Source organism: Flavobacterium sp. LS1P28 (assembly GCF_003970335.1).
In the GTDB taxonomy this organism is placed as follows: Bacteria; Bacteroidota; Bacteroidia; order Flavobacteriales; family Flavobacteriaceae; genus Flavobacterium.
Genome location: NZ_RYDI01000007.1, coordinates 1 through 57671, shown reverse-complemented (window position 1 = coordinate 57671; position 57671 = coordinate 1). Strand labels below are relative to the sequence as shown.

Genomic DNA, 57671 nt, shown 5'->3' with positions numbered 1-57671 from the left:
CTGTTCCCCGCCGGAAAGCTCGTTGGGTTTGTGATTCATTCTATGGGAAAGACCAAGATAAGTCAGTAGTTTTTTAGCTTCAATTTCCGTTTCAACTTTGGGCTTATTAGCAATGAAAGCAGGTATGCACACATTTTCTAATGCGCTAAATTCTGGTAACAATTGGTGAAATTGGAATATAAAACCTAAATTTAAGTTTCTGAATTTGGATAAGTTTTTGTCATTCATCGTCAGAATGTCCTCATTGTTGATGCGTAATTCAATTCCGTTTTCAAGGCTTGGCTTGTCTAAAGTACCAAGGATTTGTAAAAGTGTTGTTTTTCCGGCTCCTGAAGCACCAACGATAGAGACAATCTCTCCTTTTTGAATATGTAAATCAACTCCTTTCAACACATGGAGTTGATCGTAATATTTATGTAAATTTTTGGCTTGTATCATTATAATCTATTTTTACAAAGAAACAAAGATTTTCATGATTATGAATTGGAACACCGTTTATTTTCCTTTGACAAACTATAAACTTTAGTTAAGAGTGGATATTCACAACGATTTAATGAATAAATTTGATCTTAAATCATAGGTTATGAATAAAATAATTGGGATTTTTTTAGCACTATTGCCTTTTTCATTTTGTGCAAAAGAAAAAAATAGTACTTTGCCTAAAAGTATAGAAACAAAAAATATGGAAATACAAAACAAAATGGAAGTGGCAACCTTTGCGGGAGGTTGTTTCTGGTGTACCGAAGCAGTTTTTTTACAACTAGACGGCGTGAGCAAGGTAGTTTCAGGATATATAGGCGGAAACACAGTAAATCCTACATATCAGCAAATAGGTACTGGTGACACTGGTCATGCCGAAGCGATTGAAATTACGTTTGATCCTAATAAAATAAGTTTTGGAGAGCTATTGGAAATATTCTTTGCCACACATGATCCTACAACCTTGAACCGTCAGGGGAATGATATTGGGACGCAATACCGAAGTGAAATTTTTTACCACAATCCTTTCCAGAAACAGTTATCCGAGGATTATATGGCTTTGATGACTACGGAAAACACATTTGGAAAACCAATTGTTACTAAAATTTCATCAGCAACGAAGTTTTATGTAGCGGAGGATTACCATCAAAACTACTACAATCAGAACAAAACACAAGGATATTGCAGTTATGTGATCACACCCAAAATTGATAAATTAAAAAAAATATATCAGGATAAACTCAAAAAATAATTGGCACTAGATTTGTACGCATTCCAAAATAAAATCAAAATTCTATGACAGAACAGGTGTCCGTTAGCGCAGAAAGCAGTAAGACCAGAAATCTCTTTTTAGGAATTCTGTTTGATGCCATCGGTATGCTTTCGTTCGTTGTTCCTTTTATAGGGGAGTTTTCAGATGTAATTTGGGCTCCTCTAGCCGGTTTTTTGATGACATGGATGTATAAAGGAACAATTGGACGGGTAGGAGGAGTGATTACTTTTCTGGAAGAAATTTTACCGTTTTCGGATTTTATTCCCACCTTTACCTTAACTTGGATTTACAAGTATGTAATTAAAAACAAAAACGCCTCGTAATTCGAGGCGTTTTTAGTTATTTCTTAAAAATAAATTCTAATCCCATGCGTTTAAGCATTTTTTTTTCGAAAGTCCAAAAGAATTTGAACTGTCCGAACAAAAAGCCTATTAACACTAATAATACTTGATAGATAGGGAAAATTAGAACTAACCGAACAGGAGTAAACCAATGCCCTAATTCTTCGGAAGTAATTCCCAGCCAAAAACAAAAAGGTTGGGACAACCATGCCGATGCGGATCCGGTTATTGCAAAAACAATAAATATAAGGGTAAGTTGGAAATTAGTTTCAATCCCCCAACGCTGTTTCAGTTTGTTCATTTTTATTTATAATCAATACAAAGATAGTGACATTATCTGATGGGGACAAAACCAAAGAATTTTTGTTTATGCGTGTTTTGAAAATAAATCATATAATTGTAGATCAAATAATTTACTTCATACCCGTAATCAATGTTAAGGTCATAATTGATTGTCAATTCATACAAATTGGGATCATAGCGTTGCGGTTGCAACACCCGACTGTTCCATTCCATCACATAAAGTTGGTTTTTGCTTTCCAAAAAAGGTTGGGAATGATAATTTCTTGGAAAAGCCCTTGAGTTAAGCCAAAGGCTAAAACCAGGATCAATAATTATCACCTCGTATTCCAGTTCCTCATTTGCAATACGAACTGTGTCGCCTTGAGCGGCAACAGATTTCTCGGTACTTGGAAATGCAGTTTTAGAAGATGTGCATCCCAAAATCACACAAAAAATGACGATAATGATGCAGTAACTTTTTTTCATGATAAAAAATTGAATTATAAAGTTACGAAAAACAAATCATTGATTGGTAGGATTTTAAACAAAAAAAGAGGCTGTTTGTATCAAACAGCCTCTCATTAAATATTTAATTTGAAAATACTAACCTAATATGCTAATAATTTGGGAAGCTAATTCAGTCCCAATTCTATCTTGTGCTTCTCCTGTTGCCGCTCCAATATGTGGAGTCAACGAGATTTTATGATGCATCAAAATAGCCATTTCAGGAGTTGGTTCATTTTCAAAAACGTCTAATCCTGCAAATAATACTTTTCCGCTGTCTAATGCTTTTACTAATGCAACTTCGTCAATAACACCGCCACGGGCACAGTTTACAATTCCTACACCCTCTTTCATAATAGCAAGTGCTGCCTCTCCAATGATGTAACCATCTTGGGCAGGAACGTGTAACGTAATGAAATCAGCTTCTTTGAATAAAGATTCTAATGATTGAGAAACGATTGTGGTCGTGATAGCTTGTCCGTCAAAAAATTCGACTTTAACATCTACTTGCGGGATAAAACTATCGGCAGCAATCACTTTCATTCCTAGTCCTAACGCCATTTTAGCGGTAGCCTGACCAATACGGCCAATTCCAACAATTCCCAGTGTTTTTCCTCTTAGTTCAATTCCGTTCGCATAAGCTTTCTTCAAACCATCAAAGTTGGTATCTCCTTCAAGCGGCATATTTCTGTTCGAATCATGCAAGAAGCGAACGCCGGAAAATAAATGTGCAAAAACCAATTCAGCCACTGATTCTGAGGATGAAGCTGGAGTATTAATCACGTGAATTCCTTTGCTTTTAGCATAATCCACATCAATATTATCCATACCTACACCACCACGACCTATGATTTTCAGCCCTGGGCAAGCGTCAATGATATCTTTCCGAACTTTAGTTGCACTTCGTACCAAGACCACACTTACATTATTTTCGTTTACAAAATTAGCCACTTGTTCCTGTGCTACTTTTGTTGTTATTACTTCAAATCCACCTTTTTCTAAAGCTAGAATTCCACTTTTAGAAATTCCGTCATTGGCTAATACTTTCATTTGTATTTTATATTTAAAGATTGAAAAATTTAAAGATTCAATCTATGTTGTTTAATGTGTGATTGATTAAAAATTGATTTTTCAAATCTTTAAATCATTCAATATTTTAATTTTTAAATTCCTTTTTCCAAAGCCTGCATTACATCCACTAATACTTGAACACTTTCTAACGGGAGTGCATTGTACATAGAAGCTCTGTAACCACCTACTGAACGGTGTCCGGGCAAACCTGAAATTCCCGCTGCTTTCCACATTGCATCAAATGTGGCAGCATGTGCTTCATCATTTAATAAGAAAGTAGCATTCATGTTCGAACGATCTTCAACAGCTGCAGCGCCTTTGAATAATGGGTTTCTGTCAATTTCTCCGTAAATCAACGCTGCTTTAGCATTGTTTATTTTTTCAATAGCGGCAATACCACCAAGATTTTTCAACCATTGTAAGGTCAACAAGGAAGCATAAACCGGAAAAACAGGGGGTGTATTGTACATACTTTCTGCTTTGATATGTTTAGTGTAATCCAACATGCTTGGGATTATTCTACCACTTTTACTCAAGATTTCTTCTTTTACAACAATCAGGGTAGTTCCTGCTGGTCCCATATTTTTTTGGGCTCCGGCATAAATCAAATCAAATTTAGAAAAGTCTAATTGTCGTGAAAATATATCAGAGCTCATGTCACATACAATTGGCATGTCCAATGCCGGGAATTCCTTCATTTGTGTACCAAAAATAGTGTTGTTACTCGTGCAGTGAAAATAATCAGCATCTGCTGGTACTGCGTATCCTTTTGGAATATGATTGTAATTTTCGTCTTTTGAGGAAGCAACAACTACTGTGTCACCAAAAAGCTTAGCTTCTTTTATAGCACCAGCTGCCCAGGTTCCGGAATCAAGATACGCCGCTTTTCCGCCCTCTTTCATCAAGTTATAGGGAGCCATAATAAATTCTAGACTCGCTCCGCCTGCCAGAAATAAGGCGCTGTAGCCTTTGCCTTCAAGTCCTAAAAGTTCAATAACCAGTGTTCTCGCTTCGTCCATAACGGCAACAAAATCCTTGCTTCTGTGTGATATTTCTAAAAGGGATAATCCGGAATCATTAAAATTTAAAATAGCTTGTGCTGATTTTTCAAAAACTTCTTGCGGTAAAATACAAGGTCCTGCGCTGTAGTTGTGTTTTTTCATGGTGTAGTTTATGTCCAAAAAATTAAAGTGCAAATTTCGACAATAGGAGTTTAAAAAACGTTAATTAATTCGGAATAATTGTACTTTTTTCAGCTATATTGTTAACAAAAACGAAATAGTATCGGTATTATCTGCATAATTCCATAATTGGGGATTTTGAGTTTGTCCAAAAGCCACATTGTCATCAATCGTTCTATCCGCTACAACACATTGTATTTGCTCACTTTCTAATTTTAATTTTGTTTTTAATTCATTAATGTCGTCATAAAACTCATAAAAGACACTTGAAATTGGCGAGGCATGACTTTGATCTTCTTTTAAAGTCAGAAATCCATTGTCCAGTAATTTGAAATTACTCATCAGAAAAACCGCCTTATTGTAATCGTAATTGTTAGCATATTTTTCGTAATGAATGACGTCTTGGTACACAAATATGGCTTCAAAAAATGGGACAAACGAATATTCTTTTGGTACAAAAAGTTTAGAAACATTGCGGCAACCCAATCCGAAATAGCGAAAAATATCTTCGCCTAAAGCAGTAAGTTGTTCTTGGGTTTCATTTCCGGTTAAAACCGCTACTGAATTTCTGCTTTTTCTAATAATAGACGGTTTGTCTTTAAAATAATATTCAAAATAACGGGCTGTGTTGTTGCTTCCTGTGGCAATAACGGCATCAAAATTCTCTAATTTTCCATCTACAAAGGTAATATTCTTAGCTAATCCTGGTTGTACTGCAATGATGTATTTAGCTAAAAAAGGTAATAAATGCTGGTCATTTGACGATGTTTTAACCAACACATTATTTCCTGTAATTAGAACCGATAGAAAATCGTGAAAACCCACCAACGGAATATTTCCGGCAAGAATTAAGGCGATGTTTTTAGATTCTTGTATTGGAATAGTATAACTGGAAAGCCATTGGTTTAAGTTCTTTTCTGTCAGAGCTTCTGCCCAAGAATGTATCGAGAAATAGACGTTTTCTGGGGTGTACCAGCCATTATGCGATTGCGATAATTGTATCAAGTCAACAAAAGCATCAAAAAACGCTTCGTTGTGCAAAACAGTCGGATTTTTTAACGTGTTGTTTTCGGAAAACTGACTTAAAAATTTCCCTAATTCAACAAAAACACTTTTTTTTGTTTCTAATGTCATAATGTTTGCTTATGAATAGTTTTGATTGTAATTTTGCACAAAAATAAGCATAATTATGTCGAAAGTCAAAAGTCCTAATGTCAAAAGAACATTTGATATTTTACCTTCGATATTTTGACTTTAAAACAATAAAAAGATGGCAATTATTATAACAGACGAATGTATCAATTGTGGTGCTTGTGAGCCCGAGTGTCCAAATACCGCAATATATGAAGGAGCAGACGATTGGAGATACAAAGACGGAACAAAACTGAAAGGGAAAGTGATTTTGCCTGATGGGTCCGAAGTAGATTCCGATGAAGCTCAAACTCCAATTTCTGACGAAGTGTATTATATTGTACCCGGAAAATGTACGGAGTGTAAAGGATTTCACGATGAGCCACAATGTGCGGCCGTATGCCCGGTAGATTGCTGTATTCCGGATGACAATCATGTAGAAAGCGAAGAGACTTTACTGAACAGACAAGCGTTTTTACACAACGAATAGCAAATAATTTTGTATTGATATAAATCCTGAGTCTGATGCTCGGGATTTTTTTTTCTATTTTTTTCGTGCAACAATAACATACGTATCGTAAGCGTAGGTTTTTCTATCGATGGTTTGAATGATTTCAAAGTCGTTTAAATATAAAAATAGTTGTATTTCGTTTAAGGTAAAAACACGAACGGTAGAAAAATCATCGGCAATTATTTCTTTTTTATCATTTTTCATGGTGTAATAAAGTGCTGTCCAATCCAGCATGAAATTTTCTAAGGCAGTTGTTCTCCACTTGCTGTTGCGATAGTAGTCTATTCCTTGGTAGGTAGCTTCGTGAAGTGTTACAGGATTTTCTTTAATAAAAGGGATAAATCTATTAGCATCTATAAAGTCAAAAATGAGAATTCCCTCTTTACTCAGGTTTTTATAAATAGAACAGAACGTATTATTTAGATCTTGATTTGTTATCAAATAACTGGTAGAGCGTCCCGTAATTAATATGGAATCAACAGGTTTTTGTAGTTTAAAATCCCTCATGTCTCCCAGAATAAAAATCCCATTTTCATTTCTTTTTTTGGCAATTGCAATCATACTTTGGCTGTAATCCAAACCAATATAATCGATGTAATTTTGTAAAAACCGTTTGGCTAGATTGCCTGTTCCACTGCCAATTTCCAAAACTGTTTTGCACTCGTGTTCCTTAATTAAATTGGTATAGAATTGATATTCTGCATCATAATCAATAAAGGTTTGGTACATGGCGTCAAAAATTGAGGCCATTTTTCCATCATAAAGATTTGCCATGATAAGGTGTTTTAAAGACTAAATTTAGGGAGAATAAATGATATAAAAAAAGGGTTGTCTCAAATTAAAAATAAACCAGTCACTATTGTTTGTATTTCGAATTGGGAAAACCTATGATTTCCAAAGATCTATTTCACTCTCAAGGAGGTGAGTTTGATAAAAAGTAAAAAGCAGAGATGGAATAGGAATTTCTTTCTCCCGGAATAACTTCTTGTTTTTCGGATTTGGTTGTGCTTTGAGGATAATTTGATGTATACTCACTTCAATTACTTCGTCAAATAGATGGCCTAGCGGCACTAAGTCTTGTCTTGAAGAAGGCTAAAGCTTTATTTGCTTTTGATGAAAGGCTTTAAAAACAGGTTTTTGAAATTACATAGTATGGATTAAAAACCAGAAAATCGTAAAAATAGAATGCTTATTCTGTTAATTTGAATATATAAATAGGCTGTCCTTTTGAGATAGCCTATTTATATTGATCCAAAAAAGGAATTAGTTATACTTTTCCTAAGGTGTATAATTGTTCCATTGTAGGAGTCAAACTTCCGCCTGCGGGTTCTAATGTAATTCCAAAGGCTTCCGCTTCATTAGCATTATTTACTGCAAATAATTTTTGTTCATTTACATCAAAATCTTCTAATAATCCAATGCTGGTAGGAGTCAGCGGACTTAATTTTAACGCCCAAACCTGATATACCATTCCTTCTGGCGGTTCTGGCAAGCCTGCAGCATCAATATAAACCACTTTGGTGTCTTGATTCCAGTATACTTTTGCAAAGGATTCCGGAGCTACAGTTTGCCCTCCAAGAGCTACGACTGTATTTTTAGTATCCCTTACAACGGCTAAACTCGTTTCAATTGTTGTATTTTTTAATTTTAAGACATTAAATTCTTTTTCTAATTTAGCTTTCTCAATTGCTGTAGTAGCAACTTGTGTATTGGTCTGATCCAGTTGATTGTATTGGTACCCAATACCAACTAATAATAGTATAGCTGCAGCCCAACCAATGTACTGAGCTCTATTGTTAGTAGGTTGTAATGGTATGACTTGAGCATGTTTAAGTTCTAGCTTTTCTTTTATTTTTTCGAAATTAGCCACAGAATGAAAGGGTGAAAAGCTGGATGATATAGCAATAATCGCTTTCTCAATAGCAATAATTTCTGCATTTATTTCCGGACTGTTTTTCGCCATAGTGGTAACTTCTTCGTTTTCGGGTTCACTCAGTAAACCGTAAACGTAAAGCTCCAGAATTCCTGATTCAATATATTCTTTTGTTTCCATTATACTTTCAAATAATTTCGTAGGTCATTAATACAATTTCTATTTTGTGTTTTTACAGTTCCTAAAGGTATTGCCAACTCATCCGAAGCTTCCTGCTGGGTGTAACCTTTAAAAAAAAGTAAATCTATTATTTGAATACATTTTGGTTTCAGTCTTTTTACAAATTCCTGCAACCCTATTGTATCCACTTTGTCAGACAGTTTGTTGCTGTCTTCAAAATGATTTACGAAATTATCTGAAGAAAGGTTTTTTTGACTGTTATTAAAATTTTTAGAACGTAATTTATCAATAGAGGTATTTCTGGCAATATTTAGAATCCATGTGTAGAACCGACCTTTACTTTCGTGATAGGAATCAATGTTTTTCCAGATTTTGACAAATACATCCTGAAGTACATCTTCAGCTTCTTCTCTGTTTTTTACGAGAACATTGATCACGGAAAATAAGCTTTTCGAATACATATCATATAGATGTGTAAATGCCCTTTCATCTTTCTTGTAAATTAAGACTAACAATTCTTCTTGGCTCATACTATTTTTTATTTATCTCTTACAAATTTATACAATCTTACTTTACAATTGACCTTTTTTATGATTAGTAATACCAAAAAAAATAATTTTTAAAATAATTGAATTTTATTTAAGTATTTAAAATATTGATTGTAAGTAACTTAAATAAAAGTCTATTTTTTTTTAGGGTTAAAAAAAACCAAATCAAGTACAATCCCGTAAATGCTTGTATAACCTTTTAAATTTATAATAAAATGAAAAAATCAAAAATGATTTTAGGTCTTTCGCTAGTGGCGGTTTCAGGCTTAATTTTAGTAGCTGCGGATCACATTGATGCTCCTGCTACAGCATCGGGTGGTGCAAATGATATTACTGACGTGTACGCTTTTCAAGGGCAAGACACTAATAATTTAGTTTTTGCTGTAAATACACAAGGCTTGTTAAGTCCAAATGCAACTGGTGCTGCAAAATTCGATGAAAACACAATGATCGAAATTAATATTGACAACAATGGTGACAATGTTGAGGATTTAGTGATCCAAGCTATCAAAAGAGATGACAAGATGTATTTCTTTGGTCCGGTAGCTCCAGGTACTCCAGGAACTTCAAGCACGATTAAAACGGCTGCTGCCTCAGGAAGTGTTACCATATCTTCTTATGGAGCTGCTGCATTAACGGCAGAGAATAATGGAATGAAATTTTTTGCAGGACCAAGAGACGATCCCTTCTTTTTTGACTTAGGTCAATTTAAAGCTATTCTTGCTGGTACAGCAACTGGATTCAAGAATCCTGGAACAGATACTTTTGCAGGGACTAATGTGCTTTCAGTAGTTGTAGAAGTTCCTAAAGCAATGCTAGGTACTTCAGGAACAGTAAATGTTTGGGCAGAAACCAAGAAAAAACAATAACTATTTTAATTTTAAAGTATGAAATCGGAATCTACGATTTTTAAAATAACTAAATACAAACGTCATGAGTAAAACAAATAAATTCAAAATTATAACAATCGCATTAATAACTGCAGTTGTTTCAGTAAATTGTGATAATAATGATTCAGATTCTGTTTCTGAACCAAGTATTAATTTCACAGGTACTTTTGTACAGCAAGATCAAATGGCTAGACCGGCAATAAACACTGTATTTATTGCTTCAGGATCTCCTAAAGATGAATTTAACGGTACCATTCCTTCAGCAATGGGTGCTAAATATCAATCTGTTTTTCAATCTAGATTAATGGCCTTGAATCCAGGGTATACTACTAATGCATTAGGACAAACGGCTGCTCAGTTTACCGGTCTTTTAGCTACGGATGTATTAGGAGTTTCTAAAACAGCAAAAACAACTTTCTTTGATGGGACTAATATTTTGACAGGAAGAGCTTTGGCTGATGATGTAATCGATGTGGAATTATTATTGGTTTTTGGTGGATCAGCGGGTACTTCAAATCCAGGGCTTACTAAAGATAATGTGAATTCAAATGATAAAACATTTAGCACAACTTTCCCTTACCTAGCTTCTGCTTGGTAGTATTTTCTTAAAAAAACAGAGCGCTTTATTTAATAATCTTCGCTCTGTTTTTTTATTTTTAAAACAAACAAACAAACAAACAAACAAACAAACAAACAAACAAACAAACAAAATAATTAGAGTATGAAAACTTTAAAAATAATTCCATTTTTGGTTTTCACAATCCTATTAATATTCGGTTGCGAGACTAAATCAGAACAAATTACAAATGCAGATGATTACACGAAATATCTGGGTTTAAAAGATAATAAATCAGTGACTTTTGCTCAGAATGAAATTGATTTTTGGCAAAAAAAATTCGATGCAGCACCCAATCAAATTAGTTATTTAAGTCAGATAGCGGCTAATTACAGTACCCTTTTTGAATATACAGGCGATATTAAAAACCTATATAAAACGGAAGAATTATTAATACAATCGAACGAAGCCTACGATTATTCCAGAGTGTCAACGGTTCGATCTTTAGCAAGAAATTATATCTCTCAGCATCGTTTTAAAGAAGCATTGGTATTAGCTAATAAAGCATTAGCAATAGGTGAAGGAAAAAAAGAAACTCAAAAATTACTTTTCGACGTTCAAATGGAACTTGGGAATTATCCGGAAGCAGTCAAAAATTTGAATGCGATTAGGGATATGAATAGTTTTGATTATTTGATTCGCTTGGCAAAATGGAACGATCACAAAGGCGATCTTGAAACAGCTATTACTTTTATGGAAAAAGCCAGAGATATTGCTGAAAAAGAAGATAATAAAGTGCTTAAAATTTGGTCCTATTCGAACTTAGGTGATTTTTATGGTCACGCTGGCAGAATTCAGGATTCGTATGACAGTTTCTTAAAAACAGTAGCACTAGATCCTAATTATTCCTATGCTCTAAAAGGAATTGCCTGGATTGTTTTTTCGAAAGAAAGAAATACTGAAGAGGCGAATCGAATTATTGATGCTATTGCCACCACACACAACACCCCAGATTTTTATTTATTAAAATCTCAAATTGCTCAATTTGAAGGAAATAAAAGTGAAGAAATAAAAAATAGAAACGCTTATTTTTCGATGATGGAGAAAAATAATTATGGTGCGATGTACAACAAATACAATGCTTTGATTTATGCTGAGGACAAAAATACGGCGCAAAAAGCAATAGAAATTGCTAAGATTGAAGTAGCACACAGGCCCACTGCTGATTCCTATGATTTATTGGCCTGGGCGTACTTAAATGTAGGCGATAATAAAAAGGCTTTAGAAATTGCTCAGCTTCATGTAGCGGGGAAATCCTTTGAGCCAAAGATTCAATACCATTTAGCGATGATTTATAAATCGAATAATTTACCACTCAAAACCAAACCTATCAAGGACGAATTACTGTCTAGTTTGTATGAATTGGGGCCTAACTTTGAGAAAAAGGTAAACCAATTATAATTCATTATGAAAAATATTGTTTTAGTATTGATTTCCCTTTTTGGGCTGTCCTCTTACGCCCAAATCCAAAAAGGGAAAATTTTGGATCGTGATGGAAATCCAATTGAAAATGCCTATTTAGTTAATACAAATTCTGAGAGTCATGCCCACACCAATGAATTTGGATTGTTTAGTTTGGATAAAACGATTTTGGGAGATGTAATCAAAATAACTGCTTTAGGGTATAAAAAAACAAATTTCATCCTGAATTTTTCCGAGGAGGTAATTGTGATGGAAGATGATATTTTTAGATTGAATGAAATTGTTATCCAACCAAAACTTTCGGCGATGAATGTCATTTCAAAAATAGATTTAGAAACCACTCCTGTAAATTCGTCGCAGGAAATTCTTCGAAAAGTTCCGGGATTATTTATCGGACAACATGCCGGTGGGGGAAAAGCAGAGCAAATATTTTTAAGAGGTTTTGATATTGATCACGGCACAGATATTGCCATTTCAGTAGACGGAATGCCGGTAAATATGGTGTCTCACGCTCACGGTCAAGGCTATGCTGATTTGCATTTTGTAATTCCGGAAACAGTAGAAAAAATAGATTTTGGAAAAGGAACGTATTATGCCAACAAAGGGGATTTTGCTACGGCGGGATACGTTGCTTTCCAAACTAAAGACAAAATCGAAAAAAGCAGTATTGGTATCGAAGTCGGACAATTCAATACCCTAAGAACAGTTGGGCTTTTTAACCTTTTAGGGAATCAAAAAACACAAAGTGCTTATATTGCCACAGAGTATATCCTGACAGACGGTCCGTTTGAATCTCCCCAAAATTTTAACCGAATCAATATATTAGGTAAATATTCGGCTATTTTGAAAGATAACAGCAAGTTTTCAATCTTGGCTTCTCGCTTTTCCAGCAAATGGGATGCTTCAGGCCAAATTCCGCAACGGCTGATTGATGATGGAACGATTTCAAGATTTGGCTCTGTTGACGATACTGAAGGTGGAAATACATCCCGAACGAACTTCAATGCCAGTTTGAGTAAACCTATTGATGAAAATACATTTCTGAAAGCAAATGCTTTTTATTCAAAATATGATTTTGAATTGTATTCTAACTTTACTTTTTTCCTAAATGACCCCATCAATGGGGACCAGATTAAACAGAAGGAAAACAGGGATATTTATGGAATGAATGCTGAGTTGAACAAGAAAACGAAATGGAATGATACCGATGTTTTGTTCCAATTTGGAGCTGGTTTCCGTACGGATGCCACAACTGATACGGAACTTTCGCATACGTTGAATAGAAGAACCGTTCTTGAAAATATACAATTAGGAGATATTGATGAGTCTAATTTGTTTACGTATTTGAACTCTGAGTTTACTTTTGGAAAACTGATAATTAATCCGGCCATTCGATTGGATTATTTCAAATTCAATTATCAGGATAAATTGATGGAAAATTATAAAACAGCATCCGAATCGAAAGTAAAGTTTTCTCCAAAACTGAATTTTATTTATTCACAAAATAACAATTTGCAGTTTTTTATAAAATCAGGGATGGGTTTCCATTCGAATGATGCCCGTGTGGTGGTTCAAAACAATGGGAAACAAATACTACCAACTGCAATAGGAACGGATATAGGGACCATTTTTAAACCATTTCCAAAATTGATTGTCAATGCCGCTTTATGGCATTTGTACTTAGAACAAGAATTTGTTTATGTGGGAGATGCTGGAATTGTTGAACCAAGCGGACAATCAAGACGCATGGGTGCTGAACTAGGATTGCGGTATCAATTGAACGATTGGTTGTATTTTGATGCGGATGCTAATTATACTTATGCCAGAAGTATTGATGAGCCCAAAGGGCAGGATTACATTCCGTTAGCACCGGATTTTACCACAACTGGCGGATTAAGTTTCCAAAAAGTGAATGGTTTTTCGGGAGGAATTCGGTATCGGTATCTAAAAAATCGCCCGGCAAATGAAGATAATTCGATTGTTGCCAAAGGCTATTTTATATCCGATTTGAATGTTAACTATCAATATAAGAATATGAATTTTGGAATTTCAGTAGAAAATATTTTTGATACTGAATGGAACGAAACCCAGTTTGCCACTGAATCCAGATTACAAAATGAACCACAAAGTGTCGAAGAAATTCATTTAACTCCAGGAACGCCTCTCTTCATGAAAGGAAAAATAACGTATACTTTTTAAATACCACAGTAAGATTTGTTGTTTATTTGTTTGGGAGTCTAGCATTTTCATGATGTTAGGCTCCTTATTTTTTTAACTGTTGTTTAACAAAAAATTACTTTGACAAAACAAATATTTATCTAATTTTATAAAAAATTTCAATTATGAAAAATAGTGTATTTATAGCTACTTGCGCTTTACTGTTATTTAGTTGCCAAAATCAGGCACAACCTAAAAAATCTGAAATAAATATGAACACAGCTCCAATTGCAAAAGAAACCATTTATCAGTTTAAAGTAGAAGATTTATCAGGAAACAGTTTTGATTTTGCTTCTTTGAAAGGAAAAAAAATCATGATTGTGAATACGGCTTCAAAATGTGGACTGACACCTCAATACAAAGATCTTGAAGCTACATATAAAGAATACAAAGACAAAGGATTAGTGATTGTGGGTTTTCCTGCTAATAATTTTGCGTCACAAGAGCCAGGAACCAATGATGAAATTGCTACTTTTTGTCAAATGAATTACGGTGTTACGTTTCCTATGATGGACAAAGTTTCTGTAAAAGGAGAGGATATGGCTGCTATTTATCAGTTTTTGACTCAAAAATCTAAAAACGGATTACAAGATTCCACTGTAGAATGGAATTTTCAAAAATACCTAATCAATGAAAAAGGTGAATTAGAAAAAGTGATCGCTCCACGAACATTAGTAACGGATCCGGAAGTATTGAATTGGATTAAAGCATAATTTTATGTAACTAATTTGCTAATTATTATGTAAATAATCAAAAGAGATTTTCAGTCAAATGAAAATCTCTTTTTTTTGCTGTTTATAGTATTAATGTAGCTTCGATTAAATTTAACTATCAAGAAATTAAGTTACATTAAGAATCAGAGCTTAGTTTTTCTTAATTTCTTAATCGTTTATTTTTTTCCTTAGAATTTTTCATTTTTGAAAATTTCGGCTACAGCTGCTTCGTAATTCCGAATACTCTGTGCTTTTTTTATTTTCTTTAAAACTTTGTGCGGATTTGAAAACGTAGCTGAAAAGTATTCCCATAAATGGTACATTTTTAGTAAAATATGGGTTGATCGAGAAAGGGATTCGCTATAAATAGCATACAAAGTATCGTGAAACGCACTGAATAATTCCATTTTGTTTGCAGGATATTCTGAAGTATTGTTTTTTATCATACTTGGTAAAAAAGGATCTGATATTAATCCTCGGCCAATCATCCAATGGTCAATGGTTGGGAAGCGTTGCTGCATTTCATGAAATTTAGCCACGGAGGTTATGTCGCCATTGTAATATAATTTATGCTTGGTGTTGTCAACACAATGCTGGAATGCATCTAGATTTACGCCACCTTTGTACAATTGCTTGCCAATACGCGCATGAATCGCTATGTTCTTGATTGGATAGGTATCTAAAATAGGTAAAACATCCAGTATTTCTTCACTGTTTTCATACCCCAAACGCATTTTCATAGAGACAATAATATCCGATTCAGTATGCGCTCTGTGAAGGATAGTATTTATTTTATCGGGATTGCTGATCAAGCCGGAACCCATACCAGACTTAGTAACCATAGGATACGGGCAACCTAAATTCCAGTTTAATTCTTTATATCCCAATTCTTGAACGTACTTGGCCACAAATAAAAATTCATCGGCATCGTTTGTTATCACTTGCGGAATAACTTCTAAATCAAGATTATTTTCAGGAAGCAGGTCTCGTTCATACGAAGGTTTTATTACCATCTTTCCGTGCAATCGAATATAAGGCGAGTAAAATGTATCAATTCCTCCAAAAAGTTTGTTTTGGGCATTTCTAAAACGAAAGTCGGTAAATCCCTGTAAAGGTGAGGAGAGTAAGGTGTAGTCCATGAAATTTTTAGTTGTGCAAATATACTATAAAGTGGCAAGTCTTAAAGTTATAAATTTTTTAAAGCCTAACATGTTTAATAAATAAACTATTATATGCTGGTACAAATTCAATTATTCTAAAATCAATTGCATAAAAACGGAACTCAACCAACGATCAAATTTATAGCCGGATTCTTTAATAACGCCAACGGTTTCAAACCCATATTTTTTATGAAAAGCGATACTGCCTTTATTTTCGGAGTCAATAACGCCAATCATTGTATGGTATTTTTGTTTTTTTGCCAATTGAATTAGTTCAGCCAGTAATAATTTCCCAACGCCTTTTCCTAAAAACTCCTCCGCAACATAAACAGAATGTTCTACCGTAAAACGATATCCTATTTTATGACGAAAAGTTCCGTAAGTAGCGTACCCAATTGTTCCATTTTCAGTTTCAGCAACAATAACAGGTAAGTCATTAGTTATTTTGTCTTCAAACCACAATTTATGGGTTTCAAAATCACGGGGCTCATAATCATAAATCGAAGTACTGTGCAGTATTTGGTGATTGATGATCTCCAATATTGTATCTAAATCGGTAAAAACTGCCGGTCTTATTTTGATTTCCATAAAGAATATATTTTGCTTCAAATTTAAGAAAACTATTTAAGATTAGAGAAAAACCTTCACATCTTTGTATCTTTGTTTTTTTCAAACTAAAACAATGATTTACCCTAAAATACCTTTGGCACAAAGCATTATTGAAATCTGTTTGGCCAAAGGAATTACTACCATAATTATTTCTCCAGGTTCTCGTAATGCCCCGCTCACAATTGGTTTTGTAAACAATCCCGCTTTTCAATGTTACAGCATTGCTGACGAGCGTTCGGCTGCTTTTTTTGCATTGGGAATAGCACAACAAACCAAGCAACCAGCGGCTTTAGTGTGCACTTCTGGGTCGGCTTTATTGAATTATTATCCGGCTTTTGCGGAAGCATTTTACAGCCAGATTCCTATGATTGTGATTTCGGCAGACAGGCCCCAAAGCAAGATTGATATTGGTGACGGCCAAACGATTCGGCAAGAAAATGTATTCGAAAACCATTCGCTTTACAATGCTAATTTACTTGAGAATGTTTCGGTGGCAAATGATTTAAAAATCAATGCGGCGATCAATGCGGCCATCACTCAAAAAGGCCCCGTTCACATCAATGCGCCTTTTGAAGAACCATTGTATGAAACCGTTTCGGAACTTTCAATCGAAGTGAATAGTATCGCTTCCGCAAAAGTGACTCAGACGATTTCCATAGAAGACGTTTCGGAATTTGCAACAATTTGGAACAATTCCACTAAAAAAATGATTTTGGTTGGTGTGAATGCCCCAAATGCTATCAACCAAAAAATAATTGAGGCCTTCGCCAAAGACGTGTCGATAGTCGTGCTGACTGAAACAACTTCTAACGTGCATCACGATACTTTCATCAATACTATAGACACAATAATTACGCCTTTTACGAATGCCGATTTTGAAAATTTTCGTCCGGAAATTTTAGTCACTTTTGGAGGAATGGTCGTTTCAAAACGAATCAAGGCTTTTTTAAGAAAACACAAACCAAAACACCATTGGCATATTGATTCTTTAAGAGCTTACGACACGTTTGGCGCTTTGACCAAACATTTTGAAGCAGACCCAAATGTTTTTTTTGATACTTTCTTGCCACTTACAAAAGCAACAGAAAGTAATTATTTTCAGCAATTAGACGCGGTTAAAGTACTGCGAAAGCTAAAAAGTGATATTTATTTAAACAAAATTCCTTTTTCAGATTTTAAAGTTTTCGAAAAAGTGATGCAGTGTTTACCAACGAACAGTCAATTGCAAATCAGTAATAGTTCAGCAATTCGGTATGCGCAATTAGTAGCTGTTGATCCTTCAATTGAAGTATATTGCAATCGCGGTACCAGCGGAATCGATGGTAGTACTTCTACGGCTATTGGTGCGGCTGTTGCCAATGAAAAACAAACGGTTTTTATAACAGGTGATATAGGTTTTTTGTACGACAGCAATGCATTATGGAACAATTACATTCCAAAAAATTTCAAGATTATATTGATTAATAACGGTGGAGGAGGAATATTTAGGATTTTACCCGGACACAAAGAAACACCGGTTTTTAATACCTTCTTTGAAACTTCACATTGTTTAACTGCGGAACATTTGGCTAAAATGTATGGTTTTGAATACTGTATTGCCAGTGATGAGGCGAGTTTAGCAATAAGTTTGACTGCTTTGTATGCTCAAAATGAAAAACCAAGTATTTTGGAAATTTTCACACCAACCTTGAAAAACGACAGTATTTTACTGCAATATTTTAAAGAGTTGATTTAATTATTTTCGGATCATTGATATTTACCATTTATACTTAATTTATAAATGGGAAACATAAAAAAAAACGTTTGCATAAGCAAACGCTTTTTTATTTATTGTTGTGTTGAACCATCAAGTAAGATTCATTAATAAAAACGTGACTATAAAAAATTACTTTAATTGTTTAAAACCTTCTAGTGTTTTAACGAATTGGCAAAGGGAAAACCGGTAAACTGGAATGTCCTAATGCATCAACTGCTTGAACAGCAAAGAAAAAATTGTCTTTAGAATATGGGATTTCAGCTTTAGTATCTTGTACAAAAATTGTTTTTTCCCAATGTTGGGATGCCGTTTCTCTAATAAGAATGTTGTATCCATAAACCGATTTCCCTTCAGGTGCGGTCCAAACTAAAGTAGAAAAATTAGTCAAATCCTTTACTTCAATTCCTACGTTTGTTGGTGCTTTTGGAGACCAAGCCAAATTACTGAACGTAGCCAAGTTAGAACAGGTTACTTTCTTCATGTATTCAAAGTCCATAAATTCTGCAAGATCGCCGTACTGGATGTTGTTTTCTTTTCGAACATCTTGATGTTGGTGGTCGTAGTTTTCGTTCATTTCACAAAAACGAACAGCTGTAAATCCATTTTGACTGAAAGGAGTATGATCCCCACCACGTAAGAAACGGTCGTTGCGATACACTAAATTAATATCCAGTTGCTCCACATATTGATTGGTAACCGTTTTGATGTATCGCGCTAGTTGTCTGGATGGACTGTCATTATCACGATTGGTCGATTTACGCATTTTTGACTCGGCTTCTGTCTCTAAGAATGGAATTGTTTCACTGAAAACGCGCACTTTAGTATTGTCTCGTAATAAAGTACCGCTGGATAAACTGTTTCCAATCATATCATTGTTGATCATGGCAATAATATTCCATTTTCCCTCTTTGGCAACATCCGCTAAATGCTTAGCTCCGTATAATCCTTGTTCTTCACCAACTACAGCCACAAAAATCAGTGTAAAAGGGAATTCTCTTTGGCTCATTATACGGGCCAGTTCCATCATGGCGGCTACTCCGGAAGCGTCGTCATTAGCACCTGGCGCATCAATTTTAGCATCCATGACATCCGAAGCACGAGAATCTAAATGGCCGCTTATAATTAATACACGATCGTCCGTAGGATCAGTTCCTTTTAAGGTTGCCATGACATTACCCAATTGGCTGTCGGTGGCAATACGTCTTCCATCTGCTTTGATGGTGAAAAAGTCAATAACCGAAGTTAGTCTGCCGCCAGAAGCCAAAGCATATTTATCAAATTCCGATTTAACCCAGCGTTGCGCTGCGCCAATACCGCGAGTGTTACTTTTTGTGTCGCTTAGGGTATGTCTGGTTCCAAAAGACACTAGTTTTCGGACCGTAGCTTCCATATTTTCCGATTGTACCTCAGCCACCATTTTTTTTATTTCGGGATCATCGACGGTGGTTTGTGCGTAATTGGCATGAGTAATGAATAATAGTAGGAACAAACAGAGAATTGAGGTTGATTTCATCTAATTTTTTTTAGTTTTCTCAAAGTTAGGGAAAAGGAAAAGATTTTAGGCACAAAATTGTGCTTTAGTGTTTCATTGCTAGAACTTGCGCAATCGCTTTTTCAGCCAGAGGCGCCATTACCTGATAGCCCAATTTATTAGGATGTACTCCATCACCGGAATAGGCAGCTTTTAATCCGTTGCTCTCATCGACCATTGCTGAAAAATAATCCAGGTAGATAATTCCATTCGCATCAGCATATTTCTTTAGTAATTGATTAAGCTCCATAACCTTTACAGCCGGATTTTGATTGGGTTTCCAAGGAAAATCAAAAGCGGGTAATACGGAACACAAAATAACTTTGATCTGGTTTGCTTGTGCCAATTCAACCATCGAAATAATATTGTTTTCAATCCTATCTAATGTTGTGGGGCCTGTATTTCCGGCAATATCATTGATTCCTGCTAAAATGAGTACTGCGGCTGGCTGTAAAGCAATAACATCAGCTCTGAAACGGATGAGCATTTGCGGGGTTGTTTGACCGCTAATACCCCTATTTATATATGGTTTTCCTGAAAAGTATTCAGAATTGGTTGCACTCCAGAATTCGGTTATGGAATCACCCATAAAGACAATTCGTTGTTGTCCAGCTGCTGGTGGTTTCAGCGCAACATTCTGCTCTTGGTATTTGCTTAAATTTGGCCAGTCCTGCGCCTGTATTGTTTCTCCCATAACGATTGATAAAAATAAGATGCTGTAAATAAATTGGATGTTTTTCATTTGTAACCGGATTAGAAATTTTGAAAACAGTAAATAAGTGGTAGTGCAGTAAAACGCAACAACCTTCCATTCTTATCCGAAAGATAGAGAAAAGGAAGGTTGATTTTATAGTGTATTGGTATTTAATCAAATAAATCGGAAGACAAATACCGATCGCCTCGGTCGCAAATGATAGCGACAATCACACCGGACTCTATTGTATTTGCTATTTTTAGTGCTGCAGCCACGGAACCGCCACTACTCATTCCTGCAAAAATGCCTTCTTCAAGTGCCAAACGTTTGGTCATAGCACGTGCTTCCTGTTCCGAAATTTCAATGATGGTATCTACTTTTGAAGCATCAAAAATTCTAGGTAAATATTCTTGAGGCCATTTTCTGATTCCCGGAATCTGCGAACCGTCGCTGGGTTGCGCACCAATAATTTGAATTTCTGGATTCCGCTCTTTCAAATACGTTGACGTTCCTATAATTGTCCCTGTAGTTCCCATTGCTGATATGAAATGGGTTACCGTTCCTTCCGTATCATTCCATATTTCCGGACCTGTGGTTTTGTAATGTGCTTTCCAGTTGTCATCATTAGCAAACTGATTGAGCATTATGTATCCGCCTTCGGCTACCTTTTTATCAGCATAATCTCTGGAACCAATTATTCCGGTGTCAGCAGGCGTTAGAATGACCGTAGCTCCATAAGCACGCATAGTAAGCGTACGTTCTATAGTGGAATCTTCCGGGAGTATCAATTCGATTTCGATATTGAATAATTGGGCAATCATCGCCAAAGCAATTCCGGTATTGCCGCTGGTTGCCTCAATTAACTTGTCTCCTTTTTTGATTTCTCCTCTTTCTAATGCTGATTTGATCATGTTGTATGCCGCACGATCCTTTATGCTTCCGCCTGGATTATTTCCTTCGAGTTTCAGTAAAAGTTTTACCTTGTCATTTTGTATCAAATGGGTAGATTCAACTAAAGGTGTATTGCCTATTAAATCTAGTATTGTTTGAGATTTCATGCTATTGGGTGTGTTGTGTTTGATTTGTAATAATCCGAGTATTGACTAAATTTGATAAGTATTCGTTTATAAAAACTATTTTTAACAAGCTTATTTTAAAAATAGCAACAACAATAGCAGAAAGGAATATTTTTATAATTCAGTGGCATTTTCATGGTTTTTAAAACGAATGGTAAAGGTATTGAACAATTTTGGATTATTTGTTTTTAGTCAATAAAGCTATCTTGTTTATTGCTACATTTTTGTTAAATTTATCGCTTTTGAATGCAATTGAAATTTTTGTTATATCCGTTAATTGGAATTAATAAAAATTAAATCAATAGCTTTTTTTACAATTTTAAGATATAAACAGCTATTGCTAGACTGTTTATATTTTCAAGGTATACAAATTGATTATTAGTTTCGATAGAAGTGTTTTTTAAATTAGCCAATAAATAACTAGCTATGAAAAGTAATTCGACTTTTATAAGTGACATTTCTAAAAAGGTATTCCCAATAGCGGATAAAGTAGCTGCTAAGACCATACGGAACCCAATATTAGCACTTATTCAAAATGATTATCCTGATTTTGATGCCAATAAATTATTAGCAATAAGTGAACTTAATAGGTATCGGGAAAAATATATTTCGAATTATTTATTGGTCGAAATAGGGGAATTGTCTAATCTGGAGGCTAAAGTAATCGGTTCCTTAAGCGAAGATAAATCGCTGGTGAATACTGTAGAGGATGAAAATGGTGATCGAACCGTAGGGCAAAAAGTGGCAGACAAGGTAGCTGCTTTTGGCGGAAGCTGGAAATTTATCATTCTTTTTGGGGTGTTTATCTTGTTGTGGATTTTGGCTAATATTTATATTCTGCTGAATAAAGGTTTTGATCCGTATCCATTTATTTTATTAAATTTAATTTTGTCCTGTTTGGCTGCACTTCAAGCACCGGTAATTATGATGAGCCAAAACCGTCAGGAAGAAAAAGATCGGGAAAGAGCTAAAAAAGATTATATGATTAATTTGAAATCAGAACTTGAAATCAGAATGCTTCATGAAAAACTGGATCATTTGATTATGCATCAGCAAGAAGAATTAATTGAAATTCAGAAAGTACAAATCGAAATGATGAATGATATCCTAGCCCGAATCAAATAATTGTTGTTGCTGTAAAGGGGATAAAAAGAAACTCATTAGTAGTGTTTAAAATAATACCCTGCAATCATAAAAACACCATTAAGGACAGCGGCGCCGATAATTATTTTTTTGTAGTTTCTGTTGGTGTCTATGAAATTCAAAGCCAGAATTCCCAGAAATAATAAGGTCGTGAAAATTGCCGGATACCTATCGAAGGCACCTCCAAAATCGCCTTGTAAAAGCAATAAAAATCCTCGCTGAAAACCACAGCCCAAACACTCTATTCCAAAGAGTGTTTTACTGAAACACGGGAGCATGTATTTTTCTATATTCAATTTTTTTTCTTTTTTACAAGTATACGTAAAAGTAAGAAATTTTATCAAGAGTAAATAGAGTAATTTTAAATTCAGTACTTTTGGAATCTGATATTTTAAAAGATGAAAAAATATATAATCCCCATAATGATTCTCGCCATCACAGTTGCTTTATACGAGCAGGTGAGTGCCGAAAAAAACGTGTACATCATGGTTGTTGCAATTGTAGTTTTTATGATTGGAATGATGCAGTTGAGTGCTAAAACTCCGAGTAAAAATCAAGAAAAAGAAGACGAAAATGTTCAATAAAGGAGATAAAGTTTCCGTGCTGGATGAAGCGATGAATGGGATAGTGTTGTCAGTCAAAGACCAGCAGGTTACGATAGAAACGGAGGATGGTTTTACGATGACATTTATTGTCAATGAATTACTTAAAATAAACGATTCCAGTAACTTAATGGATTCAATCAGAAGAATAAATGTAAGTGAAATTGCAAAAGAGAAAGAGATCCCAAAACCCCGTAGTTTTGTAAAAGAAAGGAAATCTAAACACGAAATTCCAGCTCCTGAATTTGATTTACACATTGAAAAACTGGTGCCTAATAAACGCGGAATGTCGAATTATGATATTCTGACGCTACAGACTGAAACAGCAAAACGCCATATTGAATTTGCGATTAAAAATCGCATTCCAAAGATTGTTTTTATACATGGAGTCGGGGAAGGAGTCTTGAAAGCAGAGCTGGATTTCTTATTGGGACGGTATGATAACATCGCTTTTCAAGAAGGTAATTATCAAAAATACGGTCAAGGAGCAACAGAAGTTTTCATTAAACAAAATGCCATGTAAGTTCATTTTTGGATTTTTAATTAAAAAAAAAGGGTCTAATTTAAGTAAATTTCAATGGAGAAATCATCTTAAATAAGACCATTTTTGTAGCCTTGAAAACAACTTTTTCTTATCTGAAATATAAGTTTTTTGGCCCCTAATTGGTAGTCAATAAATCTCCATAAATATAAGCATCACCTAGAATAAAATCACTGTTTCCTTTCTTTATTTTTACTTTTTTCAGCACTACAGTATGTCTAAAACCTGATCCATTTGTTGTAGTTGTTACTTCTATAATACCGCTGGTATTTGCTATTCCTGACACTCCAATCCATTCTTCACTAAATGTCGGAGTAGTAGGAAAAGTAGTATTACAAAAATAATTTCCTGTAACCAAGCCAGAGAATAAACGATACGTCAGTTTGTTTTCTGTGTCGCCTATCAATCCGGTTCTAGGAGTGTTCAGCGGTGTTACGGCATTCACGATTAAACTGGCATCAATATCCAGAATTAGCGCTTCACTGCTGTTGTAATCGTATAATTGTTTGGAAGTAGCACATTGTTCCAGTGTTTTATTAAAACTAAAAGGCAGCGGTGTTGCTGCTATTTGATAGTCTCCAAAAAAGAATGTTTCGTACACTTGCGTTCCGTTTCCTTTATCAAAAGTGATGTTTTTGAACGTTATATTATGATTGTATCCTGTAATTTTAGTACTGTTATCATCAGGATTTAGGGGTTTTATTGCCGTTGTAGTTATTACAATTTTCCCGCCAGTTGCGGTCCATTGGCCTGTAACTGTAGGTGTTGCCGGAGGAATAGTTTCGCAAATTGTAGCATTTGTGACAGTTCCGTTATAAAAACGGTAAAAAACTCGATTTGTACCATTGATATCCAGTTCTTGCACACTTGTTTCTGTCGGAAAAACAACATTTTTTATTTCAAGAATTAACGCTTCGCTATCTTTTAATTTATAAATGATCCCATTTGTCGTGCAATTTTGTGTGGCTACATCTTCAAAAGTGATGGTTTCTTGAATTAAATCTCCATCATCACATCCGTTTAGGAGCAATGCAAAAACCAACAGGCTAACAATTCTTTTCATTTTATAAAATTTAAAACAAAAATAGAATTTTTAATTTATTCCAAATGCATAACCGCTTAAAAATAGATTATTTAACAGGATATTGTGTTTTAGCAACTATCAATTAAGTGATAAAGTACCTGTTTTAATAGTTATAAAATTGAAAGATAGTGAGAATTTAAAGCCGATTGAAATCAGTATCTTTGTCTAAATTTAATACGATAGATGAGACTTAACAAATATTATTCGGCTGCTTTTTTAGCTTTTTTTGTTTGGGGTTTTTTTAGTTTTGCTTTAAAGCCTTTACACAATTATCCGTCGCTGGATATATTATTTTACCGAGTGTTTTTTAGTGCCATTACCATGGTGTTGATCAATGTTGTTTTCCGTAGAAATGTAATGCGTAAAAACTGGAATCACTTCAAGACGATACCTCTCAAACAACAGAAGAGTGTTGTTATGCTAACACTTGGCGGAGGTATATTTCTCTCCTCAAACTGGTTTGTTTACATTTATGTGATGAATCACGTAAGTGTAAATGCGGCTTCGTTGGCGTATTTAATTTGTCCAATTGTAACAACTGTTTTTGCCTTTTTCATGTTGAAAGAAACGCTGAGCAAATGGCAGTGGATTGCTGTTTTAATTAGTGTATTTAGTTGCGTTTTATTATCCTTTAATCATTTTCAGGATATATTCTACAGTCTTATTACGGCTGCTACTTATGCGCTGTATTTAGTGAGTCAACGTAAAAATAATGATTTAGATAAATTCCTCAGCCTGACGATTCAATTGATTTTTACGGCACTTGTACTGCTCCCTTTTTATCCAAAATACAGTGGAACAATTCCTGTAGAGCCTCTGTTTTACGGCTACATGTTCCTGATTGTGGTTTTTTTTACGATTATCCCTTTGTTTCTAAATCTCTATGCGCTCAAAGGAATCAACTCTTCCGCGGTGGGAATTATGATTTATATTAACCCAATTATTAATTTCTTGTTGGCTATATTTTATTATAACGAGCAGGTTAGCTCGCTTCAATTGTTTTCTTATTTGCTGATTTTGGTTTCAATTGTTGTTTTTAATGAAAAACTGCTTTTTCCCCGAAAATTAAAACTCGTCCCTTCAGAAATACCAGTTTTAAAATAATTTTATAATTTAAAAAATGAAAAAAGTATATCTCGATAACGCTTCTACAACTGCTATTCGTCCCGAAGTAATCCAGGAAATGACTAAAGTATTAACGGAAGATTATGGAAATCCATCTTCAACGCACAGCTTAGGGCGTTCTGCAAAAAATGTTCTGGAGCTTTCCAGAAAGTCAATTGCCAAAAACCTGAATGCCACTGCGCAGGAAATAATTTTTACTTCCTGTGGTACCGAGGCCAATAACTGGATTCTTCGGTCAGCCGTTAAGGACTTGAAAGTGCAACGAATCATTACCAGTAAAATCGAGCATCATGCGGTTTTGTACACGGCTTTAGTTTTAGAAAAAGAGTATGGCATTCAGATTGATTATGTAGCAATAAAGCCAAATGGAGCAATTGATATTACTGATTTAGTAGAGTTATTATCACAGGATAAGAAAACATTAGTCAGTTTGATGCATGTGAATAATGAAATTGGAACTGTTTTAGATTTAGAACGAATAAGCCGTATTTGTCAAGAGCACAGTGCTTTGTTTCATTCGGATACCGTACAGTCCATAGGGAAAACCGGCATAGATTTGCAAAATTTATCTATAGATTTTATCGTGGCCAGTGCGCATAAATTTCATGGACCTAAAGGCGTTGGTTTTGCATTTATTCGAAAAAATTCAGGAATGCAACCCTTATTTTTTGGTGGCGAACAAGAGAAAGGATTGCGCGCCGGGACTGAGGCTCTACATCAAATTGCAGGAATGGCAAAAGCTCTGGAACTTTCATACACCAATTTAGAAACGGAACGAAAGCACATTTCTGAAGTACGGAGTTATTTAATTACCAAGCTTGAAATTGATTTTCCAGGTTTCGAAATTAATGGGAATAGCGATGGTTTTTACACGGTTTTAAATGTTTTACTGCCTTTTTTAGACGAAAAGACAGCGATGATTTTGTTTCATTTAGACATGAAAGGGATAGCAGTTTCCCGCGGTAGCGCCTGCCAGTCCGGGAGTATAAAACCGTCTCATGTATTAGCCGAAATGCTTTCGAATGACGATTTAAAGAAACCAAGTTTGCGCATTTCATTCAGCCATTATAATACTAAAGAAGATATCGATTTGCTTATTGCAGCTTTGAAAACGATATAAAAAATCTGCTGTAAAGTAGTTTCTTCAGTAGTATTAACGTATTTACGCACCTAGTTTTGGATATTTATAATGAAATCGATGGCTTTTCTGCATATTTTTCCATGATTAAGCGCGCTTTAAAAAAGCATAATGCAGATTCAGAACCTTGATTAATGTTGATGTATTTGTCTTTTGTGATTAATAGAGAGTTGCCGAGTGTTAATTAAAAAAAAAGTGTAAGCTGCAGTTCAATTACAAGTTATTCACCTGTTTGTTTAGAAATATGAATGGATTGCCCCACTAATTTCCAGTGTCCATCAATTTTTTCTAATAACCGAATTTCATACGAGAACGTTTTTTTACCATCTTTGGCCGTTGACTCTTCGTTGTGGCTTACCCAGGCGTTGTCCTTATGAATACTCATTTTGTAATTTGTATTTACAGAATAGCCACCGTTACCCATTGCTTCCGGATTTGTATTAATCATAGCCGTAGGCGGAATGTCGAGTACGGTTCCGTCTCCAGTTGAAATTAATATTCGGCTGTAGGGCTGAATGTACCAGCAGTCCGTATGTCCCTTGCTGTCGCCAGCTCTCCATGTGGCAGACTCTTTTTTAAGTAGTTTTTTGATGCTCTCAGATTCATCATTATTTTGACTATAACCTACCAAATTTAGTGCTAGTATAAGATAAAAGGATATTGTCCATTTCATATCAGGCCTGTTTTTTAGAATATTATGTTTTTCGTTTTTATGGCGTAAAATCAGCTAAAAACATGTGCTTTCAAGAATTTTAAGGTTCTTTACGAACGTAAATATATAATTTAATCCTATGAAAACAAATAGGATTTCATTTTTGTGCGTTGTTGTATTAAGAGAGAGTTTTACAACAGCTGCAAAAAAAGACTCTTGACACTATCCCGCTAATTATCACTGATTAACCGGATTGTGTTTAAAAAAATCCGGCTAGTCTAGTGGTAATATTAATTAAAGAAAGGTCGCTTTATTTTAAGGTTTTAGTATCGGATCCTACTAACTTGCATCAAAAAAGCACTGTTTTTTTAATGCGACGAAGGTTCATAAATGAGTCGTAAAAAGGAGCTAAACCGCTGGTTTTCTCTATTTATAGGAATTCCGGTTACTATGCCTATTAGTAAATTATCTGTAATTTCTACTCTCATTTGAGGTCGGATTGTCATATCAAAATCAGCATTATTAATTTCTTTGTTAAACTCCAGTCCAATAAAATTTCGCGTTCCGGGGATCATGTAATGGATATTTGAATTAATCTGCCAGTTCGTCTGTGTTGTATTATCTGAAAAGTGGTGCGTAAATTGTGGCCCGGTGTATAAAAGGGTATGAAAATTTTGTCCCCAGCGTTTAGCAATCACCAAGAACGGATTATATCCATTTCCGGTTATTAAAGTACTATTGCTGTAGTTGTTAAAATTGGGCAATAGAAATTCGTGAATATAGCCAACAGCCATTGATATTTTCTTTTTTTCTGAAACAAAAAAGGTATATTGTGCCGCTAGTTTTATACTATTCAGGTTACTTCCCGGCGAATTTCCGTTGCCGGAAGTAGGGTAATAAATTGAAAAAGGCAATTCTACTTCAAGTCCTAATCGATCAATTGGAGCCCATTCATATTCTAGCAGTGCAGTATTTTCATCATGAGTGATATTGTCTGTCAAACCGAGACCTAAATTCCATTCTTTTTCTCCTTTTCGGGCTCCCAAATCTCTAATGAGATCGATGTACAGAGGTTCAGCATGTAACACTTTTGGACGTTTTTTTTTGCCTTCAATTTCTTGAATGTAAAGACTGTCTTTGATCGTATTTTGTTGGTTTTTTTCTGTTTGTGCTTGAGAATGTGTACCCGTAAGTACCGTTAATAGCAGAGTAAATACCGCTGTTTTTAAATATTGAAGAGCCATTTTAATTTGTTTTATGTTTTAGTATACGAATTGCAACCCTAGTTTTCATGAGAAAATAAGGCAGGGATTAATGATCTAAATAACAAATTAAATGTTAGGGGGAGGCGTGTGTATTTCAAAATACGGGGTCGGAGGAATCGAATTTTGTTCAGCTAATTTCCCCTTTTTTAAATATAAATATTTTTTATAAAGACTAATTGCACTGTTTGGTACTACAAAAAAATCTATAAAAAAAGCACTTTTTGCAGCAAAATCTTGATTGGTATCATTATCATCGTATTCAGGTATGGCATTTTCGAATCCTAATATTTTTTCAACCACTATTTCAATAATGCTTTCCAGATCATTGTGGGTCAGATCCTCAGGTAAATAATTTGGTTGCGCATCCGGGGAATCAACAAAGCAGTTCAGCAGGTATAACGACATGAAACCCCAAAAATATCGAGTTAAAAGAGTATGTCGAATTTGTTTAATCATTTTGCATAATTACACTATTTTCTTGCTTAATAGTTGTAAATTTTCGTTAAAGTCGATTATAATTTAAGCGAGTCGCCATCTGCCAAGTGTTTAAAGGGTGCTTTTCTGGATTATTTTAAGTTTAAAAGAGAAAATATGGTACTAGTGAAATTTCCTTTGGTTGTATCCGTTTTACGGATCTGTTTGCAAGCAGTTTTTGTTTTTAATAATACGTTATTGGATTTTATTTCTAAATTTTTCTAAAATGATTAAAATATTCATCAATGCGTATCATCATTCCAGTCAGAATCTTCTTCAGTTGTTTTTTTGAAATCTTTATTCAAGAACTGTTTGTATTTCTTTTTGTCTTTTTGATTTTTTCTGATGAAAAATACTATCAAAGCAATTCCGAAGAAGAGTACAAGTCCAACTATTACCCAATTGATTTTCATTGTTTTTTTGTTTAATACGTAAATTAACAATCTGACATATTCACGGTGATGGCTAATCCGCCTTCGGAGGTTTCTTTGTACTTGTTGTTCATGTCTTTGGCGGTTTGCCACATCGTGTCCACGACTTTGTCTAAAGGCACTTTGGCATTTTTCGGATCGGTTTCCAGGGCTAATTCAGCGGCATTAATGGCTTTTATGGCACCCATAGTATTTCTTTCGATGCAGGGAATCTGAACCAAACCGCCAATAGGATCACAGGTCAACCCCAAGTGATGTTCCATGGCAATTTCGGCAGCCATTAAAACTTGTGCAGGAGTTCCGCCCATCAATTCGCATAAAGCGGCAGCAGCCATGGAAGATGAAACGCCTATTTCGGCCTGACAACCGCCCATTGCCGCAGAAATGGTAGAACCTTTCTTGAAAATACTGCCTACTTCACCGGCAACCATCAGGAATTGTTTGATTTCTTTTTCTCCTGCATTGTGGTTTTCAATCACTAAATAATACATTAAAACGGCCGGAATTACGCCTGCACTTCCATTTGTTGGAGCAGTGACCACGCGTCCTAAAGCGGCATTTACTTCATTTACCGCAAGGGCAAAACAGGAAACCCATTTCAGGATTTGGCGGAATTTCACTTCTGTTTTTCTGATCTCCTCAAGCCAGGTTTGAGGGGAATTATAATTGGATAAACCAATTAGTTTTTGGTGCATGTCAAAAGCACGGCGACGCACGTTTAGTCCGCCGGGAAGAATCCCTTCGGAATGACAACCAATGTACATGCATTCGAGCATCGTGTGCCAAATGCGTATTAGTTCCTGATCGATAACTGCTTCGGAACGCATTGATTTTTCGTTTTCATAAATGATTTCCGATATCGATTTGTTTTCTTTTATGCAATAATCCAGTAGTTCTGCCGCTTTCTCAATTGGATATGGAAAAGCACATTTTATTTTAATTTTCTTTTTAGCGTTGATGCGTTCTTCTTTTACTACAAATCCGCCACCAATAGAATAAAAGGTAGAAACGTATTGACGATCATCAGTCATATAGGCTGTGAAAGTCATTCCATTGGCATGAAAGGGAAGGAAGTTTTTATTAAAAACGATGTCTTGGAGGAAATAAAAAGCAATTGGCTTTTCGTTTCCTAAGTTGATTTTGTTTTTTGATTCAATGGATTTGATAATTGCATCAATATTTTCTATGGGAATGTATTCTGGATCTTGTCCGCTCAAACCCAGCATTACGGCTAAATCCGTGGCGTGTCCTTTGCCAGTTAAGGAAAGGGAACCGTATAAATCTATTTTCACCCTGTTGACCGCATGAAGTAAATTTTCGTTTCGCAATTCACTAAGAAAGCGTTCGGCAGCTCTCCAAGGCCCAAGTGTGTGTGAACTCGAAGGTCCAACACCAATTTTTAGCATATCAAAAACGGAGATACATTCTTCCATGTTAAGTGTGAATTTTTGTTACCTGCAAATATAATAGAATGTAGCAAGGATACGAATTGAAAATAGAATAATATTGTTTTTTTAATAATTAATATTGCTGTATTGTTAGTATTCTTCAAAAAAAAGGATTTAGCAAAACTAATACTTTGTTAAAATCAATATTTCTTTAATCCAAAATTTAGCTTGTGCAATACTTTGTAAATGGCTATTTTTGAAGTTTAACTAACCCAAAACAATATGAAAAAGATTATTTTTTCTTTTTATCTACTGCTAACTTTGGTGCTGAGTGTTCATTCGCAAGTGCAAAGTCCTTCTGAATTTATACCCAATTACGGAAAACAAATAACCTATTACCATCAGACTGAAAATTATTTTAAGCATCTTACGGAAAAGTCTACTTTTATCAAACACCAGAAATATGGTGTAACGCCGGAACAAAGGGATTTGAATGTATACTTTATATCGAGCCCGGAGAATTTGGCTAATTTGGAACAAATTAGGAATAACAATTTGGCAGCCATTGGTTTATCCGAAAATAAATCACAAATGATTGGCGATAAATTAATTGTTTGGTTGAGTTTTAATGTGCACGGAAATGAATTTTCCGGAACCGAAAGTGCTATGACCGTGGCGTACGAATTAGTAAATCCTTCGAATGCCGATACTAAAAAGTGGTTAGAGAATACCATTGTAATACTGGATCCATGCATCAATCCCGATGGATATTCCAGATACGGAAATTGGTTAAGAGAAATTTCAGGTAAAAAAACGCATCCGGAATTGTCAGACAGAGAGCACATGGAAGTGTGGCCGGGCGGTAGATACAACCATTATATATTTGATTTAAACAGAGACTGGGCGTGGCAAACACAACCGGAAACCCAACAGCGTATTGCGTTGTACAACCAATGGATGCCACAAGTTCATACAGATGTGCATGAAATGGGATACGATTCTCCGTATTTTTTTCCACCCTCAGCGGAACCTTTGCACGAATATATTGAGAAATACCAGAAAGATTTTCACTACACTTTAGGTAAAAATATTTCTAAAAAATTTGATGCTCAAAACTGGATGTATAACACCGGTGAACGTTTTGATTTGTTTTATCCAAGTTATGGGGATACGTATCCTACATACAATGGCGCGGTTGGTATGACGATGGAACAAGGCGGAATAGGTGCGGGGAGAGCCGTTACTATGGGCAACGGAATCACCTTGACGATACAAGACCGATTGACACATCACGCTACGGCAGTCCTGACGGTTGTAGAATCAGCCGCCGCACAAGCGGATGTTTTGCTGAAAGGTTTCAGAGGTTTTATGAATAATTCCCGAAAAACAGTGAAGGGAAATTATAAAATGTATGTGATGAAAAATAATCCGAAGTTGGTTCAAATGGCGGATTTGTTGAAAAAAAATAATGTAGAATTCAGTTACGCTGATGCCAGTCAAAAAGTATCCGGATTCAATTACAATACAAAAACAGATAAAGGTTTTACGATTGAACCCAATGATTTAATTGTAAAAGTAGATCAACAAAAAGCTGTTTTAGCACAAGTGCTTTTTGAACCGGACCAAAAGTTGAATGACAGTTTATCGTATGATATTACCTCTTGGGCTTTGCCCTTGGCGTACGGTGTTGAAGGCTATGCGTTAAAAAATAGTCTGGACATAAAGACTAAAGCAACTATTGAAGTGAAAGAAAAGATCGTTCCTAAAAATGCTTATGCGTTTCATATTCCTTGGAATAACAGAATTTCAGCTCAGGTGTTGTCTTTGTTGCACCAAAATAATATCAAAGTGAGGTCTGCGATGAAAAAAGCCATTTTTGGAGATGTGATTGTAGAGCCGGGTGGACTGTTAGTGACCAAAGCGGATAATCCTAAAGTGGTTGATTTTGAAAAAACGATTAGTGAACTCGTAAAAATAAAAACCGATTATAATTACATACTTACAGGTTTTTCGTCTAATTCTAAAGATGTAGGCGGCGAAAATTTTAATTTATTGAAAGCGCCTAAAGTCGTTTTATTATCCGGAAAAGGGGTGGGCTCTACAGAGTTTGGTGCCGCTTGGTATTATATGCAAGAAACTATTGCATATCCGGTGAGTGTGGTTGAAGTAAATAATTTCAATAGATTTAATCTTTTTAACTACAACACACTGATTTTAGCAGACGGATATTATGATTTTTCAGATGACCAACAAAAGAAAATTGGCGAATGGATTAAAAACGGTGGAAAAGTGATTGCAATGAATAGTGCGCTTACCCTTTTTGAAGCAAAAGAAGGATATGCGTTAAGTCCTTTTGCAACTGAAGAAGACAAATTAAGCTCTGAGAAAGCCGCTGAAGAAGAGGAACTAAAAGAACGCTTCTTAGATTTTCAGGATTCAGAACGCAGGTATATTTCTAAATCGATTCCCGGAGCCATAATTGAAAACCTATTGAATAAAACACATCCCATGTCTTTTGGTTTAGGCGATACATATTTCAGTCTAAAAACGGATGACAGACATTATTCACTATTGAAAAAAGCCATAAATGTTGCTTATGTTCCTAAAGATTATAAGAGTTATGGTTTTGTAGGTAATGAAATCAAAAAGAAACTGAACAATACCGTGAGCTTTGCAGTTGATAAAAAAGGCGATGGATCTGTAATTTATATGGTAGATAATCCATTATTCAGAGGTTTTTGGGAAAATGGAAATCTATTGTTCAGCAATGCATTGTTCTTAGTCAATTAAAGAGTGTACAAGATAGGTTACATAAAAAGAGCACGAGGTATCGAGCTCTTTTTATGTTTCATTGTTTTTCTAAAAAGGATAACCAATTGCTAGATTGAAAACTAAATTTTCTTTTCTCCAGGCACTATTTCCCAGACTGATTTGATCTAAAACCCAGCGATCTCCATTTGGTAAATACGGTTTGCGTAACGGGAAAGCAAGATCTGTTCTCAGAATTAGAAAAGAGAAATCAAAGCGTAATCCGGCTCCAACTCCAACGGCCAGTTCATTCAGGAATTTTTTGGAAAATTTTGCTCCCGGTTTATCCGGATTTTCATTCAGTAACCAAATATTTCCGGCATCTAGAAACAAAGCTCCTTTTACCAGTCCATATATTTTAGTTCGGTATTCGGTATTAAACTCTAGTTTTAAATCACCGGATTGATCCGCTAAAAAAGTGCCGGTGTTAGCTGCAGCTCCATCAAAACTTCCAGGTCCCAAGGAACGGGCTCTAAAGGCTCGCAAACTATTGGTCCCACCAATGAAAAACTGCTTGATAAAAGGCATTTCATTTGAATTCCCATACGTAAATCCGGCTCCTGCAATGATTCTGCTGGCTAATTGAGACTCTTTTCCTAATTTCAAATAATGTCTGAAATCTTGCTCTATTTTGATAAATTGACTAAACGGAACATCAAATAATTTGATAGTATCTCCTTTTCGAATATTTGCTCCTGAAACTAATCCTGCTATATTTCCCACCAGATCAAGGCTAGCTTTGTAGTAAAAAGTGTTTTTCTTTCTTGTTTGTAAAGTATTAGTGTACGTATAGGAATAGGATGGTCCAAATAGTAATTGCTTCTCAACCACTTTCTCCAGAGAAGGGTTGTTTGCAATTTGTTCATGGTACAAATTAGTTATGTTTTGCGGACTGGCGTATGTGATTTCGGTAACATTTAAAAGGTGTTCTTTTCGTTCGTTTTCTTTCCATAAATAACCAAAAGAACCTTTGAATGTTTGTAGGGAATATAAATTGGTTCTGTTTTGAAATTCATATCCCAATGTTGCTTTTGTCTTTGGAACAAAACCACTTGACGGGTTTAGCTTAAAAGGGGATATAAATCGGGGCCAAATTAAATTAGCTTCGGTACCAACTCTGTACACATTGAAACCATTATTTTGTCCGGAAACTTGCACTTCTACACCCCCAAAAGCTGAGATTGTTAATAATTCAGCACCCCGGAACGCATTGCGATTGCTCCAGTTTAAATTGAGTTCGGTTCCGGTGTAATTAGCAGAATTTGTTTTGGCCAATAATTCCATCCGAAGCGATTTTTTAGGCAATGGCGTCAGGTAATAATAGGCATCTAAATAATTTCCGAGTGTATCAGAAACCTTAAACTGATTTTTTACAAATTTGAAAGTACCTAGGTTTACCAATCGGTTCAATGATAAATTATGGTCGCTACGGTTGTATAGATCCCCTTTTTTAAAATATAAAGCCCGATCAAAAATCCTGGGTTTGAATAAATTTTCTGGATCTATAATGGTTAAATCATTATATTTTGTAATGGTATCGATACTGATTTTTAAACTGTCAGAACTAATAGAATAGTTTGGATATACGATGATTTTATTAATTTTGTACGGAGTTTCGGCCAGTTTCGGAGTTTCCTCTTTTATCTTTACAATAAGATCGACCTGATGATCTGCAACTGTCGAGTCTACTTGTACTTTTAAATAATCAGGATTAAAATAAAAGAATCCTTTTTCTTTTAGCCTGGAATCGATTCTGATTCTTTCTTCTTTGATGGTATTTAGGCTGTATCCTTCTTCTTTTTTTAACAAACTTCTAAGTCTGGTATTGCGAACAGCACTCGAAATCACTGCGGAGTCTACAGGGAATTTGACGGCTCTGATTTTGTATTGTTTTGCGGGTTTTACAAGATATTCTGCAGTTGCTTTTTTTCCGTGTCGTGTTGAATCAGCCGCTGTTTTTGTATTGAAATAGCCATTGTTTTCTGTGAAATTTTGTAAAACGTTTTTGTTGTATTCTAAGTCTACCTGACTGTATAAAACAGGGGCTTCGCCTACTTTAGTTTTTAACCAGTAGCGCCATCCTTTTTCTTTCTTTGGCGTCCCAGCCAAGTTATAAATGTATAGCTTAGGCCTCAATCCTAAAATCGAGGAATTGGGTTTTGGTCTTACCACTTCTCCTAGAGCGGTTTTTAATGCTTTGTTTTCTTTTTTAGAGGTTTCTTTTCCTTCTACGGTTACTTTAGCACCGGTATACAGCAGCTCTCCTTCGAGCAAAAAGCGAGTGTTGCTGCACGATGAAGCCAACATTGCAAAGAAAAGAAAAGATACTAAATGGTTATTGTTCATTAATTTTATTATTTATTAAAAAAAATTAAACCACTAAGAGATTAGGTTTTTATTAAGGAAAATCAATTGGTCTAATTTCTTAATGGTAAAAAAACTTTTATTTATTTTTTTGCTTTGCTTTCTTCGCCTCACTTTTTGTAAATAATTCTTTGAATTTATTATAATCTAAAGTGATTATAAAGGCAATTCCAGTCTCGACGACTTCCCCTTGCAGCGCCACTTGGTATTTGTTTATGCGGTAGGCTCTCATTTTATACCTTCCATCTCTTGAGAGTTGATAATCTAAGGAAACATTGCCGGCAATATTATTGGTATTTTGATTGGCTTGCTGGGGCCCTTCAATCCCAAAGCTGCTGCCAACAGTAACTTTCAATCGGTCGTTCATCAATTTTTTTGAAATGCCTACATTAAGATCTGTTTTGTTCTCGCGTTGCCCGGTAGTATAATCATCGGACGTATTCAGATCAAAATTCAGCTCTACTCCTTGAATTAAATCACCGGCGAGGTTGTTCAGTTGTTGGGATAAAATTTTACTGGCACTTTCTCTGGCCAGTGAGGAAACGGTTGCTCCGCCGGATTGACTGGCAAATGGGTTTTCTCCAATAAAACGATTCAAGAGCAGTAAGGCAAAAACCTGTTTGTTCAGCTCATCAGGTTGCTGACGCAATTGGGTCAGTTTAGCCTGAGTGGTATTTATAATCTCTGTTGAAACACTATTGTTCCCCTCCGGCAAAACTATATCAAATGAAATAGTGGGTTTGAGCAAAGCACCATTCATTTTTAATGCGGTTTCAAAAGGGATTTTTTGTTTGTAGGTATTTCTCACTTCGGTGGTAACACTTCCTAATTGGTCATTTACTAAATCAATTGGAGCCGCTTCTGTTTTATAAATTGCAGTTATATTAATATCAGCAGTTGTGGGCTCTCCTGTCCATAGAATGTAGCTGCCTTTTTTGATGTCAAATTTCCTTTTGATGGCGTTAAAGTTCATTTCATAACTCCCTTCGGACAATTCATAGCGTCCGGTCAGCGTTGTTTTTCCTGAAGGATCAATTCCTCCGTTTAATTGCGCTTCGCCTTTTAATTTCAAGAAATCCCCGTTGGCTTTGTCAATTACCATTGATAATTCAGCTTCTTTGTTTACCTCAATGTTTACGGATGCGTTAACCCCTTTTATAGTGGATTCACTGCTGAATTCTTCCAGAACAATGGTCTCCATTAATTTTGGATTGTCTTGGTCAATAAATTCTACAATTCCTTCCCTATCAGCTATTGAAGGATCTGATTGGGGCAAAACAATAGTGAATTTAGTCTCTTTATTAATACGTATGGTTCCTTCGACAATAGGATTGTCTAAATTTCCTGTTATTTTTAAATGGTTGTCTAAGTACAGCTCTCCATAATACAAATCATTGTCTTTCGCTTTAGTATTGACCGCTTTGAAGTTATCCGCATCCAGGGCTAAATCGAACCCAAAATTACTAAAATTGGCACTGTCAATTTTTCCGTTGATGGCTAAATCATTGTCTCTCTCATCATTGATAATGAAATTGTCAAAAACAATAGCGTTTTCAGTAAAGATAATTTTATCATTTAACGACTTAAATTTAGAATTGAGCGGCGTGGCTTTGAAACCAATTTCATTGAATTGTAATTCTCCAATTACTTTGGGCTGGCTGGTATACCCAGTGATTTTAAAATTCCCATTCAAAAAACCGGTGCTTTCAGTAATATTATTTAACGTAAAACCTTGAATGCTTTTTAAATTCAGCTTTTCAATATCCAGACTCATATCAAAACTACTGTTGTTTATTTTATAGTTTCCTTCTAATTTGACTTGGTTTCCCTGACCTGTAATAGCAACAACAGCATCGTATTGGTTTAAAATGGCATTATTTACTTTTATACTGATAGTTCCAATGGTATCTTTTTTGAAAGTAAAATTTTCAATATTTAAATCCGAAGTAAAAACGGGCGATGTAGTTGTGTTTTTCACCACTGCGTTTCCATTGATCTTACCACTCAGTTGTAAATCCTTTTTCTCCACAAAACTCGTAATCGTTTTAATGTCAAAATCTTTGAAATCAATAGTGATCGGCGCATTAGGAGTTTCAGAATGTGATTGAATGCGAATGGTGCTGCCGTTCTTGTTTAATTCGAAATTATCTGCGTAAATTCCTTTTTTGCCAAACCGAATCAAATTAGCATCCGCTATTGTCCAAGATTCATAATTCAGCAGTAGTTTAGCGGGGTCAAGACGAACTTCGTTATTTCCGTTTGCCGCTTTTAGTGTTCCGCTTATGCCATATCGTTCTGCGTCTTTTGCATCCTTCAGCTGTAAGGTGTAATCCAGGATGTTTTGCGCTACTTTACCTGTAATACTCGTATGTGGGAGCTGAATTTGTTTGTTTTGAATGTCGTCTATAATTAAGCTGTAAACAAGTGCATTTGCTTGTGTGTCTAGTTTGAAAATTACATTGGTTATCGTGTTTTCTCCATAAATTAATTTTGGAACAGCGCCATTAAGAACAATTGAGTCGTTGACAGAGTTGTATCTTCCGCTGATGCTAATGGGTTCCAAGCTTTTTATGCTAGGAATTAATTTTATTAAAAGAGGACTGTCTTTGATACCAATTTGAAAAGCAAATTGTTGCTTTCCTACCACTGTTTTTTTAGCAGTAGGATTCTTGTCATAATATTTAGCAATCGAGTTTGTTAATGCTGTAGCAACTTTAGACAGCGTGTATTTTCCTTTTATTTCTGCATTTGCAAGCGAGGAACTCAGCAATAATGTATTCTTTTGAGCAGTAGATATTGCAACAAGAGTGATCGAGTCTATCTCAAATTGTTCTGTTGCATTAGTGATGCTTATGCGGTTTGCACTTACACTTCCGTTGAGATAATCTAAATTTGCGGATTGAATGTCAGCATCTACAACGCCTCTTATTTTTAGTGGTCCTGCATGGAGATTTAGTTTTTCTAAATCAGCAATATCCACATTCAGTTTTAATTTTCCGGTAGGATATTTGTCTCTAAAGCTTCCGTTACTCACTAAATCAAACGTTAAATTAGGATCTTTTGCGTAGGCAGTAGCATTGAAATTTCCGTTGCGAACGTTTCCTTTTAAGCTTAAATTTTGATAGGTGTATTTGTTGTAATTTGCTTTTAGAATGTTGCCATTCAAAGAGGCATTGGCTGTTTTTGGATCAAATCCAGTTCCTTTTAGGGTTGCTTTCAGAGTGATTTTTCCAATAGAATCATTTTTGATAAAGCGTCCCAAATCAAAATTTGTAAACTCGGTTTGAACATCATATTTCTCGTAATTTTTTCTGTTTTGATTCAACGCCGCTTTAATCTTGGCGGTACCAAAACTACTTGACAGATTCAGGTTCGTATTGAAATTAGCAATGGTTCCTTTAAACGTTCCTTTGGCATTGAACTGCGGAGGCAACTGGATCGAATTTGGGATTGTTCCTTTGGGTAAAAAACCAATAAAATCTTTGGATCCTGATTGTAAGTTTTTGATATTCAAGTCAAAATAGGCTTTATTTACATCCGGCAAACCTACTATGCTGCCGCTTGCTGCTACTTTTGTAGTACCAATGCCGCTAATCTCCATAGATGGGAATGTAATAGCACTCAATTTTCCGGTTATGTCACCGTTGATTAGCAAGATGGCATTGGGATTACTCTTAAATGGGTCTGCATTTGCTAAAGTTGGTACAAAGAGCAGCACATCTTTGATACCCAATTTGCTTTTTTTCAAGTAAGCAATCAGACCCAATTCTCCCGGAGTATCAGCCAAAGCGGCAAGAGATGGATATCCAATTCTGATTTCATTTCTCAATTCTGTCTGCGGTGTTTTTAAATACAGTTTTTTGAGAAACGCATTCTTTTTGCCATAGTAAAATTCTGCGTTGAAGGATTGGATATTCAAACCACTATGATCTTTAACGCTTAAGGAATTTACTACTCCGGATATGTTAGTTGAGCCGTAATTTATGGCATCAATTTGCAGGTTTAAGTTAGTAAGATGCAAATGGTTGTAATCCATGCCTTTGGCAACAGCCGCAACATTGTTGTTGTCATACCTAAAATCTACTCGCTTGATTTCCGTATTCTTGATTTTGATTTGCCAGTTATTGCCTTCTTCCGAAGCAGAATTTTTTTTAGTTTTAGCGGGTTCTGATTTACCAAAAGCTAAAGCTCCTTTTAGACCCGATAATTCAATACTTTCAAGGAGTGCAAATTTGTTATTGATATCCAACCGGTCAATTTTAGCTACTAGTTTTTTCAAATAAAAAGCAGTAGATAACTTTGTTCCCTCACTTTGGTAATCAAAATCAATTTTTGCAAAATCAATTTCTCCTAGTTTTAATTTGAAAACGGGTTCCTGTGTATTTCCTGTGGGAACTTCTTTAGCAGCGGATTTCTGAACCAAACCTTGCTTTAATTTAAAGTGTAGTCCGTTGATTTTAGCCTTTGGAATTTCGAAATTCATTTGTTCTAAATCGAAAGTTTTAATTTTCGTTTCAAAGTGATTTAGATTGGTAGATAGATAATTTTTGGTAATCGCATCGGAATACGTTAACTGGATTCGGTCGAGCTTAATTTCGGATACAGAGAATTGCATGGGTGGCGAATCGCTCTTTTGTTCCTCTGGCGAGGCAAATGCATTCAGGATATAATCAAAATTAAAAACTGCTTTTGAATCCCGACTCAAATTAGTGGTGATGCCTTCGAGCTGAACGGAATTAATTTCGACTTTATTATTCATCAATTGAAAAAGACTAATATCTACAGCTAGTTTTTCTCCGGCAAAAAGGGTGTCTTTTTTTTGATCTTCAAAATAAACACCTTGCAGCATTATTTTTTTTGGAAGTCCAATTTCTATTCGATTAATAGTAACCTTAGTTTTGATTTTTCCTTCCAGATAGGTTACTGCTTTTTCTTTGACATAATTTTGAACAGACGGAGTTTGGATGGCCACAACCAAGACTAAGAACAATAGAAGTAGGAATCCTATTATCCAAAGGAAAATTTTTAAACTTTTCTTTAAATATTTTTTCAAAAGTGGTTTTATTTTGTGGATAAAAATAACCAATTTAAATCAGAATTGCAATTTCAAGTACAAATGGAATAAGTAAACAAAGTTCAAAATTAAAAAAAGGAAAGTTAGTATAAAATCAAAAAAATATGGCATTAAATTTTTGATATAAATTTAAGGCTCATTAACCGTTTTTAGGTCTTGTACCTGAGTTTTCATAGCCGTTTTCATAAAGGAAAGACCTCTGAACATTAAACCATATTCCAACAGAAAATAAGAGAGGTATTTTTTTTTTTTGGTTTCTATGTAGGATTAAAAGAAAACCACCTGTAGTTGGTTTTGCAAGATGTCTAGAAGCAAAACTAATAATCAGAATAATCAGTTGGATACAAAAAAGTGATGTCGATGTGGGAAATATTATTTTTATATTTTTCCATGGCAATTAGGGCTTTCCATTCCGGCGAATCTACAAAAGATTTCCAATGTGCTTCTCGGCTTGTTTGATCTGCGAAAGTAGTGAGGTACATAAGGTTTGGCATTTTGGGACCAGAGATCACTTCGCCATAAAAAACAGGATTAAAACCTAATCGATCAAAGAGTTTTATTTCTCCTCCTCCGTTAAACATGGCTACTTTGTTGACGTAAATTGCTTCTGTGGCTGATTCATAGCTTCTCAATTCGTATACACGACTGGATCTTGTGCTGTTCAAAGCGGGTTTTGTCAGGAAAGGATGGTCTGAAAAAGCCTGTAACAAAACGGATTCTATTCTTAAGTATGAAGGTTCATTGTAAACCGCATTCAAATAGGCTGCTCCGGCAGTTATGTAGGTTTTGTCTTTAGCTAGTTTTTCGTCAAGTGCAAGGAATTGTTCCAAAGTGGAAAACGGAATCAGTACCACAATTTTTTTTAAGGTATCTGTGGCGTTTGGTTTTAACTTGAACACCCCAATATTTTTGATTCCTAGTTTTTTTAATCCCGGCAAATAAGCTTCTTTTAGGTACTTGTCAGTTGTTTGTTCTTGTTGTTCTGTCTTGAAAATATAGGTTTTGAGTTGATACAATTCCCTAGGTTTTTGAACAGGTGTTGGTACAATCGTTTGCGCGGGTACCGGTTTAAAACTGGTATTAGTAAATACGATCAGCAGTGTGAAAAACAGGTTGGTTAATTTCATTTCATTTTTTTTGGTGGTAGGCTAGCCTGAATAATTTTTATAAAAGTAACCATTATTGTCCGATAAAAAAAGAAGTTAAATGAATGTCTTGCTGTTAAAACCCTATTTATTATGTTGTTCCGTTTTATGAAATGGAAGTATTTTTTAATGTATCTAATAGTACGTAAGTCCCTTATTTACTATTTTCCACGCTAATAAGACTTGGCTTTTCCAGTGGTGATAAATTCATTGTCCCAGTTGCAATACTATAGGCTTTTTTCAATGGGAAATATCTTTTCGTTGTTTTTTTGGAAAGTATTAATCATGGATCTTTTTTTATAAATGAAGGTTATTGCTTTTTTTTGATATCTCTTTTAGTACTGTGACTTTGCGTGTTCTCTCAAGCTCAGCTATTCGAAGCTGATTTAAACCGGACGATTAACAATTCATTAACGATATCGTGTCGATTTGATGGTATTGAAAACTAGGGGTATTTCTCTTATTTTGACTCCTATTAGTAAAGAGAATTTTTTATGTTGAATGTTAGTCAGAAAGAAAAAAAATGTGTGCGGTATCTTACCAACGAAATGTCTATAGCAGAGCGATCTGTGTTTGAAATTGAACTGTCTTTAGATGATGAACTCCTTGCTGTTTTTGAAAATTTTCAAACCATTTGGATGAATTATCCCAATAGTGAAGTGCCAATACGAACTATTTCTTTTGAGGAAATCATCACAAAATATAATAAACCAGAAAAGATAAAATCCGTAAAAATTTCTATCAAAAAGAAGGCTGTTTTTTCTATGGCTTTTCTTATGGTTTTTTGTCTGGGTTTTTATTTTATAGGAATGACTCCTTCCGGGTATACCAATCATAAAATTGCCCTTAAAGGGCAGCGGCTAACTTTTAAGTTACCGGATAGCAGCACCGTTATTTTAAATTCAGGCAGTGAAGTTAAATATTCCAGTGATTTCAGTACACAAAGAGCCATCTGGTTGCAAGGGGAAGCTTTCTTTAAAGTTACGAAGAATACTAATTCTCCTTTTGTTGTACATACAAATGGTTTTGATGTGAAAGTTTTAGGAACAGAATTTAATGTCAGTAGCAATACCATTGATCAAACTGTTTCTTTGGCAAAAGGAAAAGTAAACGTATTGCTTAAAGAAAGTAAGGATGAAATTAACCTATTGCCAAATGAAGAATTAGTATGGAATTCTAAAACCAAGTTAGTGATCAAAAGGAATTTTGATGTGAATAAGGTTGCTGCTTGGAAAGACAATATACTTATATTGGATGATGAAAAATTTGAAGATGCACTCCCAAAAATCAATCAATTCTATGGAGTAAATTTTATCATTAAGGATGCTGACATTGCAAATCAACATATAAAAGGAGCTTTTAAAAACCAGACAATTGATGAATTTATAACGTCTCTGGAGTTTATTTCAGAGGTAAGCATCACAAAAACTATTCAAAACAACATCGAGATATCCAAGTACCATGAAAATTAATGCAACAAAAATGGGTAGTAGTGATTGTTTTTCAGACGATTATTTATTTAAGCAAATTCAGAACGGTCAATACGAGGCGATGGAACTTTTCTTTAAAAGGTATTACACGCCTCTGTGCCGTTTTGGAATGAGTTATGAATCGAACTCGTGCCTTGTTGAAGAAAAAGTGGCTGATATTTTTATTCAGTTGTGGACCAATAGAAATATTCTTGATACAATTAAAAACCCTAAATCTTATATCTATGTAATTGTGAAAAATAGTTTAAAAAAAGTACGAAAATCAGAGCCATTTCACCAACAAATCGAAGAAACAAAAACTATAAACTCTATATTTTCGCCCAGTAGGGAGCAGGAGATTATTGAAAATGAAAAAAAAGAAATGAAAACTAATTTGATACGTGAAATATTAGATATTATTCCTAAAAAATCACGTCAGGCATTTGAACTCAGTAGAATAGATGGTTTAAAATACAAAGAAATTGCTGAAATCCAAAACGTCACTCCTAAAACGGTTGAAAATCATATCGCTATTGCTCTAAAGTATATTAGTAGGGCTTTAGAATCCTATAAAAAAAGAGGTTTGCTGAACTCCATTTAATAATTAGTAGAAAACCAGCTATTTTAAGATCAGTTTTGGTTTGTAAAAAATAACAATAAATAATCACAGGTAAAATGAAACAAAAAATTATTCTAACGGTATCCTTATTGCTTCTATTTGGTAATGGGATATCTTATTCAAAGACTTCAAATACAAATGCTATTGAAAATATTGCAGTTAAAAAAGAGAAAATCAATTTAAATCTAAAAGACGTTTCCATAAAGCAAACCTTTACTCTTATAGAACAGCAAATAAATAATAGGTTTATTTATATGTCCGACCAAAATTTTCTTCAAAAGAAAATTTCTATTACCATCAACAACCAAGATTTAAATCAGGTATTAGCCGTTTTGAAAACTAAGGCAAATATTGATTTTAAAGTCACAAAAAATGGAGTTCTGGTAAAAGAGCTTATTGATATTACTCCAAAAAGTATTCCGAAAAGTATTCCGAAAAAGAATCAGCAAAATCGAAAAATTACAGGTTTGGTTTTAGACGAATCTAATTTGCCAATACCCGGAGCTTCTGTTTTTGTATCAGGGACTTCTATTGCTACAACAACTGATTTTGACGGAAAATTTACGATTAGTGTTCCAGCAAATACAAAAGTCTTGTCTATAAGTTATGTAGGATTTGAAACGAAAGAAATCAATATAGAAAATAAGACTGAAATTAAAGTAATACTAGGACAAGATGAAACGGCTCTAAAAGAGGTGGTTGTAACAGCATTAGGGATAAAACGAGAAGAAAAGTCGCTAGGATATTCAGCACAATCTCTTGGTGAAAATGCTGTAAAAGATGCCAAATCAAATAACTGGGTAAATTCTCTTTCCGGAAAAGTTGCTGGTCTAAATATCCAGGGATCTGGTGCTGGTCCAATGGGTTCTTCCAGAATAACTCTTCGTGGAGAATCCTCACTTAACCTTGATAACAATCAAGCTTTGATTGTTTTGGACGGAGTACCTGTAAGTAGTAAGATCACCGGTACAGGATTTTCATCACACCTTTCTCAGGATAGTCCAGTTGACTTTGGTTCAACATTATCAGATATTAACCCTGAAGATATTGAGAAAATAACAGTTTTGAAGGGGCCAGGTGCAACGGCACTTTATGGAACAAGAGCTGCAGGTGGCGCAATTATTATTACTACCAAGTCTGGCAAAACTAAAGGAGGAGGAATAGGAGTAACTATAAGTAGTAATTTTAGTTTTGATCAAGTGAATCGTTGGCCGGATTATCAATTTGAATATGGAGAAGGTCGAACTGATAAATACTATTCTTATTTAGATAGTGCTGACGGACTAAATACAAGTACAAATGTAGGAGCAGGAAGAGCCTGGGGGCCAAGATTTGATGGTCAATCTTATTTTCAATATAATCCTAATGCTGCAAATGGCAAACCTACTGAACGTTCACCATGGGTTGCCAACAAAAATTATATTTCTGGATTTTTTAGAACAGGAACGACACAATCAAATAGTATCGCATTAGAAGGTGGGAATGAAAACGGCTCTACTCGATTATCGATTACTCATCTAAAAAATGATTGGATTCTTCCTAATACGGGTTTCGAAAGATTAAATGCCTCCTTATCTATAAATCAAAAAATCTCTGATAAGTTAAAAATAAATGGTAAAGTAAATTATACGAATAAGAAAAGTGATAATCTACCAGCTGCAGGTTACAACAATCAATCCATAATGTATTTTCTAATGATTGGTACCGCTCCAAACATTAAGCCGGAATGGTTTAAACCTTATTGGCAGCCTGGCCTAGTAGGTGTAAAACAAAAAAATCCTTTTAATACGGGACCTGATAATCCTTATCTAGGTATGTATGAAATGCTTAACAAAATGAATAAAAACGGGGTAATTGGAAACTTGTCCGCTACCTATCAGTTTAATGATAAACTTGAATTGATGGTCCGTTCTGGACTAGATATGTCAAATGAGTTCAGATCACAACAACGTCCTTTTAGTATGACTAAATATGCTCGTGGAATGTATAGAGAACAAAATGTATTTAGTTATGAAATAAATACAGATGCACTGTTAACCTATAAGAATGCGCTAAATAAGGATATCAATTATAGCATTATTGCAGGTGCCAATTCAATGAGGCAAAACTATGATTTTGTAGGACTTTATGCGGATCAGTTATCGCAGCCCGGAATATACCAAATTTCAAATAGCTTGGATCAAGCTGTTGCAGATCCTTTAAAAACAAAGAAAGCGATTAACAGTTTTTATGGTTTAGGGCAAATCTCCTATCAGGAAAAAATATTTTTAGATGTAACGGGACGGAATGACTGGTCAAGCACTTTGCCATATGGTAACAATTCCTTTTTCTACCCTTCTATCAGTTCCAGTTTCTTGATTCACGAAATGACAAATCTTCCCTCTATTTTCTCTTTTGCTAAATTTAGATTGTCTTGGGCCCAGGTTGGTAATGACACAAGACCGTATCAAACTGATAAGTATTATGACAGGATTTATGGCAATAGCTTTACGAATACTTCGATCTTATTTAATGCAAATTTAAAACCAGAGATAACTTCAAGTATAGAAACTGGAATTGATATTAGGATGTTTAAAAACCGATTATCAATTGATATGGCCTATTACAATAATAATAGTCGCAATCAGATTTTAGCAATTCCATTAGATCCAGTTACGGGTTATTCTAATGCAACCGTAAATGCAGGTTTAATAAACAGTAGAGGAATGGAGCTAGCTGTAACAGGAAAAATAATAGCCAAAAACAATTTCAAATGGAATACCACCTTGACTTGGAGTAGAAACAGAAGTTATGTAAAAGAATTGGCTCCAGGGATTACAAACCAAGTTATTTATAACCACGAGAATAATGTAAGCATAGAAGCTAGAGTTGGAGGAAGAATGGGAGATATGTACAGTAGAGGTTTCCAGAGATCTCCTGACGGGCAGATTATATATACTTCGGCTGGTTTGCCTGCAACATTGGATCCAGTGTTGAAAATAAGAGGAAATGCATTTGCTGACTGGAAAGCAGGAATCATGAATGAGTTTACCATTGGAAAAGTAAGATTGAGTGTACTTCTAGACGGACAAAAAGGAGGAAGTATGTATTCGCAAACCAATCATAAGAATAATACCTTAGGGAAAACCCGAGTAACGCTTCCAGGTCGTGATGGCGGAATTGTAGGACAAGGAGTCGTTTTACAATCGGACGGAACTTATATTCCAAACACTGTAAGAGTAGCTGCTAGTTCCTATTATGAAAATTATTATAACATCGGTAATGGAGAGACCAATATATTTGACGCTTCTTTTATTAAGATTAGAGAGGTTCGGATCGAATTTAACTTACCGAAAACCCTCTTGAAAAAGATAGGAATGAAATCGGCAAGTCTTGCTTTTTTCGGAAGAGACCTGTTTAATTTTACTAAGTTTCCTGGTTTTGATCCTGAAGGAGGAAATCTAAATAATGGGACACTGACACCAGGAGTTGAATTAGCTCAATTTCCCTCCACGAGAACTATAGGAACTAATCTTACTCTAAAATTTTAAATCAATAGATCATGATAAAAATGAATAAAACATATAATTTTCTTTTTTTGTTTGTAGTACTACTATCCTCTTGTACCAAAGATTTTGAGGATATAAATACCGATCCAAACCGACCTAAACAGATCACACCGGGAGTTATGTTGGGACAGTTGCAATATAGAATTGTTAATTCTAGTATCACTGCTTCTCGAAATCTTACCCATGAGTTGATGCAAGTTGATGCACCACGATCTAGTCCTTCGGGTGAGGGAGTGCATCGATATGTAATTAATCCTGGTGCAGGAATATGGACAAGTTTCTATGGTTATATGGCAGATATAGAGGATATTAATAGAACATCCGAAGCATTAGGAGAGAATAACTATAAAGCGATCTCGATGATCTATAAATGTTGGGCTTATTCTATTATCACAGATTTGTACGGAGATGTTCCTTATTCAGAAGCCGTTAAAGCAACTGAAGGCAACCTTAAACCTGCATTCGATAAACAAAAGGATATATATATTAAAATCCTGAGTGATTTAGAACAAGCCAATGCTTTGCTTGATCCCTCTAAAGCGCTGACTTATGGTGGTGATCTTTTATACAATTCCAATAGCCTTTCAGGAGGTGCAAATCCCGGAATTGTAAAATGGAAAAAATTCTGTAACTCATTAAAAATGAGATTATTGCTACGATTATCGAAACGTAATGGGGAGATTAATATCAATGAACAAATTACGGCACTATTAGCGGACCCTGTAAAATACCCTGTGTTTACTAGTAATACTGATGATGCTATTTTTAAATATACAGGAATATACCCTTATTACAATCCGTATTTTAATACACGACAATTGGAGTGGAGAGATGGTACCTATGTTACCAAATACTTCATCAATAAAATGAATACAGATAACGATCCAAGAAGAACTATATGGTTTAGAACAGTAATGGTTGGCGGTCAAAATGTATACCAAGGTATAGAAAGTGGTTATCCTATAACTACTGAATACCAGGTTGGAGCCAATACAAGCTATAATGATCTTATAAAAACTTTACCCCAATTGGGTATAATGATGACTTGGTCTGAGGTAGAGTCTATTAAAGCAGAATTAGCATTAAAAGGATTTAATACCGGAAAATCGCCTAAGCAGCATTATGATTCAGCAATAACTGCATCAATGATCCAATGGGGCGCAACTATGCCTTCAAATTATCTTACACAAGCGGGCGTAGTTTATGATACCAATGCATCAGTAGAAGCGCAATTAGAGAGAATCATTACACAGAAATATTACGCTTCGTTTTTTGTTGACTATCAGTCATGGTTTGAAAAAAGAAGAACGGGATATCCGATTTTGCCAAGAGGAACGGGTATACCAGCAGAAAGAGTATTTCCAAATCGGGTGCCTTATCCAACATATCTACAATCGCTTAATCCTGAAAATCTTGCAGCAGCCTCAGCAGCAATGGGAGGAGATAATACCGTTAGTAAAGTTTGGTGGGCTAAATAATTAAATAAAAAGTAAAACTATTTTACATTTTTAAATATAAAACTAAAACAGAAATAGAAACAGGGAAATACTTCTAAGAGCCAGAAAGACCTAGGCGTTCCAGTTGGATTAAATTTAAAACCAAATCATTCTATTATGAAAATCGTAAATAAAAGTTTCTTAATCTTATCATTGACTTTGCTTGTTAGTACCACTAGTCTAGCGCAAAAAAAGGTTGAAAAATCTAATGTTCGAACATTAGTTGTATTCTTTGATGGCTTAAGACCGGATTATATCACCCCTGAATTAATGCCAAATGTATATTTATTTAGTAAAAAAGGAAGTTATGGTAAACAGCACCACAGTGTATTCCCCACAGTAACTAGGGTTAATGCATCTTCGCTATCTACCGGATGCTATCCTGGAAGTCATGGATTAATGGGAAATACGGTGTATTTTCCTGAGATAAAAGAAACATCAGGTTTAAACACTGGTGATGCAGAGGAATTAAATAAAATCGCTAAAGCTACAGATAATCATTTATTAACATCAGTTTCGCTGGGAGAAGTTTTAGAACAAAATGGTAAAAGTCTTTTTGTTTTTAGCTCAGGTTCTACAGGACAAGCTTTAATGCAAAATCATAAGGTCAGTGGAGGCGCAATCATTAATACCACTATGATTTTACCAGAGACTATGAAATCTAAAATACTAAGTGAAATTGGAACAGTTCCAAGCGGTCTTGGAAAACACAAATGGTTAACAGATGCCGTTATAAAATATGGATTAACGTTAGATGGTCCTTTAGTTAGTACATTGTGGTATGGCGACCCAGATTCGGCTGCTCATAAAAACGGAATAGGATCGCCCGAAGCAATTGAGTCTATCAAATATGTAGATGAGCAGTTTGGAAGGATTATAAAATCACTTCAATTAAAAGGACTTGATCAAAACTTTAATGTTATCATTTCTTCCGATCATGGTTTTGTGACACATATTGGAAAACTAAGCCTTGCAGATTTCCTAATCCAGCAAGGACTAAAAAAAGACAAGGAATCAACAGAAGTAGTGGTTGCTGAAGGAGCAGTTTATGTAAAGGATCATGATGAAAAGACCATAAAAAATATTGTTGCAGCCTTACAGGAACAGAACTGGATAGGCGGTATTTATACAAAAGCTTTAAAAGAAGGAGATGTAAATGGTTTTGTAGAAGGGACGCTTTCTTTCGAATCAATATATTGGGATCATGGCCGATCAGGAGATGTTCTTGTAGACATGAACTGGAATGATAACAAAAATGATGCTGGATATGCAGGTACAAGTTTCGCAAAAGGTGTTGCAGGTCATGGTGGATTTAGCCCTTATGAAATTCATATTGCATTACTGGCTAATGGCCCTAGTTTTAAGAACAAGTTTGAAGGTAATTTGCCTACATCAAATGTAGATATAATTCCCACTGTTCTCCATCTACATAATTTAACAATTCCTAAACAAATGGACGGTCGGGTTATGTATGAGTTGCTAACAGAAAAAGTTTCTAATAATGTTCCACTTACCGCTAAGATTGAACTAATTAAAACTGAAGTAAAGTTACCATGGGGAGTTTATAAACTAGAAATGGAAAGATCTGTTTTGGGGAAATATAACTATCCTAATTTTACAAGAGTAGTTAGAGTAAAAAGATAATATTGCCTACAATATAAAAGTAAAGATGGTGTCTTAAATGTTAAGACACCATTTTTTTGTTCAATAAATAGTTTGAAATCCTAAAAATCACCAAAGAATATAAAAAAGATTTATAAAAACGAACCCCAAGCCTATGTCCGCACTATGGATGATGATGCCGGTACGATGTCCTCTTGGTTTGTAATGCGAAGTATAGGTCTGTCTCCGGCAAATATTGGCAGCCCCATTTATTATTTGACAGCTCCAATCTTTGAGTCCGTAAAATTAAATTGGGAAAATGGAAAATCATTTCACATACAAGTGTCTAATTATAATAAAGAGTACTTTTATGTTCAATCAGCTCAATTAAACGGCCAGCCAATATACAGAAATTGGTTGACACAAGAGGAGATTAGCAAAGGAGGAACTCTGATCCTTGAAACTGCTGCTGTACCAAATAAAAAGTGGGGAATCGAGAATCAGTGGATTTCAAAAACAGCAGAGGCAGAGGATTAATTAAAAGAATGCGAATTGGCAGTATTTTAAATCGTTTTATTTTGTCGCAAAACACGAGATATTTGCGACAAAATGGTACTTTATACTGGTGCTAATTCGTCGTTGTTAATCCACAATTTCAATAGTACTAAACTCACTCGTATATTTTTTTACTTGAATTTGAGTGGTAATTCTTTTTTTCAATTCTTCCACATGTGAGATGATCCCAATTTGGCGGTCGTCATTTTGGCGAAGCAACTCGAGCGTGTCTAATGCATTATTCAAGTTTTCGGGATCGAGTGAACCAAAACCTTCGTCGATAAATAAAGAACGGATTTTAGTATTCTTACTCGCAAGGTCGGATAATCCTAACGCTAACGATAAACTTACCAAAAAAGTTTCACCACCAGAAAGCGAATTAATATTGCGAATTTCTCCAAAAAAGTTTTTGTCTTTTATTTGCAATTCCATTTCATCTGAGGTGTCATCTTTAAAAAGTTCATATCTGTTGAACATGGTTTCTAGATGCTTATTGGCGTGTTGTACCAATAAGGAAAGCGTAAAATCTTGAGCGAATTTTTTAAAAGCTTTGCCATCGGAAGAACCTACCGTTTTATTTAATAGATCCCATTTTTGGAATACATTATTTTTTGTTTTGATTACATCAATTATGAGTTGATTTTCCTCCTGTATTTTTTTATTATTATTGATTTGCTCCTTAAGTTGCCCTATTTCTTGGTTTATTTTGGTTTTGTCTTCCTCTAAAGCCACTTTTTCGACATTTAAATCTTCTACTGATTTAGCTGTTAAAGGATTGGAATTGAGTTCCTCTTGTTTGAGTAAATTAGCATTCAATGCTCCTTCAATTTGTTGTTTTTTAGTCTCAAATGTTTGTTTTTGTATAATCAACAAAGCACTGTTTTCTAAGTTTAATGCTTCTTGTAATTGGACACTGTTTTCGAAACCATTTTCAGTCAGCTTATCATTCAATTGGGCTGTAGCCAAACGAAATACATCATCTAGTTCTGATTTTTCAGCAACCAATTGCCCTACATCAGCGTGTTTGTTTTTGATGGAAGCCAAGGTGATTTCCTTTTCACCTTTCCATTTGGTTACTGAATCTTGTTCCGTTTTACCTTTTATTTGCAAACGGTATTCTTCCTCTTGTGGCGATTTTAATTCAAAATTGGCCGTTTGATTTTTAAATTCATTCTCTAAGGCATTTTTTTGGGCAGTCAATTCTTCATTCCCTTTTTCATACAGTTGAACGCTTTCTTTTAAACTGCTGGTTTTTGTTTCAAACTCCATTATCGAAATAGTCAAGTCAGTAATCTTGGTTTGATTTGCCTTTAAATTCACATTTTCTTCCTGTAGTTTTCTTAAATTTTCAGATAATTCTTTCCCTATTTGAACAACTAATTGGATCTTATTTTGTTCTAAATGAGTAGCAAATAAAAGAAATTTTTCTTTTATAAATTCAAAGTTTTCATTGATTGATGCCTGCTTTTCGGTAATCTGTTTTTTGATATTTTTATATTCATTATCAGCCAATTGGATTAATTGTAACGTGTCAGATTTTTTTAAAAATAATATACTGAAATCGTCGTAGTTTTTGTTTAATTCAGAGATGTTATTTATTTGATTTTTAAGGGATTTTAACTCAGATTGCGAATGAATAATATTCGTTTGAATAGCTTCGAAATTCAAATTTTCATCAACCCCTAAATCCGATTTTAAGCTGAGAATTTCATTTTCAAATGCTGTAATATTGGCATTGTTATTTTTAATTTGCTGCTCAATTCCTGCTGCATTTTCGAGCGCTTTATCCTTGTTTTTTCCCAATGCTTTTATTTCATTATCCAATTCCTTTATTTTTTCTTCAATCCCATTTTCTGAAAATAAAGCAGGTAAGTTTTTGGTATAAGGATGCTCGGTTGCGCCACATAAAGCACAGGCTTCACCTTCCTTCAAATGGTGCCTGTGTTCTTCAAAACTTGCAACGAGGAGCTTTAAGTTTTTATTTTCTGTATGCAGTATTAATGAATTCGATTTGTCATAAATCTTCTTTTCAACACAAACGATTAACGCTTTGGCAAGTATAAATTCATCTTTGTTTTTCGATGATAAAATAGTTTCATTTTCTAATTTAGGGAAATAGTCAGACAGTTTTTTCCAATTATCCCAATCGGATTGTGCCTTTTCTTTTTTGGCATTCAAATCCTCTAGATTTGATGAGGTTTTCTTTTGTAATTCCAAAGCTTCTACCTGTTCTTTCAAAGTAGTGCTTTCATTTGCAACAGCATTCAATAATTTTTCTGTTCCAATATTTTCGGTATCGTAAAAAGCTATTTTGCGGTGTAAACTTTCAAGATCTAAAGCACTAATTTCGGTTTCCCACTTTTCGATATCCTTATATTTCAAGCTCACGGCACCTTTTTCAGTTTCCCAAGAAGCATATTTGTTATATTGAACGATGATACTCTGACAGGCTAAAATTTTGGCATCCATCGTCGCTTTTTCTTCCGTGAGGAGTGATAATCTTTTTATATTAGAATCGAAATTTAGTTTTGTAGTTTCTAAATCTTTAGTGTTTTTTTCTAATGAAACAGTCGTATTTGCTATAGCTCCGAGCGTTATTTTGGCACTTTCAATTAATGGTTTTTTGGTTGCTTGTTCCTTCTGAATTTCTCCAAATGTAAGGAGTGCCCTTTCTAATTCGGGTTCAGTGGTAGACAAATTTTTATTTAGACTTTCAATTTCATCAGTCGTTCTTTGCGTGTTTACGGTATTTTTAGCGCACTCTTTTTCACTGTTTTGAAAAGCTAGCCAATCTCTTTCTATTAGTTTTGCTTTGCTGTAATGCTCTAATTTTTGATATAATTCGATATTATCTAAAAAGTGTTGTTTCACCAATTCAAGCGAATTTTTATGCTGATTTATTTCTGTTTTCGTGTTTTCAACAGCCGCCAACCAAGCAATTTTCGCCAGAATTCGTGTTAATTTCGGTTCTATTTCCTTAATCGTATTTTCTTTTTCTTCAAATGAAACGGCAATAGCATTTAATTCTTCTTCATTTAAAATATTTCCGTTTATGGTGGCTCTTAGGTTATTAATTTCAGTTTCAAAGGCTTTTGTATGCTCAAAAACCTTCTTCGAGATTTCTTCATAAATTTGTGTTCCCGTTATTTTGCTCAACATTTCGGCACGTTCATCCGGTTTTGCTTTTAAAAACGCTGAAAAATTATTTTGAGCCAATAAAATGGATTTGGTAAATTGCTCGTATTTTAGCCCAATAATTTCTTCTATCATTGGATTGACGTTTGATACTTTTTCGGCAATTAACCGAAATTCACCATTCTCTTTTCTAGACAATTTTCTGTCATCCGTCGCATTTATTTTGTTATTTTTATTGAATGAAGCTGCCCATCTGGCCAAATAAACGATGTCATTTACTTCGAATGTAACCTCTGCATAAGCTTCTTTTTGATTGCGGGTGATTATTTCAGAACTCGGTTTGTCATTACCATATCGATTTATTTTACCGTATAACGCCAAAGTAATTGCATCCAAAATGGTCGATTTTCCGGCTCCTGTTTGACCGGTAATAGCATACAAACCCGCATGGGCTAAAATTCCATCTGTAAAATTAATTTCGGGTTGAACCCCTTTCAAAGACTGTATGTTGTTGATGTTTATTTTTAAAATTTTCATACTAAGATAATATTTGCTTTTTAAAGGAATATGGTATCGCCATTCTTCATTCCTGTTTGTGATTTGGAATCATAGCGATTTCATAAGAAGATGCTATTTTTTTATTGAAATCGGACAGAATTCTGTAATGCTTCGCCGGTGGGTTATCGCTTGGGTCAAAAAATGTTTTTGAAAACCTAATGTGTGTTATTAATTTCATTCAATATCTGCATAAACAACGGCATTATTCCGGCAATACTTTCTTCATTCATTCCTTTCTTTTCGCATCTTATAGTAAAGATTTTTGGGATATTATCCAAAGGATTATTATCGGTACCGGCAATATATTCTTCTCTTATTGATTGATTATTAATTGAGGCATACTTAGTAGTTCGGTTCAAAATTTCTATTTTTCTATCAATACATAAATCATTTATCTCGTTATTAAAGTCAATAAAATTGACAGCTTCAGTAATTATGATTTCTGCCCAAGTTGGCAATACTTGTGACGGTTTATGTAATTTTATTTTTTCAATAATTTCATCAGCCTTTCCTTCAAATCGTATCACACTCCTTTGCAAAGGTATGGACAGAGATTCATGGGCTATTTTATTATCGGCAATCGTCAAAACAGTTATTTCTTTAAGATCATTGCGTTCGTTAAAACTGAGTGGAATAGGGGAACCGGCATATTTTGCAATCACATTATCCGGATGTTGGACCATCTGAGGTTTGTGAATGTGCCCCATGGCAATATAATCATATCCGGCTGAAAATACACTCGATGGGATTTGTCCGAGTGTGCCCACTAAAGAATGCATTCTTTTTTCGGCGGGTTCACTTAGAATACAGCCGGTTACATACAAATGCGCCGTGCCAATAACGGGTACACCTGGATAATTCGTTTTTGCCTGTTTCAACAAATTATCGTAGTGCTTTTTTACTTCCGATGTAAATAAACCATGGGCTTCATTGACGGTTTCGCCCTCGATAATTTTACGAATATCACCATCACGAAGGTAAGGCACTGCGGCAATAACGGCTGCGGCATTTGTTGTTCCGCGTTTGTAAACTGGGATTAATTCTCCCACATTGTTCAGATCTCCACCGACAATACTTACATTTAAAATTTTGAAAATATCTTTATAAGAATTTAATCGAGACGCCGAATCATGATTCCCACCAATAATGATGACCTGTACATTTAAGTTATAAGCCTCCAATAAAAAATAATGGTATTTATTTATGGCTTCTACCGAAGGACTCGAAACATCAAAAACATCACCTGCAATAATAATGGCATCAATAGCCTGCGTTTGTATGGTTTTTAACAACCACTCTATAAAATATTGGTGTTCCTCTATTCTTGATTTTTGCAAAAAGGTTTGTCCAAGATGCCAATCGGCGGTGTGTATTATTTTTAACGACATGAATTTTTTGTTAATGAGATTGTTTTACTAGTTTTAGAAGATGCTACTGACTAAATAATGATGCAATTTCAGTTTTTTTATTGACTTTCCACTACTATCCCTAACGCGAAGATTTGGAAACCAGAATATTTTGTTGTTTTGCCGCAAGTAATTGTAGCTTGTATGAGTTATAGTAAAGCAAAGAGCTGTTCAGTCATTATATATGGTATAGTATAAAATCGTTTACTGTGTTGCGATTTTTTGTTAGGATAGTGTATGGTGGCGTTAATTTTCAGTAAATGAAAAAGAAGGAAGCGCATAAAAAGTGTAATAAAGCGTGATTTGGATAGGTTTCAAAAAAAGGGAATGGAGATTAAAGCTTTGTGAGGATAGATAAAAAGGTGATTTAGGATTGAAACGGATTAAAAGGGGAGTTAAGAATTAGGATTATTTAAAAAACTTTGATCTTCAAAAAACGTGATATCAGCTAGTTAAAGAAAAAGTTAAGAAAAGGTCAAAAAAAAGGGATT

At 34.9% G+C, this 57671-nt stretch carries 47 protein-coding genes (1 of these 47 running past the window's edge); 21 read left to right on the top strand and 26 right to left on the bottom strand.

The genetic code is table 11. The features are described 5' to 3' along the window. Positions 1 to 438: the 5' portion of an ABC transporter ATP-binding protein gene (locus EKL97_RS07500; RefSeq protein ID WP_126454557.1), read on the bottom strand. 225 nt of this gene lie to the left of the window's left edge; the window shows 438 of its 663 coding nt (coding positions 1-438); the start codon lies at positions 436 to 438; its stop codon lies beyond the left edge, outside the window. 145 nt (positions 439 to 583) lie between these two features. Here EKL97_RS07500 and msrA point away from each other — a divergent pair, with 145 nt between their 5' ends. Further along, positions 584 to 1231, top strand: coding sequence for a peptide-methionine (S)-S-oxide reductase MsrA (gene msrA / locus EKL97_RS07495; RefSeq protein WP_126462285.1), 648 nt, complete (start codon positions 584 to 586; stop codon positions 1229 to 1231). A 44-nt stretch (positions 1232 to 1275) separates the two neighbouring features. After that, positions 1276 to 1575 (top strand): hypothetical protein, encoded by a 300-nt coding sequence (locus EKL97_RS07490; protein ID WP_126462282.1) that lies wholly within the window; start codon positions 1276 to 1278, stop codon positions 1573 to 1575. 16 nt (positions 1576 to 1591) lie between these two features. Here EKL97_RS07490 and EKL97_RS07485 read toward each other — a convergent pair whose 3' ends face one another. From EKL97_RS07485 to EKL97_RS07465, 5 genes are all read right to left on the bottom strand, one after another. Then, on the bottom strand, positions 1592 to 1894 hold the full coding sequence (locus tag EKL97_RS07485; RefSeq protein ID WP_126516424.1) for a DUF6787 family protein: 303 nt from the start codon (positions 1892 to 1894) through the stop codon (positions 1592 to 1594). A 32-nt stretch (positions 1895 to 1926) separates the two neighbouring features. Continuing rightward, positions 1927 to 2361: a DUF6146 family protein gene (locus EKL97_RS07480; protein ID WP_126568578.1), complete on the bottom strand. Its 435-nt coding sequence runs from the start codon at positions 2359 to 2361 to the stop codon at positions 1927 to 1929. 117 nt (positions 2362 to 2478) lie between these two features. Then, the gene (locus tag EKL97_RS07475) at positions 2479 to 3429 is read right to left on the bottom strand and encodes a D-2-hydroxyacid dehydrogenase (RefSeq protein WP_126454547.1); all 951 of its coding nucleotides are present in this window, start codon (positions 3427 to 3429) and stop codon (positions 2479 to 2481) included. Between the two features lie 113 nt (positions 3430 to 3542). Then, complete coding sequence (gene serC / locus EKL97_RS07470; RefSeq protein WP_126568577.1) at positions 3543 to 4613, bottom strand: 3-phosphoserine/phosphohydroxythreonine transaminase; 1071 nt, start codon at positions 4611 to 4613, stop codon at positions 3543 to 3545. Positions 4614 to 4706: 93 nt separating this feature from the next. Further along, positions 4707 to 5765 carry an acyl-CoA reductase gene (locus EKL97_RS07465; protein WP_126462269.1) on the bottom strand — a complete coding sequence of 353 codons (1059 nt, stop codon included), beginning with the start codon at positions 5763 to 5765 and terminating at the stop codon, positions 4707 to 4709. A gap of 136 nt (positions 5766 to 5901) precedes the next feature. Here EKL97_RS07465 and EKL97_RS07460 point away from each other — a divergent pair, with 136 nt between their 5' ends. After that, on the top strand, positions 5902 to 6252 hold the full coding sequence (locus tag EKL97_RS07460; RefSeq protein WP_126454541.1) for a 4Fe-4S dicluster domain-containing protein: 351 nt from the start codon (positions 5902 to 5904) through the stop codon (positions 6250 to 6252). A 54-nt stretch (positions 6253 to 6306) separates the two neighbouring features. On the opposite strand, the gene EKL97_RS07455 is transcribed toward EKL97_RS07460, so the two are convergent. The 3 genes from EKL97_RS07455 to EKL97_RS07445 form a co-directional block, all read right to left on the bottom strand. Next, positions 6307 to 7047: a class I SAM-dependent DNA methyltransferase gene (locus EKL97_RS07455; protein WP_126462264.1), complete on the bottom strand. Its 741-nt coding sequence runs from the start codon at positions 7045 to 7047 to the stop codon at positions 6307 to 6309. A 493-nt stretch (positions 7048 to 7540) separates the two neighbouring features. Continuing rightward, on the bottom strand, positions 7541 to 8326 hold the full coding sequence (locus EKL97_RS07450; RefSeq protein WP_126462262.1) for an anti-sigma factor domain-containing protein: 786 nt from the start codon (positions 8324 to 8326) through the stop codon (positions 7541 to 7543). After that, positions 8326 to 8856 carry an RNA polymerase sigma factor gene (locus tag EKL97_RS07445; protein ID WP_126462259.1) on the bottom strand — a complete coding sequence of 177 codons (531 nt, stop codon included), beginning with the start codon at positions 8854 to 8856 and terminating at the stop codon, positions 8326 to 8328. Before EKL97_RS07445 ends, EKL97_RS07450 begins: the two co-directional genes overlap by 1 nt. A 233-nt stretch (positions 8857 to 9089) precedes the next feature. On the opposite strand from EKL97_RS07445, the gene EKL97_RS07440 reads away from it, so the two are divergent. The 5 genes from EKL97_RS07440 to EKL97_RS07420 all read left to right on the top strand — a co-directional run bounded on the left by EKL97_RS07440 (position 9090) and on the right by EKL97_RS07420 (position 14732). Next, complete coding sequence (locus tag EKL97_RS07440; RefSeq protein WP_126462256.1) at positions 9090 to 9743, top strand: DUF4331 family protein; 654 nt, start codon at positions 9090 to 9092, stop codon at positions 9741 to 9743. 64 nt (positions 9744 to 9807) lie between these two features. Continuing rightward, complete coding sequence (locus EKL97_RS07435) at positions 9808 to 10362, top strand: DUF4331 family protein (RefSeq protein ID WP_126562002.1); 555 nt, start codon at positions 9808 to 9810, stop codon at positions 10360 to 10362. Between the two features lie 123 nt (positions 10363 to 10485). Then, entirely contained in the window at positions 10486 to 11781 is a 1296-nt protein-coding gene (locus tag EKL97_RS07430; RefSeq protein ID WP_126568576.1) for a tetratricopeptide repeat protein, read from the top strand. A 6-nt stretch (positions 11782 to 11787) separates the two neighbouring features. Next, complete coding sequence (locus tag EKL97_RS07425; RefSeq protein ID WP_126568575.1) at positions 11788 to 14001, top strand: TonB-dependent receptor; 2214 nt, start codon at positions 11788 to 11790, stop codon at positions 13999 to 14001. Positions 14002 to 14144: 143 nt separating this feature from the next. Continuing rightward, positions 14145 to 14732 carry a glutathione peroxidase gene (locus EKL97_RS07420; protein WP_126462243.1) on the top strand — a complete coding sequence of 196 codons (588 nt, stop codon included), beginning with the start codon at positions 14145 to 14147 and terminating at the stop codon, positions 14730 to 14732. A 188-nt stretch (positions 14733 to 14920) separates the two neighbouring features. Here EKL97_RS07420 and EKL97_RS07415 read toward each other — a convergent pair whose 3' ends face one another. Together EKL97_RS07415 and EKL97_RS07410 are read right to left on the bottom strand one after the other, a co-directional pair. Then, positions 14921 to 15871: a tRNA dihydrouridine synthase gene (locus EKL97_RS07415; RefSeq protein ID WP_126568574.1), complete on the bottom strand. Its 951-nt coding sequence runs from the start codon at positions 15869 to 15871 to the stop codon at positions 14921 to 14923. A 111-nt stretch (positions 15872 to 15982) separates the two neighbouring features. Continuing rightward, a complete protein-coding gene (locus tag EKL97_RS07410; protein ID WP_126454520.1) occupies positions 15983 to 16480 on the bottom strand; it encodes a GNAT family N-acetyltransferase in 498 nt (165 codons plus the stop codon). Between the two features lie 94 nt (positions 16481 to 16574). Between EKL97_RS07410 and menD the strand changes: the two genes are divergently transcribed. Beyond that, positions 16575 to 18236 carry a 2-succinyl-5-enolpyruvyl-6-hydroxy-3-cyclohexene-1-carboxylic-acid synthase gene (gene menD / locus EKL97_RS07405; RefSeq protein ID WP_126568573.1) on the top strand — a complete coding sequence of 554 codons (1662 nt, stop codon included), beginning with the start codon at positions 16575 to 16577 and terminating at the stop codon, positions 18234 to 18236. Positions 18237 to 18417: 181 nt separating this feature from the next. On the opposite strand, the gene EKL97_RS07400 is transcribed toward menD, so the two are convergent. The 3 genes from EKL97_RS07400 to cysM form a co-directional block, all read right to left on the bottom strand. After that, the gene (locus tag EKL97_RS07400; protein WP_126568572.1) at positions 18418 to 19770 is read right to left on the bottom strand and encodes a M28 family metallopeptidase; all 1353 of its coding nucleotides are present in this window, start codon (positions 19768 to 19770) and stop codon (positions 18418 to 18420) included. Between the two features lie 64 nt (positions 19771 to 19834). Further along, complete coding sequence (locus EKL97_RS07395; RefSeq protein WP_233588562.1) at positions 19835 to 20530, bottom strand: SGNH/GDSL hydrolase family protein; 696 nt, start codon at positions 20528 to 20530, stop codon at positions 19835 to 19837. 122 nt (positions 20531 to 20652) lie between these two features. Further along, complete coding sequence (gene cysM, locus EKL97_RS07390; RefSeq protein ID WP_126454514.1) at positions 20653 to 21540, bottom strand: cysteine synthase CysM; 888 nt, start codon at positions 21538 to 21540, stop codon at positions 20653 to 20655. A 444-nt stretch (positions 21541 to 21984) separates the two neighbouring features. Here cysM and EKL97_RS07385 point away from each other — a divergent pair, with 444 nt between their 5' ends. Then, a complete protein-coding gene (locus EKL97_RS07385) occupies positions 21985 to 22683 on the top strand; it encodes a DUF1003 domain-containing protein (protein WP_126462232.1) in 699 nt (232 codons plus the stop codon). 35 nt (positions 22684 to 22718) lie between these two features. On the opposite strand, the gene EKL97_RS07380 is transcribed toward EKL97_RS07385, so the two are convergent. Continuing rightward, entirely contained in the window at positions 22719 to 22997 is a 279-nt protein-coding gene (locus EKL97_RS07380) for a DUF2752 domain-containing protein (protein ID WP_126462229.1), read from the bottom strand. 102 nt (positions 22998 to 23099) lie between these two features. Between EKL97_RS07380 and EKL97_RS07375 the strand changes: the two genes are divergently transcribed. Then, the gene (locus tag EKL97_RS07375) at positions 23100 to 23285 is read left to right on the top strand and encodes a hypothetical protein (RefSeq protein WP_126462226.1); all 186 of its coding nucleotides are present in this window, start codon (positions 23100 to 23102) and stop codon (positions 23283 to 23285) included. Further along, entirely contained in the window at positions 23275 to 23826 is a 552-nt protein-coding gene (locus EKL97_RS07370; RefSeq protein ID WP_126462223.1) for a Smr/MutS family protein, read from the top strand. Before EKL97_RS07375 ends, EKL97_RS07370 begins: the two co-directional genes overlap by 11 nt. A gap of 136 nt (positions 23827 to 23962) precedes the next feature. Here EKL97_RS07370 and EKL97_RS07365 read toward each other — a convergent pair whose 3' ends face one another. Then, a complete protein-coding gene (locus EKL97_RS07365) occupies positions 23963 to 24907 on the bottom strand; it encodes a hypothetical protein (RefSeq protein ID WP_126568571.1) in 945 nt (314 codons plus the stop codon). A gap of 204 nt (positions 24908 to 25111) precedes the next feature. Here EKL97_RS07365 and EKL97_RS07360 point away from each other — a divergent pair, with 204 nt between their 5' ends. Next, the gene (locus EKL97_RS07360; protein WP_126563996.1) at positions 25112 to 26032 is read left to right on the top strand and encodes an EamA family transporter; all 921 of its coding nucleotides are present in this window, start codon (positions 25112 to 25114) and stop codon (positions 26030 to 26032) included. A gap of 16 nt (positions 26033 to 26048) precedes the next feature. Then, positions 26049 to 27173, top strand: coding sequence for a cysteine desulfurase family protein (locus EKL97_RS07355; RefSeq protein WP_126563995.1), 1125 nt, complete (start codon positions 26049 to 26051; stop codon positions 27171 to 27173). Between the two features lie 238 nt (positions 27174 to 27411). Here the strand turns inward: EKL97_RS07355 and EKL97_RS07350 are convergent, their stop codons facing one another. The 5 genes from EKL97_RS07350 to EKL97_RS07335 form a co-directional block, all read right to left on the bottom strand. Beyond that, complete coding sequence (locus tag EKL97_RS07350) at positions 27412 to 27864, bottom strand: endo-arabinase (protein WP_126568570.1); 453 nt, start codon at positions 27862 to 27864, stop codon at positions 27412 to 27414. Positions 27865 to 28211: 347 nt separating this feature from the next. Then, entirely contained in the window at positions 28212 to 29087 is an 876-nt protein-coding gene (locus EKL97_RS07345; protein ID WP_126568569.1) for an HAEPLYID family protein, read from the bottom strand. A gap of 87 nt (positions 29088 to 29174) precedes the next feature. Continuing rightward, positions 29175 to 29564, bottom strand: a complete 390-nt coding sequence (locus EKL97_RS07340; RefSeq protein WP_126462210.1) for a hypothetical protein — start codon at positions 29562 to 29564, stop codon at positions 29175 to 29177. A 260-nt stretch (positions 29565 to 29824) separates the two neighbouring features. Further along, on the bottom strand, positions 29825 to 29995 hold the full coding sequence (locus tag EKL97_RS15670; RefSeq protein ID WP_199742822.1) for a hypothetical protein: 171 nt from the start codon (positions 29993 to 29995) through the stop codon (positions 29825 to 29827). A 23-nt stretch (positions 29996 to 30018) separates the two neighbouring features. Next, on the bottom strand, positions 30019 to 31446 hold the full coding sequence (locus EKL97_RS07335) for an L-serine ammonia-lyase (RefSeq protein WP_126462207.1): 1428 nt from the start codon (positions 31444 to 31446) through the stop codon (positions 30019 to 30021). Positions 31447 to 31683: 237 nt separating this feature from the next. Between EKL97_RS07335 and EKL97_RS07330 the strand changes: the two genes are divergently transcribed. Then, positions 31684 to 34191 (top strand): M14 metallopeptidase family protein, encoded by a 2508-nt coding sequence (locus EKL97_RS07330; protein ID WP_126568568.1) that lies wholly within the window; start codon positions 31684 to 31686, stop codon positions 34189 to 34191. 69 nt (positions 34192 to 34260) lie between these two features. On the opposite strand, the gene EKL97_RS07325 is transcribed toward EKL97_RS07330, so the two are convergent. The 3 genes from EKL97_RS07325 to EKL97_RS07315 form a co-directional block, all read right to left on the bottom strand. Further along, a complete protein-coding gene (locus tag EKL97_RS07325; RefSeq protein ID WP_126568567.1) occupies positions 34261 to 36555 on the bottom strand; it encodes a BamA/TamA family outer membrane protein in 2295 nt (764 codons plus the stop codon). Positions 36556 to 36652: 97 nt separating this feature from the next. Next, positions 36653 to 41626: a translocation/assembly module TamB domain-containing protein gene (locus tag EKL97_RS07320; protein WP_126568566.1), complete on the bottom strand. Its 4974-nt coding sequence runs from the start codon at positions 41624 to 41626 to the stop codon at positions 36653 to 36655. 338 nt (positions 41627 to 41964) lie between these two features. Next, complete coding sequence (locus tag EKL97_RS07315; protein WP_126568565.1) at positions 41965 to 42774, bottom strand: NIPSNAP family protein; 810 nt, start codon at positions 42772 to 42774, stop codon at positions 41965 to 41967. A 512-nt stretch (positions 42775 to 43286) separates the two neighbouring features. Between EKL97_RS07315 and EKL97_RS07310 the strand changes: the two genes are divergently transcribed. From EKL97_RS07310 to EKL97_RS07285, 6 genes are all read left to right on the top strand, one after another. After that, positions 43287 to 44264: a FecR family protein gene (locus EKL97_RS07310; protein ID WP_233588561.1), complete on the top strand. Its 978-nt coding sequence runs from the start codon at positions 43287 to 43289 to the stop codon at positions 44262 to 44264. A gap of 10 nt (positions 44265 to 44274) precedes the next feature. Further along, positions 44275 to 44862, top strand: a complete 588-nt coding sequence (locus EKL97_RS07305; protein ID WP_233588560.1) for a sigma-70 family RNA polymerase sigma factor — start codon at positions 44275 to 44277, stop codon at positions 44860 to 44862. A gap of 74 nt (positions 44863 to 44936) precedes the next feature. Beyond that, complete coding sequence (locus tag EKL97_RS07300; RefSeq protein WP_199742821.1) at positions 44937 to 48410, top strand: SusC/RagA family TonB-linked outer membrane protein; 3474 nt, start codon at positions 44937 to 44939, stop codon at positions 48408 to 48410. Positions 48411 to 48430: 20 nt separating this feature from the next. Further along, positions 48431 to 49906 (top strand): SusD/RagB family nutrient-binding outer membrane lipoprotein, encoded by a 1476-nt coding sequence (locus tag EKL97_RS07295; RefSeq protein ID WP_126568563.1) that lies wholly within the window; start codon positions 48431 to 48433, stop codon positions 49904 to 49906. A 135-nt stretch (positions 49907 to 50041) separates the two neighbouring features. Further along, positions 50042 to 51568 carry an alkaline phosphatase family protein gene (locus EKL97_RS07290; RefSeq protein WP_126568562.1) on the top strand — a complete coding sequence of 509 codons (1527 nt, stop codon included), beginning with the start codon at positions 50042 to 50044 and terminating at the stop codon, positions 51566 to 51568. 144 nt (positions 51569 to 51712) lie between these two features. After that, on the top strand, positions 51713 to 52063 hold the full coding sequence (locus tag EKL97_RS07285) for a glycoside hydrolase domain-containing protein (protein ID WP_231507430.1): 351 nt from the start codon (positions 51713 to 51715) through the stop codon (positions 52061 to 52063). A 105-nt stretch (positions 52064 to 52168) separates the two neighbouring features. Here EKL97_RS07285 and EKL97_RS07280 read toward each other — a convergent pair whose 3' ends face one another. Both EKL97_RS07280 and sbcD read right to left on the bottom strand, forming a co-directional pair. After that, positions 52169 to 55753 carry an AAA family ATPase gene (locus tag EKL97_RS07280; RefSeq protein ID WP_126568561.1) on the bottom strand — a complete coding sequence of 1195 codons (3585 nt, stop codon included), beginning with the start codon at positions 55751 to 55753 and terminating at the stop codon, positions 52169 to 52171. 176 nt (positions 55754 to 55929) lie between these two features. Next, positions 55930 to 57162, bottom strand: a complete 1233-nt coding sequence (gene sbcD / locus EKL97_RS07275) for an exonuclease subunit SbcD (protein ID WP_126568560.1) — start codon at positions 57160 to 57162, stop codon at positions 55930 to 55932. Between the last annotated feature and the right edge of the window lie 509 nt (positions 57163 to 57671).

Coding starts and splice junctions, on each gene's coding strand:
- EKL97_RS07350 (WP_126568570.1), bottom strand. CDS start 27,864: ATGAAATGGACAATATCCTTTTATCTTATACTAGCACTAAATTTGGTA.
- EKL97_RS07455 (WP_126462264.1), bottom strand. CDS start 7,047: ATGGCAAATCTTTATGATGGAAAAATGGCCTCAATTTTTGACGCCATG.
- EKL97_RS15670 (WP_199742822.1), bottom strand. CDS start 29,995: ATGAAAATCAATTGGGTAATAGTTGGACTTGTACTCTTCTTCGGAATT.
- EKL97_RS07430 (WP_126568576.1), top strand. CDS start 10,486: ATGAAAACTTTAAAAATAATTCCATTTTTGGTTTTCACAATCCTATTA.
- cysM (WP_126454514.1), bottom strand. CDS start 21,540: ATGAAATCTCAAACAATACTAGATTTAATAGGCAATACACCTTTAGTT.
- sbcD (WP_126568560.1), bottom strand. CDS start 57,162: ATGTCGTTAAAAATAATACACACCGCCGATTGGCATCTTGGACAAACC.
- EKL97_RS07480 (WP_126568578.1), bottom strand. CDS start 2,361: ATGAAAAAAAGTTACTGCATCATTATCGTCATTTTTTGTGTGATTTTG.
- EKL97_RS07330 (WP_126568568.1), top strand. CDS start 31,684: ATGAAAAAGATTATTTTTTCTTTTTATCTACTGCTAACTTTGGTGCTG.
- EKL97_RS07375 (WP_126462226.1), top strand. CDS start 23,100: ATGAAAAAATATATAATCCCCATAATGATTCTCGCCATCACAGTTGCT.
- EKL97_RS07445 (WP_126462259.1), bottom strand. CDS start 8,856: ATGAGCCAAGAAGAATTGTTAGTCTTAATTTACAAGAAAGATGAAAGG.
- EKL97_RS07280 (WP_126568561.1), bottom strand. CDS start 55,753: ATGAAAATTTTAAAAATAAACATCAACAACATACAGTCTTTGAAAGGG.
- EKL97_RS07365 (WP_126568571.1), bottom strand. CDS start 24,907: ATGAAAAGAATTGTTAGCCTGTTGGTTTTTGCATTGCTCCTAAACGGA.
- EKL97_RS07360 (WP_126563996.1), top strand. CDS start 25,112: ATGAGACTTAACAAATATTATTCGGCTGCTTTTTTAGCTTTTTTTGTT.
- EKL97_RS07305 (WP_233588560.1), top strand. CDS start 44,275: ATGGGTAGTAGTGATTGTTTTTCAGACGATTATTTATTTAAGCAAATT.
- serC (WP_126568577.1), bottom strand. CDS start 4,613: ATGAAAAAACACAACTACAGCGCAGGACCTTGTATTTTACCGCAAGAA.
- EKL97_RS07370 (WP_126462223.1), top strand. CDS start 23,275: ATGTTCAATAAAGGAGATAAAGTTTCCGTGCTGGATGAAGCGATGAAT.
- EKL97_RS07295 (WP_126568563.1), top strand. CDS start 48,431: ATGAATAAAACATATAATTTTCTTTTTTTGTTTGTAGTACTACTATCC.
- EKL97_RS07400 (WP_126568572.1), bottom strand. CDS start 19,770: ATGAAATCAACCTCAATTCTCTGTTTGTTCCTACTATTATTCATTACT.
- EKL97_RS07425 (WP_126568575.1), top strand. CDS start 11,788: ATGAAAAATATTGTTTTAGTATTGATTTCCCTTTTTGGGCTGTCCTCT.
- EKL97_RS07385 (WP_126462232.1), top strand. CDS start 21,985: ATGAAAAGTAATTCGACTTTTATAAGTGACATTTCTAAAAAGGTATTC.
- msrA (WP_126462285.1), top strand. CDS start 584: ATGAATAAAATAATTGGGATTTTTTTAGCACTATTGCCTTTTTCATTT.
- EKL97_RS07285 (WP_231507430.1), top strand. CDS start 51,713: ATGGATGATGATGCCGGTACGATGTCCTCTTGGTTTGTAATGCGAAGT.
- EKL97_RS07410 (WP_126454520.1), bottom strand. CDS start 16,480: ATGGAAATCAAAATAAGACCGGCAGTTTTTACCGATTTAGATACAATA.
- EKL97_RS07325 (WP_126568567.1), bottom strand. CDS start 36,555: ATGAACAATAACCATTTAGTATCTTTTCTTTTCTTTGCAATGTTGGCT.
- EKL97_RS07490 (WP_126462282.1), top strand. CDS start 1,276: ATGACAGAACAGGTGTCCGTTAGCGCAGAAAGCAGTAAGACCAGAAAT.
- EKL97_RS07475 (WP_126454547.1), bottom strand. CDS start 3,429: ATGAAAGTATTAGCCAATGACGGAATTTCTAAAAGTGGAATTCTAGCT.
- menD (WP_126568573.1), top strand. CDS start 16,575: ATGATTTACCCTAAAATACCTTTGGCACAAAGCATTATTGAAATCTGT.
- EKL97_RS07415 (WP_126568574.1), bottom strand. CDS start 15,871: ATGGACTACACCTTACTCTCCTCACCTTTACAGGGATTTACCGACTTT.
- EKL97_RS07315 (WP_126568565.1), bottom strand. CDS start 42,774: ATGAAATTAACCAACCTGTTTTTCACACTGCTGATCGTATTTACTAAT.
- EKL97_RS07485 (WP_126516424.1), bottom strand. CDS start 1,894: ATGAACAAACTGAAACAGCGTTGGGGGATTGAAACTAATTTCCAACTT.
- EKL97_RS07395 (WP_233588562.1), bottom strand. CDS start 20,530: ATGAAAAACATCCAATTTATTTACAGCATCTTATTTTTATCAATCGTT.
- EKL97_RS07340 (WP_126462210.1), bottom strand. CDS start 29,564: ATGATTAAACAAATTCGACATACTCTTTTAACTCGATATTTTTGGGGT.
- EKL97_RS07345 (WP_126568569.1), bottom strand. CDS start 29,087: ATGGCTCTTCAATATTTAAAAACAGCGGTATTTACTCTGCTATTAACG.
- EKL97_RS07435 (WP_126562002.1), top strand. CDS start 9,808: ATGAGTAAAACAAATAAATTCAAAATTATAACAATCGCATTAATAACT.
- EKL97_RS07310 (WP_233588561.1), top strand. CDS start 43,287: ATGTTGAATGTTAGTCAGAAAGAAAAAAAATGTGTGCGGTATCTTACC.
- EKL97_RS07420 (WP_126462243.1), top strand. CDS start 14,145: ATGAAAAATAGTGTATTTATAGCTACTTGCGCTTTACTGTTATTTAGT.
- EKL97_RS07465 (WP_126462269.1), bottom strand. CDS start 5,765: ATGACATTAGAAACAAAAAAAAGTGTTTTTGTTGAATTAGGGAAATTT.
- EKL97_RS07355 (WP_126563995.1), top strand. CDS start 26,049: ATGAAAAAAGTATATCTCGATAACGCTTCTACAACTGCTATTCGTCCC.
- EKL97_RS07300 (WP_199742821.1), top strand. CDS start 44,937: ATGAAACAAAAAATTATTCTAACGGTATCCTTATTGCTTCTATTTGGT.
- EKL97_RS07450 (WP_126462262.1), bottom strand. CDS start 8,326: ATGGAAACAAAAGAATATATTGAATCAGGAATTCTGGAGCTTTACGTT.
- EKL97_RS07440 (WP_126462256.1), top strand. CDS start 9,090: ATGAAAAAATCAAAAATGATTTTAGGTCTTTCGCTAGTGGCGGTTTCA.
- EKL97_RS07290 (WP_126568562.1), top strand. CDS start 50,042: ATGAAAATCGTAAATAAAAGTTTCTTAATCTTATCATTGACTTTGCTT.
- EKL97_RS07335 (WP_126462207.1), bottom strand. CDS start 31,446: ATGGAAGAATGTATCTCCGTTTTTGATATGCTAAAAATTGGTGTTGGA.
- EKL97_RS07460 (WP_126454541.1), top strand. CDS start 5,902: ATGGCAATTATTATAACAGACGAATGTATCAATTGTGGTGCTTGTGAG.